Genomic DNA, 42,356 nt, shown 5'->3' with positions numbered 1-42,356 from the left:
ATTCTGTATGGTCTGACCGAACCTTCGGACTCTATTGATTATTCATTATATTGTTATTTTACATAGAGATGCATACGCATATCCAATTATGGATAATATACAGATGTCGGACAAACTGATTTAATGAAATAAGACTGTGGCTACAGATATGGCGGCTACGGGATTTGGAAATCAGGGGGGACGGACATGATAAATTATGATCCGCTTTGGGAGACCATGAAAACGCGTGGTGTTTCCCAGTACCGGCTGATCAAGAATTATGGTGTCAGCTCCGGACAGATTAACCGACTAAAGAAAAACGCGTATGTATCCACGCATACGATTGAGATGCTATGCGAGATTTTGGGTTGCAGGGTGGAAGATATCATGCAGTATGAGAGAGAGGAAAATGAAGAGCAGGAATAGATAGAAAGAGAGCATGAAAGTGTTCTCTTTTTTGATATTGCAGGAAGGACAGTACATTTACTTTTTTTTCTACCTATGTTATAGTAGACAGGAATAAAACTCGCTTTTCTTTTGTAAGGAGCTGAGATAAAATACGTTTTCGCGTATTCTAAGGAGGATATATTGTTATGAAATTAGGTATCGTGGGTCTGCCGAACGTCGGCAAGAGTACCCTGTTCAACTCTCTGACCAAGGCTGGCGCAGAGTCTGCCAACTATCCGTTCTGTACCATTGACCCGAATGTGGGTGTGGTTGCAGTTCCGGATAACCGTCTGAAGCTGCTTGGGGATCTGTACCATTCTAAAAAGGTAACCCCGGCGGTTATTGAGTTTGTAGATATTGCAGGTCTGGTAAAGGGCGCTTCCAAGGGTGAGGGCCTGGGCAACCAGTTTCTGGCTAATATCCGTGAGGTAGATGCCATCGTTCATGTGGTACGCTGCTTTGAGGATCCGAATGTGATCCACGTAGAGGGCAGTGTAGATCCGATCCGTGATATTGAGACCATCAACCTGGAGCTGATCTTCTCTGATATCGAGATTCTGGAGCGCCGTATCGCAAAGACTTCCAAGTCCGCGTTCAATGACAAGTCTCTGGCAAAAGAAGTTGAAATCTTAAAAGAGTTGAAGGCTATTCTGGAGGAAGGCAAGCTGGCTTCCACTTACGAGAATGATGACGAAGACGTTATGGCTTTTGTGAATTCTCTGAACCTGTTAACCTGCAAACCGGTTATCTTTGCTGCCAACGTAGGTGAGGATGATCTGGCCGATGATGGTGCATCTAACCCTCATGTTGCAGCGGTCCGCAAGTACGCCGCTGAGAATAACTGTGAGGTATTCGTGATCAGTGCTCAGATCGAGCAGGAAATCGCAGAGCTGGATGATGATGAGAAGCAGGAGTATTTAGAGGCACTGGGCCTGACGGAGTCCGGTCTGGACAAGCTGATCGCGGCAAGCTATCGCCTGCTGGGACTGATCAGTTATCTGACCTCCGGTGAGGATGAGACCCGTGCATGGACCATCAAGGTTGGCACCAAGGCTCCGCAGGCAGCCGGTAAGATCCACTCCGATTTCGAGCGAGGATTCATTCGTGCCGAGGTCGTAAACTACCAGGATCTGTTAGACTGCGGTACTTACGCAAAGGCGAAGGAGAAGGGCCTGGTTGGCCTGGAGGGAAAAGATTATGTTGTCAAAGATGGCGATGTGATCCTGTTCCGTTTCAATGTATAAATCTGCATAATAGCTTTCGAATGAAAAGAGCGTATGAATCTGCTGAATGATATGAGGATTCATACGCTCTTTTTATTTCATTCTGGCAAACGGAGAAAGCTTCTGTTAAGACCGGCCAAGATAGCGGCTTACGCACTGCTTTGCCTCTGCGGTGATCTTCTCCTCGTCAACGCCGGTGAGGCGTCCTTCGCAGACAACAACTCTGCCGTTTACAACCGTGTAATCTACATTGCCTTTATATCCAACGGTGCCAAGCATGGAGCTGACATCAAACTGTGCTCCGGTCAGGGACAGGCGGTCCATGTTGATCAGGAAGAAGTCTGCGGCCATGCCTTCGGCAATCTGTCCAATGTCATCGCGTCCGAGGATCGATGCGCTTCCGCGGGTGGCAATCTTTAACATATCGTAGCCGGTCGGTGCGGCACTGCTGGAATTTAAGCGGTGGAGCAGGAAGCCGGTGCGCAGCTCCTCGAGAAGATCAGAGCCGTCGTTGCTGGCAGAACCGTCTACAGCCAGTCCGACACGGACACCGAGTTTTAACATCTCCGGGATGCGGGCAATGCCGGAAGAAAGCTTCATGTTGGAAATCGGGCAGTGGGCTACACCGGTTCCGGTTTCGGCCAGACGTTTTAACTCTGCATCATTAAAGTGGATGCCATGTGCGTACCAGACGTCCGGTCCGATCCAGCCAAGGCTTTCCATGTATTCCAGTGGGCGCATACCGAAGCGCTCCAGTGTATAATTTTCCTCGTCCTTTGTCTCAGCCAGATGGGTGTGCAGTCGCACATGGAGTTTGCGGGCCAGTTTTGCGGATTCTTTTAAGAGCTCAGAGGAGACGCTGAACGGGGAACACGGTGCCAGCGCAACCTGATGCATGCTGTAGCGGGATGCATCATGATATTTGCGTACCGCATCCTCGGAATCTTTCATGATCTCATCTACAGTCTGGACTACAGAATCTGGAGGAAGCCCTCCGTCCTTGACACTTAAGTCCATGCTGCCCCGGGTTGCGTGGAAACGCATGCCGAGGGCGTCGGCGGCAGCAAACTGGGAATCCAGAAGGTCCATGCCGGTGCCGGCCGGAAATACGTAGTGGTGGTCCAGACAACAGGTACATCCTGTTTTTAAAAGCTCGCCCATTCCGGTTAAAGAGCTGTAATAGACGGTATCCGGATTTAAATTCTTCCAGATTTCGTATAAAGTTTTAAGCCATGGGAATAATTCCATGTTCTGAACTTCGGGTAAGTTTCGACTGAATGTCTGATATAAGTGATGGTGGGTATTGATCAACCCCGGATACATCACCATATGAGACCCATCGATCACATCATCCGCTGTCTGGACGTCGGCTCCGATGGATTTGATGATTCCATCTTCGACAAAAACATTCACCTCCTTCAGTACGCGGTTATCATCGTCACAGGTAACCAGATACGTTATATTTTTGATCAGCAGTGTCATAAATAAATACCTCCTACATGACATACTCCCCCAGTCTTCTCAGATGCCGGGGGGGACCCCTGCATATGATATAAGTCTGGTATACTGCCTGATCAAGGCTATGTTTTAAACAGCTTATAATATGATATCAAGGTACATTTGTTTGTTACGCGTTTAACTTTAACATGGGAGTCCTGGAAAGACAATGTCAAAAAGCACAAAAAAGTTGATGAAAAAATATGAAAAATACACAAAGGAATAAGGATATGTGAGGGAAATGGAAAGAAAAACACAAAAAGCTTCGGCTCCACACACCCAGGAACCGAAGCTTTTTTGTGTTATTTATAATATTCCAGTCTTATGATTAAGCCATTGCGTTTACAGCTTTAGAGAGGCGGGAAACCTTTCTGGAAGCGGTATTCTTGTGGTATACACCCTTGGTGCAAGCCTTATTGATCTCGGAAATAGCAGCAACTAAAGCGGTCTGTGCAGCAGCTTTATCAGCAGCGGTCACAGCAGCCTCTACCTTCTTGCAGGCAGTTTTTACTTTAGAACGGATTGCTTTGTTTCTTGCAGCCTTGGTCTCGTTTACTAAGATTCTCTTTTTAGCAGATTTAATGTTAGCCAATCTGGGCACCTCCAATTAAACAAATATGATTTATAGTCTTTGGTTTGCATCAAAGTCTGGACACGGACAGTTCAATGTAAACATACTATTGCATTCTACCTAATCCGGCACAAAATGTCAATACATAAATTGCGTATTTTTGCGAAAAAATAAGGGGAGTGCAGCAGAGAGAAAGCAAAAATACAGGAAACAGAAAATGCCGACAGGAAGGACAGAGAGGCTATGAGAAAGAAAGAGAGCGAATGGAAAAGACAGCTGCCGGGCGGTGCTCCGGATTTTGAAGTCCGTACAGATCTTGCAGTCGAGGAGGGGGAGCGCTTCCCGGGAGATGGCGGGGAGATTTCCGGTGTTTCACTGCGAAAATGGCGGGAAAGCAATTCGGATATCTGTATGACAGAGGTGAAGATCCTGAATGAGCATGGTGCCGGGATTATGGGAAAGCCGGTTGGCACTTATCTGACCCTGGAGGCAGATGCTCTGGCGAAACAGGATGAGAGCTATCATGAAGAGGTCTCCGGGGAGCTGGCAGGCTGTCTGCGTGCGCTTATTCGGCAGCTGACAGGAAAAAAGGAATCAGAATTGAAAATTTTGTCTGTGGGTCTCGGAAACGAGGATGTGACTCCCGATGCGTTAGGACCGAAGGTCCTTAAAAATCTGCAGATGACCCGGCATCTGCAGGGCGAATATGGGGAAGAGTTCTGTAAAGCGCACGGCCTTCCCGTGTTAAGCGGTATCGCTCCCGGAGTCCTGGCCCAGACCGGTATGGAGACAGCAGAGATTTTAAAGGGCGTGATACGAGAGACAAAACCCGATCTTCTGATCGCGGTAGATGCGCTGGCGGCCCGCAGCCTCCGGCGTCTTGGAACAACCATTCAGCTTACCGATACCGGAATCCATCCCGGCTCTGGCGTGGGCAATCACCGGCAGAGCCTGACAAAGGAAAGTCTGGGAGTTCCGGTACTGGCAGTCGGAGTACCGACGGTGGTGAGCGCAGCGGCCATTGTGTACGATACGGTTGATGCCATGACCGGGGCGTTAAAAAAGAACCGGGTGACACGCGGGCTCGGAAGGTATGTGGAAGGACTGGATCCGGAGGAACAGTATCATCTGATCCGGGAGCTTCTGGCACCGGAGTTTGGGAATCTCTATGTTACACCGCCGGACATGGATGAGCGGATCCGGAATCTGAGCTATACCATTTCAGAAGCCATCCATAAAGCTGTATTTTCCGAAAAAAACAGAAAACAGGATAATTGTTAACTAAAACACAAAAATAGTTGACAATCAAACCGGGGATTGCTATACTGGGATCGTTTTTAGCAGGAAATGCACAGGAGTGGAAGGGAGCAGAGAACATGAGGCAGGAACGGCTTATGATACTGGAAAAAGTACTTTCTGAACTGCCGGGGTACCTGGGGTGGATGATCGGATCATGTCGCTTTTCCTTTGGAAAAGAAGCGGGTGGGAACACACCCGGACAGATGCAGCACAGCTGTGACCTTACGGTGCTGCGTTCGGATGCCAGGCTTGCGGAGGTGGAGATCCGAAATCTGACAACAGAGGATCAGCTCCGGGTGATGCTTGTCAATGCAGCATCCGGAACGGAAACAGACCGAGAAACAACAGGAAAGCAGCATCGGGATATCAGGCTGCCATCATCGCAGAAAGAGAGCGAAGCATTTCTTGTGACACGGGAGGCAATTGATACTTATCTGAAGGAATCCCGGGATGGGAATCTCATCCATCGTGGGGAAGCGGCAGTCGTTCCCGGATTTCTTATGGTGAACCGCATCCTGGAAGGATATGGTGGCTGTGACGCGGCATCCGTCCGTTTTTATCTCCCTCTCCGGTGTGGGGAAACGGCAAGACTGGTGGAACAGAAAACAGGAGAGCATAGCCGGACTGTAGAGCTTTTCACAGACCAGGGACGCATCCTGCAGATGAAGCTGCAGGAGAAGAACGAAGGAGGAACAGAATGATGAATACGGCAACAAGAACAGCAGCAAAGAAAAAAACGATCTGGAGTACATTCGGAATTACAACCATGGCACTGATGACGACCATGCTGATCGTTTCTACCTACATAAAGATCCCGCTCCCATTTTCCTCTGCCAGCATTACGGCGCAGACGCTGGTGGTTAATCTGATCGGTATGCTGTTTGCTCCGCTTCAGATTGTGGCAATTATGGTGAGCTGGCTTCTCTTGAGCGTGATGGGGATCGGTGGTTCTCTTGGAAAGCTTCTTGGACCGGCCGGAGGATATCGCTACGGCAATGCAGTGGCAGCGATCCTGATCGCACTGTTCTGCCGCAAGGTAAAGAATTTAAAGGCCCAGACCGCGTTTCTGATCTTTGTGGGAATTCCGGTCATTTACCTGTTTGGCGCAGTTCAGATGAAGGTTGTGACAAAACAGCCGTGGCCGGCCATCATGGTACAGGCGGTGCTTCCGTTTATTCCGCTGGATGTTGTAAAGTGTTTTGTGGCAGCCGGCCTCGCAAAGATCCTGCGCCGTGTTGTGCCGCAGTTTTAAAGTATGTAAATGGAGAATGGGCATGGAAAAGGTTTGGATCCTTGGAGGAATGCGAAGCTTTATCGGTGTGAAGGACCGGATGTACCGGAATGTACCTGCGGAGGTCCTGGGGGCGGAGGTGCTCAGGGCTGTCATCAGAAAATACCGGCTTGCGGAGCAGGATATTGATTTTATCCTTGGAGGAAACGCGGTGGGCGGGGGTGGAAATATGACCCGCCTTGCGGCCCTGACTGCAGGAATTGACCGGGAGGTTCCGGCTGTGACTCTGGATCTGCAGTGTGGTTCCGCCCTGGAGGCAGTCACACAGGCAGCAGCAAAGATCGAGAGTGGTCTGGCAGAACTGGTGCTTGCCGGCGGACTGGAAAGCTCATCCACCCAGCCACTCAGAATGTGGAATCCGAACCATCCGGATTATGAGAAGGATAAGGTCTGGACGGTCGCACGGTTTGCTCCCGGACAGCATGGAGAGCAGATCATGCTGGAGGGAGCAGAGCGCACTGCGATATCGGAACACGTGACAAAAGAAGAACAGGATTTCTGGGTACTGGAGAGCCACCATCGGGCAGCAAAGGCTGCGCAGGAGGGCCTTTTATCGGACATCCAGGTTTCGGTGGCGGGAAGCTGCAAGGATGAGGGAATCCGTGCTTCCATGAGCCAGAAGCTGATGGACCGTTTGCCGTATCTTCTGCCGGGCGGTTGCGCGATCAACGCAGCCAATGCCTGTCTGATGCATGATGGCGCGGCTTTTGTGGCACTCTGTTCGGAGGAGTATGGAAAACGTCATAACCTGATTCCGGCGGCGGTGCTGCGTTTTGGGACCGCTGTGGGCGGCGACCCGCTCATGAGTCCGAAAACAGCAGTTCTGGCAGTGAAACAGCTGTTGAAAAAGACCGGACTTATTTATGACCAGGTGGATGCTTTTGAGGTGAATGAAGCCTTTGCGGTGATCGATGTACTGTTTGACCGGGCTTTTCCGGGAATGCGGGAACGCTACAACCGGTTTGGAGGCGCGCTGGCCTATGGACATCCTTATGGAGCTTCAGGAGCACTGCTTATCCTGCATCTTTTAAAATCCCTGGAATCCTGCGGAGGGCACTATGGCATCTGTGCTGCAGCGGCAGCCGGAGGCATTGGCAGCGCAATTTTGCTGGAACGCAGATAAAGCCGGCAGACCTGGAAGAAGGAAAAGTAAATGATGAAAAATTATCTGGAAATGGTGCAGTCGGTGGAGCGGGACCGGGAGGCCCTGATTTTTTCTGACCATGTTTATACCTACGGAAATCTTGTGGATCTGGCGTTGGAACAACAAAGGCGGTTCCGCTTGGAGGGAGGGAAACAACAGCTTGCTGTAATCCGGAAAACCTCCATTCTGGAGCAGCTTGTGTCGTTTCTGGCCTGTCAGGGAACCGAGGCGGTGCCGCTTATTGTTCCGGCGGATACCGCAGTGCCGGATGCTTTTTTTGAGACAGAAATTCCGGACAATGCCTGCATGGCGGTCATGACATCCGGAACAACCGGCAACGGAAAGCTTTTGTTCCGAACATTTGAGAGCTGGTATGGATATTTTGAAACCCAGAACCGGATTTTTGGCATAAGCGGAGAAAGCCGTCTGTTTGCGCAGGGAAGCCTGGCATTTACCGGGAATCTGAACCTGTATCTGGCGCAGCTTTCTGCAGGAGCTGCAGTGATTGCCTGTGATCTGTTTGATCCGAGACTCTGGAAGCATCAGCTGGAAGCATACCGGGCAGATGGAATCTACCTGATCCCGGCAAAGCTGCGTGCGCTAAAGCAGGTGTATGAGCGGGAGCGTGAGCCGGAAAAACAGACAAACCGGCATGTCAGGCTGGTCCTGAGCGGCTCCCAGAGCTTTGGCGGCACAGAGGCGCAGGCAGTTCAGCGTATATTCCCGGAGGCGGATCTGATCCTGTACTACGGTGCAAGCGAACTGAACTATGTAAGCTATGTCCATGGCCGGGATATGGGGGAGGATAAAACCCTGATCGGCAGAAATTTCCCGGGTGTAGACATCTGCCTGAAGGATGGCAGGATCCATGTGACAACGCCATACGGAGTGGTGGGGGCTGGCGCGGATACCTTCGTGGGGGACTATGGCCACTGGGATGAAAATGGAAATCTTTATTTTGATGGCCGCAGAGATGATATCTGTAATATTAATGGAAGGAAAGTTTCATCCATCCGGGTGGAAAATGCGCTGTTGGATGTGCCGGAGGTGAAGGAGGCAGCGGTCAAAGCAGATTCCCGGGGCGATCATGATATGCTGACGGCCTGGGTGGTCCTGGAGCCGCTGATGATCGGAGCAGGTACAAAAGCAGAGCGGCAGCAGGAGGAACAGGAGATGAAGCGAAGACTGCGTGCGCAGCTGGCCGGACAACTCTCTGCCGGTGAGATCCCGCAGGAAATCAGATTTCTGGAAACGCTCCCGAAGAATGAGAGCGGAAAAGTCCGGAAACGCGATCTGATATAGAAATACAAAAAAATACAGACTATTGGTAACTTGTAATGCCGCGGATTCTATGTTATATTGATATCTGTGGCATTTTGTCAATTTTTAGCGCTTGCTATTAGAAAAGAGAACGTATTTATGTTACAGTATCTGATCGTATGCCCGCTGGTGTTTCTGGCGGGATTTGTTGACTCCATAGCAGGAGGTGGAGGACTGATCTCTCTTCCGGCCTATATCATTGCCGGGGTTCCGGCTCATTTCGCCATTGGAACCAATAAACTATCATCAACTCTCGGAACCAGCATATCCACCTGGCGGTATCTGAAACAGGGATATCTGAAGGGAAAACAGCTGATTCTGCCAGTCGTGTGTGCCTGCTTTACGGCTCTGGCCGGCTCCTATCTTGGCTCCAGCTTTTCCATGATGGTAAGCGATACGGTGCTAAAGCATATGATGATGGTGGTGCTCCCGATCGTGGCATTTTATGTGCTTCGCAATAAGAACATGGGGGCGGAAACGGAGCAGCAGGCGCTGCCGGTCAGGGCTATGCTTTGCATCAGTATGGCGGTAGCCTTTGTGATCGGTATGTATGATGGCTTTTACGGACCTGGAACCGGTACGTTTTATCTTCTCATTCTGACCGGAATTGCGCATTTGAATGTGCATCAGGCATCGGCTATGACAAAGATACTGAATTTGACGTCAAATCTGGTGGCATTGATCAATTTCCTGCTTAACGGAACGGCCTATTACGGCCTGGGAATGGCAGCGGCCGTGTTCTGTATTGCCGGAAATTATATCGGCTCCGGTCTTGTAGTGAGCAACGGACAGAAGATCGTCCGTCCGCTGATTCTGATTGTATTGGTTATTTTGTTTGTCAAAATTGTAACAGGAATCTGACAGGAAAGACATTTATATAAAGAAAAAAGGAGAGTATCTATGAAGTGGACCAAATTTACCTTAAAGACCACGACGGAGGCCGTTGACCTGATCAGCAGCATGCTGGACGAGATCGGCATTGAGGGAATTGAGATCGAGGATAACGTACCACTGTCTGACGCAGACACCAAGGGGATGTTCATCGACATTCTTCCGGAGCTTCCGCCGGATGACGGTACCGCGAAGGTAAGCTTTTATGTGGAAGATTTAAGCAACCTGGAGAATATCATGCATCAGGTCAATGCAGGACTCGATGAGATCGCAGAGTTTGTGAATGTGGGTGAGCGCACCTTAAGCGTATCCGAAACGGAGGACAAGGACTGGATCAATAACTGGAAGCAGTACTTCAAGCCCTTTACCGTTGATGATATCTTGATTAAACCAACCTGGGAAACGATCCCGGAGGAGCATAAGGACAAGCTGCTCATTCAGATCGATCCAGGTACCGCGTTTGGTACCGGCATGCATGAGACTACACAGTTGTGTATCCGTCAGCTTCGTAAGTATGTGAATGCGGATTCTGAAATCATCGACGTGGGAACCGGAAGCGGCATTCTCGGCATCGCAGCTTTAAAGCTGGGCGCAAAGAGCGTGTTTGGTACTGATCTGGACGAGAACGCTATTGTGGCTGTAGGTGAGAATCTGGAATCCAACCATATTCCGGCAGACCGTTTCCATGTGGTCCAGGGTAATATCATTGATGACAAGGCAGTTCAGGACGAGGCCGGATATGAGTGCTATGACATCGCGGTAGCCAATATTCTGGCACCGGTTATCATCATGCTGCAGGGCGAGATCTGCAGACACATCAAGCATGGTGGTATGTTCATCACCTCCGGCATCATAAATACCAAGGAGCAGGATGTCAAAGATGCCATGAACGCCAATCCGGAGCTTGAGATCGTGGAGACCACTTACCAGGGCGACTGGGTATCGATCACCGCCCGCAGAAAATAAGGAGCAGAAGCGTGTATCATTTTTTTGTAACACCGGCGCAGATCGCGGACGGTTATGCCGTGATCACCGGTCAGGACGTGAATCATATCCGCAATGTCCTGCGGATGAAGGCAGGAGAGCAGGTGGGGATCCGTGATGGCATTTCCCGCAGCTACATCTGTGAACTGGAGAACATCGGAGGGGAGGAAATCCGGGCCAGAATCCTGGAGGAGGACACTAACTTAAGTGAGCTTCCGGCAGAGCTGTATCTGTTTCAGGGCCTGCCAAAGAGTGATAAGATGGAGCTTATCATTCAGAAAGCCGTGGAGCTGGGCGTGCATGAGGTTATTCCGGTGGCAACCCGCCGGGCCGTGGTAAAGCTGGACCGGAAAAAAGAAGAATCCAAGTTAAAACGCTGGAATGCCATTGCGGAGAGTGCGGCCAAGCAGTCCGGCCGTATGATGATCCCCCAGGTTCACAGTGTGCTGACAATGAAGGAAGCGTTTGCCTATGCAAAAGGCTTCGAGGTAAATCTGATCCCGTATGAACTGGCAGAGGGCATGAAAGAGACCAGGGCTATTCTGGAACAGGTTAAGCCCGGTATGCGTGTGGGAATCTTTATCGGGCCGGAAGGCGGATTTGATGTAGAAGAAGTGGAGTCAGCTATGGCGGAAGGCATTCATCCCATTACCCTGGGCCGGCGCATCCTGCGGACCGAGACTGCAGGCATGACCATGCTTTCCATCCTGATGTTCCAGCTAGAGCAGTAAATTACGATAGGAGATAGAATGGAAGCATATTTTGATAATTCAGCAACCACAAGAGTTCTGGACAGCGTGAAGGATATTGTGGTAAAAACAATGACAGAGGACTATGGCAATCCGGCTTCCAAGCACCGCAAGGGCATGGAAGCAGAGCAGTATATCCGCGAGGCAAGAAAAATCATCGCGGACAGCATGAAGGTACAGGAAAAGGAAATCCTGTTTACCTCCGGCGGCTCTGAGTCCAATAATATGGCCCTGATCTGTACGGCATGGGCAAATCAGAGAGCCGGTAAGCATATCATCAGCACGGCAATTGAGCATCCGTCTGTATACAATCCGCTGGGTGTGCTGGAAGAGCTTGGCTTTGAAGTGACCATTCTTCCGGTAGACCATGACGGGCACATCAGCCTGAAGGAACTTGAAGAGGCAATCCGTCCGGACACCATTCTGGTTTCTACCATGTATGTAAACAATGAGGTGGGCGCTGTGGAGCCGGTAGAGGAAATCTCCAGGGTCATCAAGGCAAAGAATCCGTCTGCGCTGTACCATGTGGATGCCATTCAGGCATACGGAAAATATGTGATCCGTCCGAAAAAGCAGGGTATTGACCTGCTTTCTGTCAGCAGCCATAAGATTCACGGACCGAAGGGAGTTGGATTTTTATACATCCGGAGTGGCGTGAAGATTAAACCTCTGATCTATGGAGGCGGCCAGCAGGCCGGCATGCGTTCCGGTACCGAGAATGTTCCGGGTGTGGCAGGGTTCGGAGCTGCCGTAAAGGAGATGTACACGGACCATGCGGAAAAGATACAGAAGCTGATCGGGCTGAAGGATTACATGATCGATCGTCTTGGAGAAATCGAAGGAACCGTGATCAACAGCAAAAAGGGAGAGGCAAGTGCACCGCAGATCGTCAGTGTCAGCTTTGAGGGTGTGCGCAGTGAGGTGCTGCTGCACGCACTGGAAGATAAAGGTATTTATGTTTCTTCCGGTTCTGCGTGTTCCTCAAACCATCCGGGCATCAGCGGAACCTTAAAGGGGATCGGTGTGGCCCAGAAGCTTCTGGATTCCACCATTCGCATAAGCTTTAGCATCTTCAACACGAAAGAAGAAGTTGATTACACCATTGATGTATTAAAGGAGCTGGTTCCGGTCCTGCGCCGTTACCAGAGAGGTTAAGAAAGGATAAAAGGGAAAATATGGTATATCAGTCATTTTTGATTAAGTACGCAGAAATCGGTACCAAGGGAAAAAACCGTTACCTTTTTGAGGACGCGCTGATCAAGCAGATCAAGAACGCGCTGAAAAAGGTGGAGGGTTCCTTTATCGCTTCCAAGGAGTCCGGCCGTATTTACGTGCAGGCTCTCAGCGAGTATGATTACGATGAGGTGATCGAGGCTTTGAAGCAGGTTTTCGGCATTGCATGGATCTGTCCGATGCTGCAGCTTGAGGATAAGGATTATGAAAATCTGAAGAAGGTCGTTGTGGATTACATCGACCAGGTTTACCCGGATAAGCACTTCACCTTTAAGGTGGATTCCAGACGCGCGGATAAGAACTATCCGGTCCGCTCCGAGCAGATGAACTGTGACTTTGGTGAGGTGATCTTAAACGCCTTCCCAGAGACCTCTGTAGATGTGCATCATCCGGATGTTCTGGTGCATGTGGAGATCCGTAAGGTTGTTAATATTTACTCTCTGATGATCCCGGGCCCGGGCGGTATGCCGGTTGGAACCAACGGAAAGGCAACGCTGCTCTTATCCGGTGGTATTGACAGCCCGGTGGCAGGCTACATGATCGCAAAGCGCGGTGTCAAGATTGATGCAGTTTACTTCCATGCTCCGCCATACACCAGCGACCGCGCAAAGCAGAAGGTTGTGGATCTGGCCAAGCTGGTTGCACGCTATTCCGGCCCGATTCCGCTTCATGTCGTAAACTTTACCGATATCCAGCTCTACATTTACGAGCAGTGTCCGCATGAGGAGCTTACCATCATTATGCGCCGTTACATGATGAAGATTGCGGAGGAAATCGCGAAGAAGAGTGATTCCCTGGCTCTTATCACCGGCGAGAGCATCGGTCAGGTGGCATCTCAGACGGTTCAGTCCCTGGCAGCGACCAACGAGGTCTGCACTATGCCGGTATTCCGTCCTCTGATCGGTTTTGACAAGCAGGAGATCATTGACATTTCCGAGAAGATCGGAACATTTGAGACTTCGATTCAGCCGTTTGAGGACTGCTGCACCATTTTCGTGGCAAAGCATCCGGTAACAAAGCCGAACTTAAATATCATCCACAAATCGGAGACCAAGCTGGAAGAGAAGATCGACGAGATGGTCAGGACAGCATTGGAGACCGAGGAAGTCATCTGGTGCGATTAAGCTTTTGAAATGAAAAAAAGGATACTCCGATTGGAGTATCCTTATTAAAAATCATAGAAACGATTGTTTATTTGATGATGTATGGGGAAAGTGTCTCCAGAATCTCATCGATACCAGCCTCAGCGTGGATGTTTAAGTCGATCGGCTTGGAAAGATCCAGGCTGAAGATACCCATGATGGATTTTGCATCGATGACATATCTGCCGGATACGAGATCAAAGTCAACATCGAATTTGGTTAAGTCGTTTACGAAAGACTTTACTTTATCAATAGAATTTAAAGAAATACGAACTGTTTTCATGTGAGAAACCTCCTTAAATGGTTACCTTTTTAATCTTGGCGTATGGATGAAAAACTCTTTCGCCTTATGATAAATTTTACAAAGATATCGGGGGAAAGTCAATAGGGAGTTTCCATGAAAACAGGTTAAATGTATGTTAGAAATTAAGGAGAAAAAATATGAGAACGGCAGCATTGCATAATCTGGGCTGTAAAGTGAATTCCTACGAAACGGAAGCCATGCAGCAGCTTCTGGAAGAGGCCGGATATGAGATCGTGTCCTTCCACGAAAAAGCCGATGTTTATATTATCAATACCTGCTCAGTGACCAATATCGCGGACCGTAAGTCCAGACAGATGCTGCATCGGGCAAAAAAACAGAATCCGGAGGCGGTCGTAGTTGCTGCCGGCTGTTATGTCCAGTCTGCAGCAGAGGAGCTGAAAGCGGATCTGGCGGTAGATGTCATCATCGGAAACAACAAAAAGCAGGATCTGGTTCCGATCCTGGAAGAGTATTTTAAAGACCGTACGGACAGCAGCCATGTGATCGAGATCAATGAGACTCATGAGTACGAGCGCCTTTCCATTCATAAAATAGCCGATCATACACGCGCATTCTTAAAGGTTCAGGATGGATGCAACCAGTTCTGCAGCTACTGCATCATCCCCTATACCCGCGGGCGTGTCCGCAGCCGCAGACCGGAGGAGGTTGTGGCAGAGGTGCGGGAACTTGCGGCAGCAGGCTATCAGGAGGTTGTCCTGACAGGGATTCACTTAAGCTCCTACGGTGTGGATTTTAAGGAAGAAGAGAATGAGAACCTGTTAAGCCTGATCCGGCAGGTACATGAGGTGGAGGGGATCCGCCGCATCCGCCTGGGATCCCTGGAGCCGCGCATCATTACCGATGATTTCGCAAAGGCGCTGGCTTCCATGCCGAAGTTCTGCCCGCATTTTCATCTGTCCTTACAGAGTGGCTGTGATGAAACCTTAAAGCGGATGAACCGCCATTACACTACGGAGGAATATGCAGCAGGCTGCGATATCCTGCGCAGATATTTTGACAATCCGGCAATCACCACGGACGTGATCGTGGGCTTTTCGGGTGAGACTGAGGAAGAGTTTGAAGCGACAAAGGCATTTTTAGAGCGGATCGGCTTCTACGAGATGCACATCTTCAAGTACTCCAGACGCGCCGGAACACGTGCGGACCGCATGCCGGAGCAGGTGCCGGAGCAGATAAAAAATGTTCGCAGTGAGGCACTGCTATTGCTGGAAAAACAGATGTCAAAGGCCTACCGCGAGAGCTTCCTAGGCAAGAAAAAAACGGTGCTTCTGGAAGAAAAAACCGAGATCGAAGGCCGTGCGTACATGATCGGCCATACCATGGAATATGTAAAAGCTGTGGTCCCATATGCGGATGATCTGAAAAATAAAATGACCGAAGGTGTCCTGAAAGAGGCATTAAATGATGAAGTCCTCTTACTTGACGAATCCTGGAAAGTAGTATAGAATATAAAAGAATAGTTAAAGGACGTGAAGAACATGGGCGAAATTCATAACACACAGTTTTTTAAAGCAGTACAGGAGAACAAAATGGATGTCAGCCAGGTTTTGGAACAGGTGTATGTGGCGCTGACGGAGAAAGGTTATAATCCGGTAAACCAGATCGTAGGATATATTATGTCCGGAGACCCGACCTATATTACCAGCCATAAGGGCGCCAGAAGCCTGATCATGAAGGTAGAACGTGATGAAATTCTGGAAGAACTGATGTCTGTTTACATTGACGCAAGGTTAAAGTAACAAGCCTGTGCAGATATAACGAAAGATGCCTGCCAGCCATATCCGTCCGGAGAGGCTGGCAGTTTTGTGTTACCATGTATCAAAGCAAAGGAAATATTTTATGAGAATTTTAGGACTGGACTATGGCTCCAAAACAGTAGGGGTAGCAGTCTGCGATCCGCTGGGCATGACCGCCCAGGGGGTGGAGACCATTACCCGGAAAGAGGAGAATAAACTGCGCAAGACTCTTGCCCGGATCGAGGCTCTGGTGGAAGAATACCAGGTTGAAACCATCGTTTTGGGATATCCTAAAAATATGGATGATTCTATTGGGGAACGTGCACAGAAAACGGAAGAATTTCGCGATATGCTGGTACGCAGGACCGGTCTGCCGGTCGTTCTGTGGGACGAGCGCCTGACAACTATTGAAGCAAATGAGATTCTGATAGAAAGCGGAGTACGCAGAGAAGACCGGAAAAAGGTGATCGACAAGATCGCGGCAACCCTGATCCTGCAGTCTTATCTGGGCTCCCTGAAGTAAATGGACAGGAGAGAGACCGTGATGGAAGAGAAAATTACCCTGCAGACTGATACCGGGGAAGCTGTGGATTTTTTTGTCCTGGAGGAAACCCGTATCAATGGCATGAATTATCTTCTGGTAACTGATTCAGAAGAAGAGGAAGACGGTGAATGTTATATTTTAAAAGATGTGTCCAAAGCAGAGGACAGTGAAGCCGTATATGAATTCGTCGAGAACGATGACGAGATGGATTATCTTTTTAAGATTTTTACCGAACTGATGGAAGATATGGAAGTAGAGCTTCAGAAGTAAGCTTTAATGGACAATAAATTTGGAGGAAAATATTGAGCATGGAGAATCAGAACAATCAGAACGATAAGCCGGCTGACGGATATGTGCAGGCACCTCAGCAGGAAGCAAAATCCGTGCTGGCTGAACTGGCAGAGTTTGTTTCCAGAAAAAAAGTGGCAGAGCAGAATGTGGCTGCTCCGGCTGTGGAAGCAAAGCAGGATGCGCAGCAGAATGCGGAAAAAGAACGGAATACAGCAGGTATCGGAAACGAAGCGGGCGGCGCTCCGGTAAATGATGGAGCAAAAGAAGAAAAGAGTGAACGCCCGGCACGAAATAACCGCAGCAGAGGACTGAGAAGACCGAGAACTGCAGCACCGAAGCGGGCGGAGGGCGCTGAATCCTCTGAGAATGAGAAAACGCAGGAAGAAAGAAAACCGAAAACTCCGAGAGGTACCCGCAGCACAGCAGCCAGAGCGGAAAAAACAGAGAAACCGGCTCGGACAGAGCGTGCAGACAGAGCAGAAAAAACGGTCAGAGCAGAGCGTTCGGCCAAAAACGAGAAACCGGCAAGAACTCCCAAGGCAAAGAATGTGCTGGCAGATATCAGCTCCAAGCCGAAGGTACGCATTATCCCGTTAGGCGGTCTGGAGCAGATCGGTATGAATATCACCGCCTTTGAATATGAAGATACCATTGTAGTTGTGGACTGCGGTCTTGCATTCCCAACGGATGACATGCTCGGAATCGATCTGGTTATCCCGGATGTCACCTATCTGGAGCGCAATATCGACAAGGTCAAGGGCTTCGTGATCACCCACGGACATGAGGATCACATCGGCGCCCTGCCTTACATTTTACAGAAGATCAATGTTCCGGTATACGGAACCAAGCTGACTATTGCCCTGATCGAGAATAAGTTAAAAGAGCATAACCTGATGAAGAGCACTAAGCGCAAGGTGGTAAAGCACGGCCAGTCTGTGAACCTTGGCTGCTTCCGCGTGGAGTTCATCAAGACCAACCACAGCATCGCGGATTCCGCGGCACTGGCATTGTTCACTCCGGCCGGCATCATCGTGCATACCGGAGACTTCAAGGTTGATTACACTCCGGTATTCGGCGATGCCTTTGATCTGGCACGTTTTGCCGAACTGGGAAGAAAGGGCGTTCTGGCACTTTTAAGCGACAGCACCAACGCCATCCGCAAGGGCTTTACTGCTTCTGAGCGTACGGTAGGAAAGACCTTCGATGCCATCTTTGCGGAGCATAAGAACAACCGTATCATTGTTGCAACCTTTGCTTCCAATGTAGACCGTGTGCAGCAGATCATCTTTACTGCTGAGAAGTACGGACGTAAGGTTGTGGTAGAAGGACGAAGCATGGTCAATGTTATCGGAACAGCCAATGAACTGGGCTATATCAACATTTCCGATGGCACCCTGATCGAGATTGACCAGTTAAAGAATTATCCGGATGAGCAGACAGTCCTGATCACCACAGGAAGCCAGGGTGAGTCCATGGCGGCGCTGTCTCGTATGGCATCCGGCATGCACCGCAAGGTATCCATCAAGCCGAACGATGTCGTCATCATGAGCTCCACCCCGATCCCGGGCAATGAGAAGCAGGTAGCCAAGGTCATCAACGAACTGGCTATGCGCGGTGTTGAGGTGATCACCGAAGATACCCATGTATCCGGCCATGCCTGCCAGGAGGAGATCAAGCTGATCTACTCCCTGCTGCATCCGAAGTTTGCGCTTCCGGTACACGGTGAGTACCGCCATCTTGTAGCGAACCGCTCCATCGCAACGGCGATCGGCGTTCCGAAGGAGAATGTACTCATTATGTCCTCCGGTGATGTTGTGGAAATCTGCGAGGATTCCTGCAAGGTTGTGGATCATGTACAGCACGGCGGCATCCTGGTAGACGGTCTTGGTGTGGGCGATGTCGGAAACATCGTGCTGCGTGACCGCCAGAATCTGGCCCAGAACGGTATCATCATCGTCGTTCTGACCCTGGAGCGTTACAGCAACCAGCTGCTGGCCGGACCGGATATCGTATCCCGCGGTTTTGTATATGTGAGAGAATCTGAGGACCTTATGGATGAGGCAAAGCGTGTGGTAGATGACGCTGTTGCAGACTGCCTGAGCCGCCATGTGACCGACTGGGGCAAGTTAAAGAATATGATCCGCGACAGCTTAAGCGACTTTATGTGGAAGCGTATGAAGCGGAATCCGATGATTCTGCCGATCATTATGGAGGTTGAGTAGGCCAAAGATGAGCCATATCACCAGAGATATCAATAAGGTGACCGGAACGGTCATCGGAATTTCGGGAAAGCTGATCCTTTATGCCCTTGTGATCCTTCTGCTTGCGGAGGGCATCACAAGAGGCTATGCCTTTGGCCATTCCCTGTTTTATGAAAGTTCGGTGGAGCAGGCGCCGGGCCGCGACATTACAGTCACGATACCGGACGGGCAGAAGGATTCTGACACGATCCACAAACTGAAAAAAGACGGACTGATCGACAACGAGCTTGCCATGCGGGTCCAGATGAAGTTTTATGATTATGAAATCCAGCCGGGAACCTATACGTTGAACACCTCCATGTCATCAAAAAAGATGCTTCAGATCCTGAATGAGAAAACAGAAGAAGAGGGGGACAAGACGTCATGATGGACCAGGATCGGATCACCCAGTATATCCATTCCCTGGATCAGGGGCATGGCGCGTTCTGTGACCGGATCGCGAAAGACGCACGGGCGGGCCGTGTACCCATTATCCGGAAGGAAACGGCAAGTTTTCTGCAGGCCATGGTGGCGGCAAAACAGCCGGAGCACATTCTGGAGGTTGGAACAGCCGTAGGCTATTCTGCCATTCTGATGGCGCAGGTCATGCCGGAGGGAACGGATATCATAACCATTGAAAAATATGAGCCGCGCATTCCGGTGGCACGCCGTCACTTTGAGGAGGCGGGACTTTCTGACCGCATTACCCTGCTTGAGGGTGATGCAGGGGAAATCTTAAAAAAGCTTGAAGGTCCGTTTGATTTTATCTTCATGGATGCGGCGAAGGGGCAGTATATCCACTGGCTGCCGGATATTCTCCGGCTGTTGTCTGCAAACGGTGTGCTGTTTTCCGATAATGTGCTGCAGGACGGAGATATCATTGAGTCCCGGTTTGCGGTGGAGCGCCGGAACCGTACGATCCACGCGCGCATGCGGGAGTATCTGTACACCCTGACCCATATGCCGGAGCTTCAGACCAGCGTGGTGCCGATCGGAGATGGTGTGGCACTGAGTGTGAAGCGATAAAAAACTGAAATAGGAAAAATAGTATGAGAGACACAGAATTATTAATTCCGGCAGGCAGCCTGGATGTGTTGAAAACAGCAGTCATCTATGGTGCCGATGCCGTATATCTGGGCGGTGAGGCCTTCGGTCTCAGAGCCAAGGCAAAGAATTTTACTAACGAAGAGATCAAGGAAGGCATTGCCTTTGCCCATGAGAGGGGCGTTAAGGTTTATATCACTGCCAATATCCTGGCGCACAATGATGACCTGGCCGGTGTGGAGCAGTATTTTGAGGAGTTAAAGGATATCCGTCCGGATGCCCTCATCATTTCTGATCCGGGTGTGTTCGCCATTGCAAAGCGCGTGCTTCCGGATATGGAACTGCATGTCAGCACCCAGGCAAACAATACCAACTACGGAACCTATTTGTTCTGGCACCAGCTTGGCGCAAAGCGTGTGGTATCCGCGCGAGAGCTTTCCTTACAGGAAATCCGAGAGATCCGTGCCCATATTCCGGAGGATATGCAGATTGAGAGCTTTATCCACGGAGCAATGTGTATTTCTTATTCCGGCCGCTGCCTGCTGAGCAACTTCCTGGTAGGAAGAGACGCCAATCAGGGAGCCTGTACGCATCCGTGCCGTTGGAAGTACTCTGTTGTGGAGGAGACCAGACCGGGCGAGTATATGCCGGTTTATGAGAATGAGCGCGGAACCTATATCTTCAACTCCAAGGACCTGTGCATGATCGAGCATATCCCGGAGCTTGTAGATGCCGGCATCGACAGCTTCAAGATCGAGGGCCGCATGAAGACCGCTCTCTATGTGGCTACCGTAGCCCGCACCTACCGCAAGGCAATCGACGATTACAAGAAGGATCCGGCTCTGTACCGGAAAAATATGGAGTGGTACAAGGAAGAAATCGGCAAATGCACGTATCGTGAATTTACCACCGGTTTTTACTTCGGAAAGCCGACGACCGACAGCCAGATTTATGACAGCAATACCTACGTCAAGAACTATACCTATCTTGGCACGGTAGAGGAAGTCCGGGAGGACGGCTGCTGCCGCATTGAGCAGAAGAACAAGTTCTCTGTGGGCGAGCAGATCGAGATCATGAAGCCGGATGGCCGTAATGTACTGGTCACCGTAAAAGGCATCACCGATGAGGACGGAAACGCCATGGAGAGCGCACCGCATCCGAAGCAGGTCTTATGGGTAGATCTTGGAAGCGAGGTCAGCCCGTATGATATTTTGCGGAGAAGTGAAATGGAATAAATCTAGAAGAAGCCCTGGCGAAAGCCGGGGCTTTTGCGAATAATTTTTGATACATGTCGACTTTAACACGTTGACGTGCTATACTGGAACACAACTGATGAAACTATTTTGCAATATCAGATATCATCGGAACTGGCATGACCAGATAAGGCAGAAATAAACGTTAAGACAGGAAGGACTGTGTAGCATGAAGATTATTGTATGTATGAAACAGGTTCCGGCAAGCTCCAGGGTTGACATCGATCCGGAGACCGGCAACCTTAAGAGGGGAAGCGCGGGACAGCGTACCAATCCGTATGATCTCTACGCACTGGAGTGCGCGCTGCAGATCCGTGAAAAAACCGGAGGTACCGTTACGGTGCTGACTATGGGACCTGGACAGGCAGAGAGCATGATCCGTGACGCCTACAGTATGGGAGCTGATGAAGGTGTTATTTTAAGTGACCGCAAGTTTGCCGGTTCGGATGTGCTGGCAACTTCGTATACATTATCTCAGGGCATTGAGCTGTTGGGAGGCGCAGATCTGATCCTTTGCGGACGTCAGACCACAGATGGTGATACTGCCCAGATCGGTCCGGCCATCGCTGAACATTTGCATATCCCGCACTGCGCGTGGGTATCTGCTATTGAGGAAGCAGATGCGGAGCAGATTACGTTAAAACAGGATTTTGGAAGCGTGACCCAGATTTCCCGGATGCATTATCCATGCCTGGTTACTGTGGACAAGGATATTTGCGTTCCGAGACTTCCATCCTGGCGTCTGACCAAAGAGACGAAGGACCGACCGGTGCGTGTGGTAACCTTTGATGATCTTCCAAGACCGGATCTGACCCGTTTTGGCGTAGTCGGCTCTCCGACCCGGGTTGAGCGCATCTTTGCGCCGGAGGCAGGGGCAGCCAGTGTGGTACTGGAAGGAACCGCAGCGAAAAAGGCAGAGCAGCTGACAAAGCTGCTTGCAGAGCGAAAATACATCTGAGCCTGACAGGCCGGAATAGAAAAATCGGAGGAAAAACATATGAAGTTATTACGGTTTGATCCGCAGCTCTGCACCCTTTGCGGAGCCTGCATCGATAAATGTCCGTTTGGCGCCATTACCATGGAAAAAACAGGAATTACCTTAAATGAAAACTGCCGCATGTGCGGCGTCTGCGTGAGACAGTGCCAGAGCAAGGCACTCTATTTTGAACAGAAAGCCGGCGGTGAGGATAAGAGCACCTGGAATGGCATCCTGGTATACGCAGAGCAGGAGCGCGGCAAGATGCATCCGGTGGTCTTCGAGCTGATCGGAGAAGCCAGAAAGCTGGCAAAGAAGGTTGGCTATAAGGTTTATGCGGTTATGGTGGGAACTGCCAGAACTGCGGAGAACGCGAAGGAGCTTCTGCCCTACGGCGTAGATGAAGTGTTCGTCTATGAGCATGAGGGCTTCGCCGGATTTAAGGCAGACTGTTACGCAGATGCTGTGGCTGACTGCATCTCCAAGCTGCGCCCGTCGGTCGTGTTAGTTGGCGGAACTTCCCTGGGGCGCTCCCTGGCACCGCGCCTTTCCACCCGCTTCCACACCGGCCTGACTGCTGACTGCACGAAGCTGGAGATGAAATCCAATACAGATCTGGTACAGATCCGCCCGGCATTTGGCGGAAATATCATGGCCCAGATCGTCATTAGTGAGTCTCGTCCGCAGTTTGCCACAGTCCGCTATAAAGTGATGGACCGCGCGGAAAAGGTAGAAAAACCATCCGGTAAGATAACCGTCTGTCCTGTGTCAGAGGACATGGTCCGCTCCCGCATTGAGGTACTCTCTGCAAAGGTACTGGAGCATGTGCGCTCCATTGAGGAGGAAGATGTGCTGGTGGTTGCGGGACGCGGCGCAGGCAAAGCACTGGATCAGTTAAAAGAGCTGGCAGAGCTTCTGGGGGGCCAGCTGTGCTTTACCCGCCCGATGATCGAGGACGGATATGGAGACACCGCGCACCAGATCGGTCTGTCTGGACGAACGGTAAAACCGAAGCTGATCCTGACTTTTGGCGTATCCGGTGCGATCCAGTTTACCGCCTGCATGAACAGTGCCGAGTGCATTGTGGCGGTCAACAATGACCTGGAGGCGCCGATCTTTAACATCGCGGATATTGCCATCAGGGACGATCTGTACGCGGTGCTGCCGGAGCTTTTGAACGATGTAAAAAACAGAAAGGATGGTGAGTGATATGCCGTTTCCATACAAAAAAATGACTGAAGAGGATTTCGCTTACCTTCGCAGTGTGACTGCGCCGGAGCGTGTCTGGGTCGGCGATGAGATCGCGAGAGAATATTACCACGATGAGATGCCGGAGTATGGCGTATTTCCTCCGGAACTTTATGTGGAAGTGCTGGATAAGCAGGAAGTCAGCAAGATCATGAAATACGCCTGGGAGCAGAATATCCCGGTGGTGGTCCGCGGAGCCGGTACCGGTCTTGCGGGCGGCGCAAACTGTAAGTACGGCGGCATTCTGCTGTCTGTTATGAAAATGAACAGGATGATCTGTCTGGACAAGGCCAACATGACCATGACTGTTCAGCCTGGCATGCTTTTAACCGAAGTGGCCGCAGCCGCAGCGGCAGAAGGCTTGTTCTATCCGCCGGATCCGGGTGAAAAAACAGCGTCCATCGGAGGAAATGTTATTACGAATGCAGGTGGAATGCGGGCTGTCCGCTATGGCCTGACCCGCGATTTTGTACGCTGTATCGAGGCCGTGCTGCCGGATGGCGAGATTGTCCAGTTTTCCTCCAATGTCGTGAAGAACACCACCGGTTACGATGTCAAAGACCTGGTGATCGGTTCCGAGGGAACTCTGTGCATTCTCACGGAAGTGACCTTAAAGCTGATGCCTGCACCGAAATTTACCCGTACCCTGGTGATGCCGTTTGAAAGTCTGGAAAGCTGCATCGACATGGTGCCGTGCCTTCTACAGATGGCAGCTGTGCCGACCGCTATTGAGTTTCTGGAGCGGGAGCTGATTGACATTGTGGAGCGCAATCTTCATAAGTTGCTGCCGGTGAAAGAAGGTGACGCGGTGCTGATCGTCATGTATGACGCGGGAAGCGAGCAGGAGCTTTTATCTGCCTGCACCGAAGCGTCGGATGCGGCACTGGAGGCCGGAGCCATCGACGTTTACATTGCCGATACGCCGGAGCGTATTGCGTCTGTGTGGTCTGTGCGCGGCGCAATCCTTGAGGGCATGAAGGCCGAGAGTGTGGCGCAGGAGGAGTGCGATGTGGTCGTACCGCGGGCAAAGATCGCGGAATATGTACGCCTTGCAAAAAGCATCGGTGCCAAGTACGGTATCCGCGTAGAGCCGTGCGGCCATGCCGGTGACGGAAACATTCATACCGAGATGCTGCGCGACGCCTCCATGAGCGACGAAGACTGGATCAGAGGAACTAGAGCCTGCCTCACCGAACTTTACGGTGTCTCCAAACAGTTTGGCGGTCAGTTGTCCGGCGAACACGGAATCGGAAACGGACGTCTTGAATACTTAAAGCCGTTCGTGGGAGACCGGATGTATAAGCTGTATCAGTCCATCAAGCTGGCGTTTGATGAGAAGCTGATCCTGAATCCGGGAAAGATCATTACCTTTGATGAATAAATCCATGAAAACAGCAGGAAGGATGAGGAGCAATCAGGTGAGGAAGCTTGTGTATGTGATCGGCATGGGGCCGGGGAATTTTGAGCAGATGACGTTTGAGGCGCGCAGGGCGCTGGAGCAGAGTGATGTGATCGTTGGCTATACCGTGTATGTGGATCTTTTGCGGGAACATTTCCCGGAGAAGCAGTTTCTGACCACGCCCATGCGCCAGGAGGTGGAACGCTGCCGCATGGCGTTTGAAGAGGCGAAGAAGGGCCAGACCGTGGCCATGGTCTGCAGCGGCGATGCCGGCGTGTATGGCATGTCCGGGCTGATCCTGGAATTACAGCAGGAGTATCCGGAGTGTGAGGTGGAAGTGGTCAGCGGCGTGACGGCAGCCCTGGCCGGCGGCGCAGTGCTTGGTGCTCCGCTGATGCATGATTTTGCAGTCATCAGTTTAAGTGATCTCTTAACGCCCTGGGAGAAGATTGAGACAAGACTTCGCTGTGCGGCGGAGGCGGATTTTTCCATCTGTATCTACAATCCGTCCAGTAAAAAACGGGCAGATTATTTAAAACGGGCCTGCGATATCATTCTGGGACAGACAAAGGAAGACCGGGTCTGCGGCATTGTGAGCAACATCGGCAGGGAAGGGCAGAACGCCCGGGTTCTGATGCTCAGTGAGCTTCGCGATACCCGGGTGGATATGTTTACCACGGTGTTTATCGGAAATTCCCAGACAAAAAGGATCGGGGAGCGGATGGTGACACCGCGGGGCTACCGGATCTGAAAAACGTAGAAAGTGAGACATAACATGGAACAATATCTGGAGAAGCAGCTTCACTGTCTCTGCCGCAGCGTGCGTGCCGCGGATGAGCGGGCAGTGGACGCGGCAAAGCGCCACTGGAACGGAATTGCCAAACCATTGTACGGGCTTGGCCGGTTTGAAGATCTTTTAACCAAAGTGGCAGGCATTCAGAATACGGAAGATATCAAAATAGACCGGAAAGCGGTTGTGGTATTCTGCGCGGACAACGGTGTGGTGGCTGAGGGTGTGACCCAGACGGATAGCAGCGTGACAGCGGTGGTTACAGAAAATTTTGCCCGGGGCATTGCCAGCGTAAACCGTATGGCATCGGTGGCCGGGGCAGATGTGATACCGGTGGATATTGGAGTTATGGGAGAGATTAAAGAGCCTGGGGTCCGCAACTGCCGCATTGCAAATGGGACTAGCAATCTGCGCCGGGAACCGGCCATGAGCCGGGAGCAGGCGCTGGAGGCACTTCATACCGGAATCCGTCTTGCGTCGGAGCTCAAAGATACCGGATATGATCTTCTGGCGGTGGGGGAGATGGGAATTGGCAATACCACCACCAGCAGCGCGGTGGCCAGCGTACTTTTGCAGGCACCGGTGGAAATTGTGACCGGGCGTGGAGCCGGGCTCTCCAACGCAGGACTGGAAAAGAAAATAGAGGTGATCAAAGAGGCTATTGCGCTGCACCATCCGGATCCGGAGGACCCGCTGGCGGTCCTGGAAGCTGTGGGCGGCTTTGATATTGCAGGTATGTGCGGTCTGATGCTGGGCGGGGCTATTTACCGGATCCCGGTGGTACTGGATGGCCTGATCTCGTTGATGGCAGCGCTTCTGGCCCGGAAATTCTGTCCGCTGGTTACGGACTTTCTGCTTCCGTCCCATATGGGAAAGGAACCGGCCTGCGGCATGGCAATGGAAACGCTTGGGCTGGAGGCAAGTATTTATGGAAACCTGGCACTGGGCGAGGGAACCGGAGCCGTGATGCTGTTTCCGCTGCTTGATATGGCGGAGGCTGTGTACCGGGAGAACAGTACCTTTGAAAACATTCACGTTGACGCATATCAGAATTTTGAGGAGGAACAGGTATGATTTATTTTATCGGAGCCGGACCGGGAGATCCGGAATTGATCACCGTGAAGGGAAAACGTCTGATCGATGAGGCAGACATCATCATTTATGCCGGTTCCCTGGTGAACCCCCAGGTGCTTTCCGGGGCAAGGCCGGAAGCGGAGATTTACAACAGCGCCACCATGAACCTGGAAGAGGTACTGGATGTGATGAAGCGCGGCGTGGCGGCAGGAAAAAAAGTTGTCCGCGTCCATACCGGAGATCCGTCTATTTACGGCGCCCACCGGGAACAGATGGTGGAACTGGAAAAAATGGGAATTCCTTATGAGATCGTGCCGGGAGTCAGTTCCTTCCTGGCGGCTGCAGCCAGCTTAAAGCGGGAGTACACGCTGCCGGGAGTCAGCCAGACCGTGATCTTAACCCGCATGGAAGGACGCACTGCAGTGCCGGAGCGGGAACAGATTGAAGCGCTGGCAGTGCATCAGGCTACCATGGTGATTTTCTTAAGTGTAGGTGAGATTGAGACATTAAGCACACGGCTGCAGGCCGGTGGTTATCCGGAAGATACTCCGGCCGCTGTGGTCTATAAGGCATCCTGGGAGGATCAGAAGATCGTCAAGGGAACGCTGACGGATATTGCGCAGAAGGTAAAGGAAGCAGGCATCCGTAAGACAGCACTGGTAACCGTAGGCAGGTTCCTTGGTGATACCTTTGAACTTTCCAGACTGTACGATGCGCATTTTACAACGGAATTCCGCAAGGGGGTTTAGAAATGGCAAAGAAGATCATGATCCAGGGCACCATGTCCAATTCCGGAAAGAGCTTCGTGGCGGCGGCCCTGTGCCGGATCTTAAGGCAGGATGGTTACTCCGTAGCACCGTTTAAATCCCAGAATATGGCCCTGAACTCTTACATTACCAAAGATGGACTGGAAATCGGGCGGGCCCAGGCCATGCAGGCGGAGGCGGCTGGAATCGCGCCTACCGTGGACATGAACCCGATCCTGCTAAAGCCGACCAGCCAGATGGGAAGCCAGGTGATCGTAAACGGCGAGGTGTTCGGAAATTTAAAAGCCATGGATTATTACCGCCGCAAAACGGAATTTATTCCGGCAGTCCAGGAGGCGTTCGAGAGGCTGGAAAGCCAGTTTGATGCCATTGTCCTGGAGGGTGCCGGAAGTCCGGCAGAGATTAATCTGCGGGACAATGATATCGTGAATATGGGGATGGCAAAGATTGCGAATGCGCCGGTGCTTCTGGTGGGAGATATTGACCGGGGCGGCGTGTTTGCATCATTATATGGAACCGTCAGTCTGCTGGAGCCGGAGGAGCGGGCCCGCATCAAGGGTCTCGTCATCAATAAATTCCGTGGTGATGTTAAGATTCTGGAGCCGGGACTCCGCATGATCGAGGAGCGGCTTCACATTCCGGTGGTGGGCGTGATCCCCATGGAGCAGATCGATCTGGATGATGAGGACAGCCTGTCCGACCGTCTGGTGCGGACTAAGGCGCAGGACGGCCTGGATGTGGCGGTGATCCATCTGCCGCATATCTCCAATTTTACGGACTTCAATGCGCTGGAACATTATGATGGCGTTTCTCTGCGCTATGTGGACCGGCCGGCACATCTGGGACAGCCGGATCTGATCCTTCTGCCGGGAACGAAAAATACCATGGCTGACTTAAAATGGCTGCGGGAGAGCGGACTGGAGGCCATGATCTGGCGGCTGGTGGAGGAACAGAAAGTTCCGGTGATCGGAATCTGCGGCGGTTATCAGATGCTTGGTGAACAGCTTTCTGATCCGCATGGTGTGGAAGGGGAACCGGGCAGTACCATGCGGGGCATGGGACTTCTGGCGGCAGAGACCATCTTTGCGGCAGAGAAAACCAGAACCCGGACAGAAGGAATGGTGATGGCAGCAGCTGGAGTTTATGGCCAGGTGACCGGGCAGAGCGTGAAGGGGTATGAGATCCATATGGGAGAGACGTTTCCGGCTGAGGCAGGGTCGGGCTTGAATGGCTCGCAGCAGGCGGGTGCAGGACAGCAGCCAGGAAATGCCTCCCGGGCAGATCACAGTGTTACTCCGGCAATCTGCCTTGCAGACGGCCGCATGGACGGTTTTGTCCGGGCCGATGGCCTGGTGTTCGGAAGCTATCTCCACGGCCTGTTTGATAATCTGGAGTTTACCGGAGCGATTCTGACTAGGCTGGCAGAAAAGAAAGGCATCAGCCTGACTGCAAAGGCACAAAGTATGGAAGAATATAAGGAAAGCCAGTATGATAAGCTGGCAGACCTGGTGCGCCAGTCTCTGGATATGGAGGCGGTCTATAAGATTATGGAAGAGTACGAGTCCTAAAGACAGACAGGAACCTGGTATGAAGCCGGGAATGCATGTGGACAATCTGCATGTTGAAAGAACATCCAGGTTTGAACAGGAAAAAAATGGAAAGGATAACATTATGATAGAAACAATGCAGTGGGTTCGGCCGGAGGAGATCGAGGCCCGCAGTATGGCCATCATCGAAGCTGAGATGCCGGAAGGAAACTGGACACCGGGTGAGCTGGCCGTGGTGAAGCGTTGTATCCATACCGCGGCGGATTTTGATTATGCCAGCAATCTCTATTTTTCTGATGGAGCGGTGGAGCTGGCAGTAAATCTGATGAAGAGCGGCAGGGGCTTTACCATCGTGACGGATACCAACATGGCGCTGGCCGGTGTAAACAAGGCGGCACTCAAACAGCTAAACGGAACGGTCCGCTGCTTTATGGCAGATCCGGATGTGGCGGCTGAGGCGAAGGAGCGGGGCGTGACAAGGGCTATCGTCAGTATGGAACGCGCGGCAACGCTTGCCGGACCGGTCATCTTTGCCATCGGCAACGCGCCGACGGCCCTTATTCGATTGTATGAGATGATGCAGAAGGGTGAGATCCATCCGGATTTTATCATCGGAACCCCGGTGGGCTTTGTAAATGTAGTAGAGTCGAAGGAGCTCATCTGTCAGTCGAGTGTGCCATGCATCGTGGCGCGCGGAAGAAAAGGCGGAAGTAATATTGCGGCAGCTGTGTGCAATGCGCTGATGTATCAGGTCACCAGGACGCAGAAATCGGGCAAATAGCTTAAAACTAAGCCTTCGGGACGTAATGCTTGCATTTTCCGACAAAAAATTTTATAATGTGTTAATATATTATCTTCAAAAAGGTGGCTTTTTCTATGGCGAATGAACAGACGGAGAAGAAAATGGACATTGAGCTGGAGAATCCCGCAGATTTTACCAGCCCGGAAGAATTGTATAAGGACCTGATCCGCAGTATCCGGAAGTATCATCCTTCAGATGATATCTCCCTGATCGAGAAAGCGTACAAGGTTGCCCATGAGGCACACAAGGATCAGAAACGAAAATCGGGTGAACCCTATATCATTCACCCTCTTTGTGTTGCCATCATTCTGGCAGACCTTGAGATGGATAAGGAGACCATTGCGGCAGGCATTCTTCATGATGTCGTGGAAGACACCGTCATGACGCTGGATGAGCTTTCTAAGGAGTTTGGTCCGGAGGTAGCGCTCCTGGTAGACGGCGTCACGAAACTGACCCAGCTGTCCTGGTCCAAGGACAAGGTGGAGATGCAGGCAGAGAACCTGCGCAAGATGTTCCTCGCCATGGCAAAAGATATCCGTGTCATCCTGATCAAGCTGGCCGACCGTCTGCACAATATGCGTACGCTGCAGTACATGAAGCCGGAGAAGCAGAAAGAAAAAGCCCGTGAGACCATGGAAATCTACGCGCCCATCGCCCATCGTCTCGGTATTTCCAAGATCAAGGTGGAACTGGATGATCTCTCATTAAAATATCTGCAGCCAGATGTCTACTATGACCTGGCGGAAAAGATTTCCCTTGGTAAGGATGCCAGGGAGGAGTTTGTCAAGAGCATTGTTGATGAGGTTTCCACCCACATGAAGGAGGCCGGCATTGAGGCCAAGGTTGACGGACGCGTGAAGCATTTCTTCAGCATCTACCGAAAGATGGTCAACCAGCACAAGACGCTGGATCAGATTTATGATCTGTTTGCAGTGCGCATCATTGTAGATACGGTAAAGGACTGTTACGCTGCCCTGGGTGTTATCCATGAGCTGTACAAGCCGATCCCGGGCCGGTTCAAGGACTATATTGCCATGCCGAAGCCGAATATGTACCAGTCTCTGCACACCACGCTGATCGGCAGCAACGGCCAGCCGTTTGAGATCCAGATCCGGACCTTTGAGATGCACCGTACCGCAGAATACGGTATTGCGGCGCACTGGAAGTATAAAGAGAGCGGAAGCGGCAAGGTTGCTGCAGGCGATGAAGCTGCAAAGCTGTCCTGGCTGCGCCAGATCCTGGAGTGGCAGAAGGACACCAGTGACTCCAAAGAGTTCCTGAGCATGGTAAAGGGAGATCTGGATTTATTCTCCGAGAATGTGTACTGCTTCACTCCGTCAGGAGATGTCAAGACACTGCCGAGCGGTTCTACAACCATTGATTTTGCGTATTCCATCCACAGTGCGGTGGGCAACAAGATGGTCGGAGCAAGGGTGAACGGCAAACTGGTGCCGATCGAGTATGTGATCCAGAATGGCGACCGCATTGAGGTCATCACATCCCAGAACTCCAAAGGCCCGAGCCGTGACTGGCTGGCTCTGGTGAAGAGTACCCAGGCCAAGAACAAGATCAACCAGTGGTTTAAGAGTGAATTAAAAGAAGATAACATCGTCCGCGGCAAGGATCTCATCGATCGTTACTGTAAGACCAAGGGCATCAATTTTGGCGATTTAAATAAGCCGGAGTTTCAGGAGAAGGTCATGCAGCGTTATGCCTTCCGTGACTGGGATTCTGTTCTGGCTTCCATTGGCCATGGTGGCTTAAAAGAAGGCCAGGTCATCAATAAGATGATCGAGGAACGGGAGAAGAAGACCCGCAAGGAGGTTACCGATACCAACATTCTGGATGGTCTCAGCGAGATGTCTGGAAACAAAGCCGAGGTCAGCAAGAAGACCAAGGGCGGAATTATGGTAAAGGGCATCCATGATGTGGCAGTCCGTTTCTCACGCTGCTGCAGTCCGGTGCCGGGCGACGAGATCGTGGGCTATGTGACCCGCGGCCGCGGCGTATCCATTCACCGGACAGACTGTGTGAATATTATCAACCTTCCGTCGGAGGAGCGCACCCGTCTCATTGAGGCCGAGTGGCAGCAGCCGGAGGATGACAGCAGCACCAAGGAGCGCTACACTACGGAGATCCAGATTTACGCCAATAACCGCATCGGCATGTTTGTCGATATTTCCAAGGTGTTTACGGAGCGCCAGATCGATATCACCTCGATGAATGTGCGCACCAGCAAGCAGGGCAAGGCCACGATCATTATGACGTTTGACATTCACGGAATCGAAGAACTGAACCGGCTGACGGACAAGTTAAGACAGATCGATGGCGTGATCGATATAGAAAGGACTGCGGGATAGTTGTTCCGCAGTTTTTCTGTGTTTCGGATATAGAAAAGGAGCAGATTATGAGTGATTTTCGAATTAAAACCTATGTGCTGGGCGGTGTCAGCACAAACTGTTACCTCGTGTTCCGTGAGGGCGAAAAAACAGCCGTGATCATCGATCCGGCAGACAATGCGGATTACTTAAAGAACAAATGCCGGGAATTTGGCGTGAAACCTGAGGCAGTCCTTCTTACTCATGCGCATTTTGATCATATGCTGGCTGCGGATGATATTCGCAAAGCTTACGGATGCAAGGTTTATGTCCATATGGACGATGAGCGGATGCTGAATGACCCGTTTCTGAATCTTTCCGGAACCATGGGAACAGAGCAGACCGGTATCAGCGCAGACCATCTGCTGCGGGATGGAGATGTACTCCATTTCTTAAACAGGGAGTGGAAGGTTATGGCCACACCGGGCCATACAGCAGGTTCTGTCTGTTATTACCTGCCGGAGGAGAAGGTGCTGTTCAGCGGAGATACCCTGTTTGCGGAGTCTCTGGGACGGACGGATCTTCCGACCGGAAGCATGTCTGCCATTGTTCATTCCATCGCAGAGAAGCTTCTGGTGCTGCCGGATGATATCATGGTCTATCCGGGACATGGTGATGCTACTACCATTGGTTATGAGAAGCAGTATAATCCGGTGGCAGCTTATGTGAGAAAGCGAGGCATGCAGGCATGATCGGAATTTTGTTAAATGACAGCGCTTACGAGCAGGATATCCGGGAGCTTCTGATGGCATTTTACCCGGGACAGACCTTTGCGCATGAAATGCAGGAGGATCTGGACTTTTTTGTGGAAGGAACGGTAAATGAAGATCGTACGGAGTTTACGTTATGTCTGGGATATTTCGGAAGCTCCTGCTTCCATCTGCTGTCCATGGAGAAACTGGAGCCGGAGATCCGGGCCGAATTTCAGGCGGCGGCGGAGAACAGTGTTCTGAAAGTAAATTACGAAAATCGCTTTGAGACAAAGAATAAGATTAAACGCAGACTCTATGTGCTTCTCATGCAGCAGACGGGAAAGCAGCTCCCGTGGGGAACCTTAACAGGCATTCGTCCGACCAAGATTGCCATGACAAAGCTTGCGGAAGGCGAAACGGAAGATCAGATTTTCCGCCACATGAAGGATACCTATTTCACCAGCGATGAGAAGATTCACTTAAGCATCGAAATTGCCCAGAGAGAACGCAAGCTGCTTTCGACCATTGATTATAAGGAAGGCTACAGCTTGTATGTGGGCATTCCGTTCTGCCCGACCACCTGCCTGTATTGTTCCTTTACCTCTTATCCGATCGGAAAGTGGAAGGACCGCACTCACGAGTATCTGGATGCGCTGTTCAAAGAACTGGATTATGTGGCAGAAAAGAAGAAGGGCTGCACGCTGGACACCGTTTATTTTGGCGGAGGAACCCCGACTTCTCTTTCTCCGGAAGATCTGGACAGGCTGATCACAAAACTAAAGGGGACCTTTGATTTCTCTGCCGTTCAGGAGTTTACCGTGGAAGCAGGACGTCCGGACAGCATCACCCGGGAGAAGCTGGAGGTGCTTAAGAAACATGGCGTGGGCCGCATTTCCATCAATCCACAGACTATGAAGCAGGATACTCTGCGTCTCATCGGACGCCGCCACACAGTGGAGGATGTGGTGGACCGTTTCAAGCTTGCCCGTGAGGTTGGCTTTGACAACATCAATATGGATCTCATCATCGGACTGCCGGAGGAAACTCTGGAGGATGTACAGGCCACCATGGAGGCAGTGAAGGCCCTGGCACCGGACAGCGTTACCGTGCATTCCCTGGCCATTAAGCGCGCGGCACGCTTAAACACCATGAAGGAAGTTTATAAGGATTTAAAGATCGAGAATACGCAGGAGATGATCGATCTGACTGCCCGCTATGCCCGTGAGATGGGCCTGGAGCCGTACTATCTGTATCGCCAGAAAAATATGGCAGGCAATTTTGAGAACGTGGGCTATGCGGCACCGGGAAAGGCCTGCATCTATAACGTGCTCATCATGGAGGAACAGCAGACCATCATCGGCTGCGGCGCGGGAACCACCACCAAGCGCCTGTTCGCCGAGGAGAACCGCATCGAGCGCTGCGAGAATGTGAAGGATGTAGAGCAGTACATCAGCCGCGTGGAGGAAATGATCGAGCGAAAAGAAAAATTGCTGTCAGATGCGCAGTAACTGTAACAAGTTGAACGCTTACGATTGCAATTTGTTCCTTAGAATAGTATAATTTGTAAACGAGTATGTGATTTTCAGGAAGACTTAGAAACATAGAAAACGGAGAATAAATATGGCATTAAAAAAGAAGCCGGTTACCGGCATGCGTGATATCCTGCCGGCAGAGATGCAGGTGCGGGAATATGTGATGAACCAGATCCGTGAAACCTACCGCAGTTTCGGATTTACCCAGGTGGAGACTCCGTGTGTGGAGCACATCGAAAACCTGACTAGCAAGCAAGGCGGAGACAACGAGAAGCTGATCTTCAAGATCTTAAAGCGCGGAGAAAAATTAAACCTCGAGACCGCTGAAACCGAGAACGATTTAACCGACAGTGGACTTCGCTATGACCTGACCCTGCCGCTGTCCCGTTATTATTCCAATAACGGAGCACAGCTCCCGAGTCCGTTCAAGGCTCTTCAGATGGGCAGCGTGTGGCGTGCGGACCGTCCGCAGCGCGGCCGTTTCCGTCAGTTCACCCAGTGCGATATCGACATCCTGGGTGACGCAACCAACATGGCAGAGATTGAACTGATCCTGGCTACCACCACTGCTCTTGGCAAGATCTGCCCGAAGAACGCGTTTACCGTCCGCATCAATGACCGCGGCATTTTAAAGGGCATGGCTCTTTACTGCGGATTCCCAGAGGATGGCCTGGATCAGGTATTCATTACCCTGGATAAGATGGACAAGATCGGTCTGGATGGCGTAAAGGCAGAGCTTCTGGAGCTTGGTTACGCAGCGGAGAGCGTAGAAAAGTATGCAGAACTGTTATCCGGCCTTGGCGAGGACGCCGCAGCAGTCCGTGGTCTTGGCGAGACCTTAGCCGGTGTGCTGGATACAAAGACCGCAGAGAATCTGGCCAATATCATGGATACCGTAACCGAGGTAGCCGAGACCGACTTTAAGCTGGCCTTTGACCCGACTCTGGTGCGCGGCATGTCCTACTACACCGGAACCATCTTCGAGGTTTCCATGGAAGGCTTTGGCGGTTCCGTTGCAGGCGGCGGAAGATACGACAAGATGATCGGCAAGTTTACCGGTCAGGATACTCCGGCCTGCGGCTTCTCTATCGGCTTTGAGCGTATCGTTACCATCCTTATGGAGCAGGGCGGCGAAATCGAAAATGCGGCTCCGAAGAAGGCTTATCTTATCGAGAAGGGCATGGATCCGGCACGCTACGGACAGATCATGAAGCAGGCTATGGGCGAGCGCAAAGCCGGTGTCCAGGTGCTTGTTTCCATGATGAACAAGAATAAGAAGTTCCAGAAGGAGCAGTTAAACAAAGAGGGCTATAACGAATTTGTAGAGTTTTATAAAGAAGCCCTGAAATAAGAGCTTTGAAATAAGATCATTGAATCAAAGGAGATAAATCATGGCAGAATCAATGCTGGGACTGAAGCGGTCCCATCGGTGTACAGAAGTCACCACAGCAAACATCGGTCAGGAAGTGACCGTTATGGGCTGGGTGCAGAAGAGCAGAAACAAGGGCGGAATCATTTTCGTGGATTTACGTGACCGTTCCGGTATCCTGCAGATCATCTTTGAGGAGAGCGACTGTGGTGCAGAGAGCTTCGCAAAGGCAGAGAAGTTAAGAAGTGAGTATGTCATTGCTGTAACCGGCCGCGTGGAGGCACGTTCCGGCGCAGTCAACGAGAACCTGGCAACCGGTGCCATTGAGGTGCGCGCCAACAGCCTGCGCATCTTATCTGAGTCCGAGACTCCGCCATTCCCGATCGAGGAGAACTCCAAGACCAAAGAGGAGCTGCGTTTAAAATACCGTTTCCTGGATTTAAGAAGACCGGATATGCAGCGCAACCTGCTGTTAAGAAGCAAGATTGCCATTCTCACCAGACAGTTCCTGGCAGAGGAAGGCTTCCTGGAGATTGAGACTCCGACCCTCATCAAGAGCACCCCGGAGGGCGCAAGAGACTACCTCGTACCGAGCCGTGTACATCCGGGTTCCTTCTATGCGCTTCCGCAGTCTCCGCAGCTCTTTAAGCAGCTGTTAATGTGCTCCGGTTATGACCGTTATTTCCAGCTGGCACGCTGCTACCGCGATGAGGATCTGCGTGCAGACCGTCAGCCGGAGTTCACCCAGATCGATATGGAGCTGTCCTTTGTAGACGTGGATGATGTCATCGATGTCAACGAGCGCCTGCTTCACAAGCTGTTCAAGGAAATCTTAAACGTCGAGATCCCGCAGCCGATCCCGCGCATGACCTGGCAGGAGGCTATGGACCGCTTCGGTTCCGATAAGCCGGACCTTCGTTTCGGCATGGAGTTAAAGAATGTATCTGATGTAGTCAAAGACTGCGAGTTCGTTGTATTCAAGGGTGCTCTGGAAAACGGCGGCACCGTTCGCGGTATCAACGCTGAGGGACAGGGTCATATGCCGCGTAAGAAAATCGATGCGCTGGTTGAGTTTGCAAAGGGATACGGAGCAAAGGGTCTTGCCTACGTTGCGATCCAGGAGGATGGCAGCTACAAGTCCTCCTTCGCGAAATTCATGACCGAGGAGCAGATGGCAGCCCTGATCTCTGCTATGGATGGTAAGCCGGGTGACCTGCTGTTGTTTGCAGCGGATAAGAATAAAGTTGTATGGGATGTTCTGGGCAATCTGCGTCTGGAGATCGCGCGTCAGCTTGACCTCTTAAAGAAAGACGATTACAAGTTCCTGTGGGTAACCGAGTTCCCGTTACTGGAGTACTCCGAGGAGCAGGGACGTTTCGTGGCAATGCATCACCCATTTACCATGCCGATGGATGAGGACTGGCATTTAATCGATTCCGATCCGGGCGCAGTACGCGCGAAGGCATACGATATCGTATTAAACGGTACCGAGATCGGCGGTGGTTCCGTCCGTATCCACCAGAGCGACATCCAGTCCAAGATGTTTGAGGTACTGGGCTTCACTCCGGAAAAGGCACAGGAGCAGTTCGGTTTCCTGCTTGAAGCCTTCAAGTACGGAGTTCCGCCGCACGCTGGCCTGGCATACGGCCTTGACCGTGTGGTAATGCTGATGGGCGGCTGCGACAGCATCCGTGAAGTCATTGCCTTCCCGAAGGTAAAGGACGCATCCTGCCTGATGACCGAGGCGCCGACTCCGGTAGATCCAAAGCAGTTAGAAGAGCTTGGCATTGAGGTATGCGAAGAGACTGAGACAACTGAAGAATAAGTCATGATATGTCAGGGACAGAGATCTGCGAAAACAGAGATTCTGTCCCTGTTTTCTGTATGTGTGAAATCTCTGTGAAAATGTGGAAAAGCAAAAAAAACTCTGCTAAAATGGGGAAAAGATGAAAGAAACACAAAGAGAATCAAAAGCAGAGAGGAGACGATACATATGGAATCGTTGAAGATATTAGTAGTAGATGATGAAGCCAGAATGCGCAAGCTGGTGAAGGATTTCCTGACCATCAAGGGCTTTACCGTGATCGAGGCGGAAGATGGCGAACAGGCTGTAGATATGTTCTTTAAGCAGAAAGACATTTCCCTTATCATCCTCGATGTCATGATGCCGAAGATGGATGGCTGGGAGGTTTTAAAGACCGTACGCCAGTATTCCCAGGTGCCGGTCATTATGCTGACCGCCCGCGGCGAGGAGCGGGATGAGCTTCAGGGCTTTAAGCTTGGTGTGGACGAATACATTTCCAAGCCCTTTAGCCCGAAGATTCTGGTGGCCCGGGTCGAGGCCATTCTGCGCCGTTCCAACGTAGCGGTCAGTGAGACCACGGAGGTAGGCGGTATCCGAATCGACAAGGCAGCGCACCAGGTCGAGATTGACGGAAAACCAATTGATTTAAGCTACAAGGAATTTGAACTGCTGACCTATTTTGTAGAAAACCAGGGCATCGCTCTTTCCAGAGAGAAGATCCTCAACAATGTCTGGAATTATGATTACTTTGGTGATGCCCGCACCATTGATACCCATGTCAAAAAGCTGCGCAGCAAGATGGGCGAGAAGGGCAATTATATCAAGACCATCTGGGGCATGGGCTATAAGTTCGAGGTAGACTGATGAAGCACAAAAAGATTTTTCGGTTTCATTCTATCCGTCATCGCATCATGCTGATCTTCGTGGGTCTTATGGCGGCCATGCTTCTGGCCATCTGGGGTGTGAATACCTGGTGGCTGGAGGGCTACTATGTGGACCAGAAGCTGAAGGTGATGGAGCAGGCCTACACGGATATTGACAGTGCCATCCAGGAAAAGGTTGGCGAGAATGAGAACATCGGTGATGTGCTGCGGGAGGAACTGGAGCAGGAGTGGGATATCTGGAAACAGACGGCAAAGGGAGATACCGGTTCTGACAGCGAGGAAGAACCGTCCGGGACCGATGAGGCAGAACCGTCCGAGCAGACGGATGAGGACATCCCGGAAGCTCTTCCGGAAGACATTCCGCAAGAGCAGGGAACCCTGCTTGGAACGATCCGCACCTACAGCGAGCAGAACAACATTGCGATTACCCTCATTGACAGTGACACTGGAAAGGCGCTGGTCAGCTCCGGCCGTGACAGCGACTTTCTGACCCAGAAGCTGCAGCGATATGTGCTGGGCATGGGACACAAGCACATGGAGATATTAAAGCAGCATGATAATTATGTGGTGGAGAAGAATCGGGACTTCCGTTCCAGCAGTACCTATATGGAGAGCTGGGGGTATTTTTCGGATAACCGGACCATGTTCATCATGTCCATGCCTCTTGCCAGCATTCGGGAGAGCGTGGCGCTTTCCAACCGGTTTATCACCTGGGTCGGCTTGATCGTGCTGGTGTTCGGAAGCATTATGATGTGCTTTGTCACGAACCGCATCACCAAACCGATCATGAAACTGTCGGCCCTTTCCGAAGAAATGTCAAAACTGAATTTTGATGTTGCTTACGAGGATGATGCGGAGGATGAGGTGGGTGTTCTGGGTCGGAGCATGAATTCTCTTTCCCACAGCTTAAAGGATGCCATTGGTGCCTTGCAGGATGCCAACAAACAGCTGCAGCACGACATTGACGAGAAGATCCAGATCGATGAGATGCGAAAAGAGTTCATTGCCAATGTCTCCCATGAACTGAAAACTCCGATTGCCCTGATCCAGGGCTATGCGGAGGGGTTATGCGACGGCATGTGCGAGGACGAAGAAAGCCGCAGTTATTACTGTGAGGTCATCATGGATGAGGCCAACAAGATGAACAAGATGGTACGCCAGCTTCTGACCCTGACGGCCCTGGAATTTGGAAACGACACGCCGAGCATTGCAGCTTTTGATGTCACGGAGCTGGTGCATGACCTGATCAATTCCTCCGGCATCCTCATTCAGCAGAATGCGGCAAAGGTGAGCGTAGATATGCCGGAAACCCTGGTGGTTATGGGGGATGAATTCAAGATCGAGGAAGTTGTGACCAATTATCTGACCAACGCCATGAATCATCTTGGCGGCGACCATAACATCCGTATCTGGAGTGAAACACTGGATGGGGTGGCAAAGATTCATGTATATAATAATGGAACTCCAATCCCGGAGGAAGACCTGCCGAATCTTTGGACGAAGTTCTACAAGGTAGACAAGGCCCGCACCCGTGCTTACGGCGGCAGCGGCATCGGACTTTCTATTGTCAAAGCCATCATGGAAGCCCATCACCAGCAGTACGGTGTGGCCAATCACAAGGATGGCGTAGAGTTCTGGTTTACCCTGGCGCTGGCACCGGAGAAGTCGGAAGAGGAAGAACAGCGGGAAGAGAACAGCTGACGAAAAAAATCAACCGTTGTCAGAATACAGAAGTTTGCAATCGAATGCGAAGAACGAAAGAATGTTAAGCGAAAAAAATAATTGACAATATCCCGATGTGGAAGTAAAATAAAAAAATTCAATAAAACATTGCTTGAAACCGTTGAAGCGGAGATAAAAACAAATCGTGCACTTACAGAGAGACGGATGGCTGGAAAAATCCGGTTAAGATCCGGCAGATCATAGAAAATGTCCATGCATTTGTTCCATTGAAAACAGAATTATGATACAATAAGAGACATCTGGCGCAGCTGGGTGTCTTTATGTTTTTCAGGGAAATTACCTCCTGTGAAACGAAAAATGCTCTCCAGGGAAACGCGCTGTTTACATCAGGAGGAGACATATGGAAATCAGAAATGACCACAACTGGAAAGAGGATATTCCTGCTTTCAGGGAAAAAACGGCAGCCTTTTATGCAGGAGAACTCAGCAAAGATGCCTACAAGGGCTTTTCCGGACTGTACGGAAGCTACGCGCAGAAGGGCGGAAAGGCAAGCATGCTGCGTCTGCGCATGACAGGCGGTTGTGTGACAAAGGAAAAACTGAAATTTATTGCAGATACCATTCGAACATATAATCTGAAAAAAGCTCATTTTACCACCTGCCAGACAATCCAGCTTCATGATCTGGACGGCAGCATTGTGGCGGATATTATGGAGCAGGCTATGGATGTGGGGATCATCACTATGGGCGGAGGCGGAGATTTCCCGCGCAATGTCACCTGCAGCCCACTTTCCGGCGTGGAGAAGGACGAATACTTTAACGTGCTCCCATGGGCAAAGGCAGCAGGTGAGTATCTGATGGGGTTTATCCGTGCAGAGAAGATGCCACGTAAGCTAAAGGTGGCATTTTCCAGCTCTCCGAGCAACCTGTCCCATGCCACTTATCGTGATCTCGGATTCGCGGCGCGTCCGGATGGCTGCTTTGATGTATACAGTGCAGGCGGTCTGGGCAGCAATCCCCGTTTTGGTGTTCTGATCGCGGAAGCGGTAAAACCGGAGGATATCTGTTATTATATTAAGACTATGTGGCTGACCTTCCGTGCGTATGGAAACTATGAGAACCGTGGCAAGGCTCGCAGCCGCTACATGCAGGAAAGTCTTGGCGGTGCTGAAAATTATAAGAAAGCATTTCTGGAGAAGCTGAATGAGGTATATGCTTCCGGTGAGGATTTAAAAATCAGCACGGATTCTCTGCCTGTATTAAAACGTGGGGATGGCAGGAATATTACCGGTCCGCGTGTTCTGGAACAGAAGCAGCCGGGACTTTATACTGTATCCTGGCATCCGGTGGGCGGACAGCCCGATCTTTCTGTTCTGTGTGCTTTAAGTGATGCGATTCAGAGCATGGAAGGTGTGGAGCTGCGCCTGGCACCGGATGAAACAGCGTATGTGATCAATCTGACCGCAGCAGAGGCAGAGCGAGTTCTGGATATTACGGAGAATAATACGGCAAAAACAGAATTTGAAGGATCAGTCAGCTGCATTGGAGCAGCAGTATGTCAGGTTGGTGTGCGGGATTCCCAGTCACTCCTCCGAGCCTGTGTGGAGGCTGTGCAGAAGGCTGGACTTCCGGCTGATGCGCTGCCTAAAATCCATATTTCCGGATGTCCTTCCTCCTGCGGTACCCATCAGACCGGTGTTATGGGATTTCGCGGAGCAGCCAAGAAAGTAAATGGAAAGGCAGAGTCTGCGTTCCTTCTGTTCTTAAATGGATGCGATATACAGGGAAAAGAAAAAATGGGGGAAGAACTGGGAACCATTCTGGAAAGTCAGATTCCGGACTTCCTGCTTTCTCTTGGTAAAGCTGTGGCTGCAGCAGGTGTAAGCTTTGCGGAGTGGAATGCCAGAAATCCACAGGGAGTAAAAGAAATCGCGGCTCCATTTATTGCAGCAGAGCAGGCGCGATAGTTTCGTTGAATTGCAGCTGTTTTCTGTGAAAAATAAAAAAATGAAAAAAGTTGAAAAATACTGTTGACTTTTGCCGTGACATTTGATATTATAATCCTCGCCCCGTGAGAACGGGGCAGGAAATCAAAAAGATTTCCAAAATAAATGAAAAAGTTGTTGACAAAGCGAAAACGATGTGATATGATATTGAACGTTGCCGCTGAGAACAGCAACAACATGAACCTTGAAAATGAAAGATTGAA

At 51.0% G+C, this 42,356-nt stretch carries 39 protein-coding genes; 36 read left to right on the top strand and 3 right to left on the bottom strand.

Features of this window, described 5'->3' with window-relative positions:
- The first annotated feature begins 186 nt into the window (after positions 1-186).
- Together DW819_RS13555 and ychF are read left to right on the top strand one after the other, a co-directional pair.
- Positions 187-405: a helix-turn-helix transcriptional regulator gene (locus DW819_RS13555; RefSeq protein WP_118534045.1), complete on the top strand. Its 219-nt coding sequence runs from the start codon at positions 187-189 to the stop codon at positions 403-405.
- Between the two features lie 167 nt (positions 406-572).
- A complete protein-coding gene (ychF, locus tag DW819_RS13550; protein ID WP_118733679.1) occupies positions 573-1,670 on the top strand; it encodes a redox-regulated ATPase YchF in 1,098 nt (365 codons plus the stop codon).
- A gap of 105 nt (positions 1,671-1,775) precedes the next feature.
- Here ychF and DW819_RS13545 read toward each other — a convergent pair whose 3' ends face one another.
- Together DW819_RS13545 and rpsT are read right to left on the bottom strand one after the other, a co-directional pair.
- Positions 1,776-3,131 (bottom strand): 8-oxoguanine deaminase, encoded by a 1,356-nt coding sequence (locus DW819_RS13545; RefSeq protein WP_243025863.1) that lies wholly within the window; start codon positions 3,129-3,131, stop codon positions 1,776-1,778.
- 343 nt (positions 3,132-3,474) lie between these two features.
- Positions 3,475-3,738, bottom strand: a complete 264-nt coding sequence (gene rpsT / locus DW819_RS13540) for a 30S ribosomal protein S20 (RefSeq protein ID WP_118733677.1) — start codon at positions 3,736-3,738, stop codon at positions 3,475-3,477.
- A 222-nt stretch (positions 3,739-3,960) separates the two neighbouring features.
- On the opposite strand from rpsT, the gene gpr reads away from it, so the two are divergent.
- From gpr to thiI, 10 genes are all read left to right on the top strand, one after another.
- A complete protein-coding gene (gene gpr, locus DW819_RS13535; protein WP_118733676.1) occupies positions 3,961-4,998 on the top strand; it encodes a GPR endopeptidase in 1,038 nt (345 codons plus the stop codon).
- Positions 4,999-5,093: 95 nt separating this feature from the next.
- Entirely contained in the window at positions 5,094-5,717 is a 624-nt protein-coding gene (locus DW819_RS13530) for a hypothetical protein (RefSeq protein WP_118733675.1), read from the top strand.
- Positions 5,714-6,268 (top strand): biotin transporter BioY, encoded by a 555-nt coding sequence (locus DW819_RS13525; protein ID WP_118733674.1) that lies wholly within the window; start codon positions 5,714-5,716, stop codon positions 6,266-6,268. Before DW819_RS13530 ends, DW819_RS13525 begins: the two co-directional genes overlap by 4 nt.
- 22 nt (positions 6,269-6,290) lie before the next feature.
- Complete coding sequence (locus DW819_RS13520; protein WP_118733673.1) at positions 6,291-7,430, top strand: thiolase family protein; 1,140 nt, start codon at positions 6,291-6,293, stop codon at positions 7,428-7,430.
- A 30-nt stretch (positions 7,431-7,460) separates the two neighbouring features.
- Positions 7,461-8,753, top strand: a complete 1,293-nt coding sequence (locus DW819_RS13515) for an AMP-binding protein (protein ID WP_118733672.1) — start codon at positions 7,461-7,463, stop codon at positions 8,751-8,753.
- A gap of 117 nt (positions 8,754-8,870) precedes the next feature.
- Positions 8,871-9,632: a TSUP family transporter gene (locus tag DW819_RS13510; protein ID WP_118733671.1), complete on the top strand. Its 762-nt coding sequence runs from the start codon at positions 8,871-8,873 to the stop codon at positions 9,630-9,632.
- 39 nt (positions 9,633-9,671) lie between these two features.
- Entirely contained in the window at positions 9,672-10,628 is a 957-nt protein-coding gene (gene prmA / locus DW819_RS13505; RefSeq protein ID WP_118733670.1) for a 50S ribosomal protein L11 methyltransferase, read from the top strand.
- Positions 10,629-10,639: 11 nt separating this feature from the next.
- Entirely contained in the window at positions 10,640-11,377 is a 738-nt protein-coding gene (locus DW819_RS13500) for a 16S rRNA (uracil(1498)-N(3))-methyltransferase (protein ID WP_118733669.1), read from the top strand.
- Between the two features lie 18 nt (positions 11,378-11,395).
- Positions 11,396-12,550, top strand: coding sequence for a cysteine desulfurase family protein (locus DW819_RS13495; protein WP_118733668.1), 1,155 nt, complete (start codon positions 11,396-11,398; stop codon positions 12,548-12,550).
- 20 nt (positions 12,551-12,570) lie between these two features.
- Positions 12,571-13,752 (top strand): tRNA uracil 4-sulfurtransferase ThiI, encoded by a 1,182-nt coding sequence (thiI, locus tag DW819_RS13490; RefSeq protein ID WP_118733667.1) that lies wholly within the window; start codon positions 12,571-12,573, stop codon positions 13,750-13,752.
- A 67-nt stretch (positions 13,753-13,819) separates the two neighbouring features.
- Here thiI and DW819_RS13485 read toward each other — a convergent pair whose 3' ends face one another.
- Entirely contained in the window at positions 13,820-14,053 is a 234-nt protein-coding gene (locus tag DW819_RS13485; protein WP_118534028.1) for an HPr family phosphocarrier protein, read from the bottom strand.
- Between the two features lie 158 nt (positions 14,054-14,211).
- Between DW819_RS13485 and mtaB the strand changes: the two genes are divergently transcribed.
- The 24 genes from mtaB (at position 14,212) to DW819_RS13365 (ending at position 42,114) form a co-directional block, all read left to right on the top strand.
- Entirely contained in the window at positions 14,212-15,540 is a 1,329-nt protein-coding gene (gene mtaB, locus DW819_RS13480) for a tRNA (N(6)-L-threonylcarbamoyladenosine(37)-C(2))-methylthiotransferase MtaB (protein ID WP_118733666.1), read from the top strand.
- Between the two features lie 33 nt (positions 15,541-15,573).
- The gene (locus DW819_RS13475) at positions 15,574-15,834 is read left to right on the top strand and encodes an IreB family regulatory phosphoprotein (RefSeq protein ID WP_118534026.1); all 261 of its coding nucleotides are present in this window, start codon (positions 15,574-15,576) and stop codon (positions 15,832-15,834) included.
- A gap of 100 nt (positions 15,835-15,934) precedes the next feature.
- Positions 15,935-16,354 (top strand): Holliday junction resolvase RuvX, encoded by a 420-nt coding sequence (gene ruvX, locus DW819_RS13470; RefSeq protein WP_118733665.1) that lies wholly within the window; start codon positions 15,935-15,937, stop codon positions 16,352-16,354.
- 21 nt (positions 16,355-16,375) lie between these two features.
- Positions 16,376-16,645, top strand: coding sequence for a DUF1292 domain-containing protein (locus DW819_RS13465; RefSeq protein WP_243025860.1), 270 nt, complete (start codon positions 16,376-16,378; stop codon positions 16,643-16,645).
- 581 nt (positions 16,646-17,226) lie between these two features.
- The gene (locus tag DW819_RS13460; protein WP_347560206.1) at positions 17,227-18,888 is read left to right on the top strand and encodes a ribonuclease J; all 1,662 of its coding nucleotides are present in this window, start codon (positions 17,227-17,229) and stop codon (positions 18,886-18,888) included.
- A gap of 7 nt (positions 18,889-18,895) precedes the next feature.
- On the top strand, positions 18,896-19,294 hold the full coding sequence (locus tag DW819_RS13455; RefSeq protein ID WP_118733663.1) for an endolytic transglycosylase MltG: 399 nt from the start codon (positions 18,896-18,898) through the stop codon (positions 19,292-19,294).
- Positions 19,291-19,932: an O-methyltransferase gene (locus DW819_RS13450; protein ID WP_118733662.1), complete on the top strand. Its 642-nt coding sequence runs from the start codon at positions 19,291-19,293 to the stop codon at positions 19,930-19,932. Before DW819_RS13455 ends, DW819_RS13450 begins: the two co-directional genes overlap by 4 nt.
- A gap of 23 nt (positions 19,933-19,955) precedes the next feature.
- Positions 19,956-21,185 (top strand): U32 family peptidase, encoded by a 1,230-nt coding sequence (locus DW819_RS13445; protein WP_118733661.1) that lies wholly within the window; start codon positions 19,956-19,958, stop codon positions 21,183-21,185.
- Between the two features lie 187 nt (positions 21,186-21,372).
- The gene (locus DW819_RS13440; protein WP_118733660.1) at positions 21,373-22,161 is read left to right on the top strand and encodes an electron transfer flavoprotein subunit beta/FixA family protein; all 789 of its coding nucleotides are present in this window, start codon (positions 21,373-21,375) and stop codon (positions 22,159-22,161) included.
- 39 nt (positions 22,162-22,200) lie between these two features.
- The gene (locus tag DW819_RS13435; protein WP_118733659.1) at positions 22,201-23,388 is read left to right on the top strand and encodes an electron transfer flavoprotein subunit alpha; all 1,188 of its coding nucleotides are present in this window, start codon (positions 22,201-22,203) and stop codon (positions 23,386-23,388) included.
- A gap of 1 nt (position 23,389) precedes the next feature.
- Positions 23,390-24,808: an FAD-binding oxidoreductase gene (locus tag DW819_RS13430; RefSeq protein WP_118733658.1), complete on the top strand. Its 1,419-nt coding sequence runs from the start codon at positions 23,390-23,392 to the stop codon at positions 24,806-24,808.
- Between the two features lie 22 nt (positions 24,809-24,830).
- A complete protein-coding gene (gene cobJ, locus DW819_RS13425) occupies positions 24,831-25,577 on the top strand; it encodes a precorrin-3B C(17)-methyltransferase (RefSeq protein WP_177304160.1) in 747 nt (248 codons plus the stop codon).
- Positions 25,578-25,601: 24 nt separating this feature from the next.
- Positions 25,602-26,690, top strand: coding sequence for a nicotinate-nucleotide--dimethylbenzimidazole phosphoribosyltransferase (gene cobT / locus DW819_RS13420; protein ID WP_118733657.1), 1,089 nt, complete (start codon positions 25,602-25,604; stop codon positions 26,688-26,690).
- Positions 26,687-27,439, top strand: a complete 753-nt coding sequence (gene cobM / locus DW819_RS13415) for a precorrin-4 C(11)-methyltransferase (protein ID WP_118733656.1) — start codon at positions 26,687-26,689, stop codon at positions 27,437-27,439. Before cobT ends, cobM begins: the two co-directional genes overlap by 4 nt.
- 2 nt (positions 27,440-27,441) lie before the next feature.
- Positions 27,442-29,025 carry a cobyric acid synthase gene (locus DW819_RS13410; RefSeq protein WP_118733655.1) on the top strand — a complete coding sequence of 528 codons (1,584 nt, stop codon included), beginning with the start codon at positions 27,442-27,444 and terminating at the stop codon, positions 29,023-29,025.
- A gap of 103 nt (positions 29,026-29,128) precedes the next feature.
- Positions 29,129-29,785 (top strand): precorrin-8X methylmutase, encoded by a 657-nt coding sequence (locus DW819_RS13405; RefSeq protein WP_118733680.1) that lies wholly within the window; start codon positions 29,129-29,131, stop codon positions 29,783-29,785.
- 95 nt (positions 29,786-29,880) lie between these two features.
- A complete protein-coding gene (locus tag DW819_RS13400; RefSeq protein WP_118534367.1) occupies positions 29,881-32,166 on the top strand; it encodes a bifunctional (p)ppGpp synthetase/guanosine-3',5'-bis(diphosphate) 3'-pyrophosphohydrolase in 2,286 nt (761 codons plus the stop codon).
- Between the two features lie 47 nt (positions 32,167-32,213).
- Positions 32,214-32,876 (top strand): MBL fold metallo-hydrolase, encoded by a 663-nt coding sequence (locus DW819_RS13395; RefSeq protein ID WP_118534366.1) that lies wholly within the window; start codon positions 32,214-32,216, stop codon positions 32,874-32,876.
- On the top strand, positions 32,873-34,384 hold the full coding sequence (gene hemZ, locus DW819_RS13390) for a coproporphyrinogen dehydrogenase HemZ (protein WP_118733654.1): 1,512 nt from the start codon (positions 32,873-32,875) through the stop codon (positions 34,382-34,384). The genes DW819_RS13395 and hemZ overlap by 4 nt, the downstream gene beginning before the upstream one ends.
- 112 nt (positions 34,385-34,496) lie before the next feature.
- Positions 34,497-35,759: a histidine--tRNA ligase gene (hisS, locus tag DW819_RS13385; RefSeq protein WP_118733653.1), complete on the top strand. Its 1,263-nt coding sequence runs from the start codon at positions 34,497-34,499 to the stop codon at positions 35,757-35,759.
- Between the two features lie 40 nt (positions 35,760-35,799).
- Positions 35,800-37,602 carry an aspartate--tRNA ligase gene (gene aspS, locus DW819_RS13380; RefSeq protein WP_118733652.1) on the top strand — a complete coding sequence of 601 codons (1,803 nt, stop codon included), beginning with the start codon at positions 35,800-35,802 and terminating at the stop codon, positions 37,600-37,602.
- Positions 37,603-37,770: 168 nt separating this feature from the next.
- Positions 37,771-38,445 carry a response regulator transcription factor gene (locus DW819_RS13375; RefSeq protein WP_118733651.1) on the top strand — a complete coding sequence of 225 codons (675 nt, stop codon included), beginning with the start codon at positions 37,771-37,773 and terminating at the stop codon, positions 38,443-38,445.
- Positions 38,445-40,166 carry a HAMP domain-containing sensor histidine kinase gene (locus DW819_RS13370; protein WP_118733650.1) on the top strand — a complete coding sequence of 574 codons (1,722 nt, stop codon included), beginning with the start codon at positions 38,445-38,447 and terminating at the stop codon, positions 40,164-40,166. The genes DW819_RS13375 and DW819_RS13370 overlap by 1 nt, the downstream gene beginning before the upstream one ends.
- Before the next feature lie 382 nt (positions 40,167-40,548).
- Positions 40,549-42,114 carry a nitrite/sulfite reductase gene (locus DW819_RS13365; RefSeq protein ID WP_118733649.1) on the top strand — a complete coding sequence of 522 codons (1,566 nt, stop codon included), beginning with the start codon at positions 40,549-40,551 and terminating at the stop codon, positions 42,112-42,114.
- The last annotated feature ends 242 nt before the right edge of the window (positions 42,115-42,356 follow it).

It is taken from the genome of Clostridium sp. AM33-3, assembly GCF_003480315.1.
GTDB lineage: Bacteria > Bacillota > Clostridia > Lachnospirales > Lachnospiraceae > Brotaphodocola.
This window is presented reverse-complemented; position numbering and strand designations above follow the sequence as displayed.

Bases quoted from the DNA above. Each gene is read 5' to 3' on its own strand.
- DW819_RS13555 (WP_118534045.1), top strand. From the start codon at position 187: ATGATAAATTATGATCCGCTTTGGGAGACCATGAAAACGCGTGGTGTT.
- ychF (WP_118733679.1), top strand. From the start codon at position 573: ATGAAATTAGGTATCGTGGGTCTGCCGAACGTCGGCAAGAGTACCCTG.
- DW819_RS13545 (WP_243025863.1), bottom strand. From the start codon at position 3,131: ATGACACTGCTGATCAAAAATATAACGTATCTGGTTACCTGTGACGAT.
- gpr (WP_118733676.1), top strand. From the start codon at position 3,961: ATGAGAAAGAAAGAGAGCGAATGGAAAAGACAGCTGCCGGGCGGTGCT.
- DW819_RS13530 (WP_118733675.1), top strand. From the start codon at position 5,094: ATGAGGCAGGAACGGCTTATGATACTGGAAAAAGTACTTTCTGAACTG.
- DW819_RS13525 (WP_118733674.1), top strand. From the start codon at position 5,714: ATGATGAATACGGCAACAAGAACAGCAGCAAAGAAAAAAACGATCTGG.
- DW819_RS13520 (WP_118733673.1), top strand. From the start codon at position 6,291: ATGGAAAAGGTTTGGATCCTTGGAGGAATGCGAAGCTTTATCGGTGTG.
- DW819_RS13515 (WP_118733672.1), top strand. From the start codon at position 7,461: ATGATGAAAAATTATCTGGAAATGGTGCAGTCGGTGGAGCGGGACCGG.
- DW819_RS13510 (WP_118733671.1), top strand. From the start codon at position 8,871: ATGTTACAGTATCTGATCGTATGCCCGCTGGTGTTTCTGGCGGGATTT.
- prmA (WP_118733670.1), top strand. From the start codon at position 9,672: ATGAAGTGGACCAAATTTACCTTAAAGACCACGACGGAGGCCGTTGAC.
- DW819_RS13495 (WP_118733668.1), top strand. From the start codon at position 11,396: ATGGAAGCATATTTTGATAATTCAGCAACCACAAGAGTTCTGGACAGC.
- thiI (WP_118733667.1), top strand. From the start codon at position 12,571: ATGGTATATCAGTCATTTTTGATTAAGTACGCAGAAATCGGTACCAAG.
- DW819_RS13485 (WP_118534028.1), bottom strand. From the start codon at position 14,053: ATGAAAACAGTTCGTATTTCTTTAAATTCTATTGATAAAGTAAAGTCT.
- mtaB (WP_118733666.1), top strand. From the start codon at position 14,212: ATGAGAACGGCAGCATTGCATAATCTGGGCTGTAAAGTGAATTCCTAC.
- DW819_RS13475 (WP_118534026.1), top strand. From the start codon at position 15,574: ATGGGCGAAATTCATAACACACAGTTTTTTAAAGCAGTACAGGAGAAC.
- ruvX (WP_118733665.1), top strand. From the start codon at position 15,935: ATGAGAATTTTAGGACTGGACTATGGCTCCAAAACAGTAGGGGTAGCA.
- DW819_RS13465 (WP_243025860.1), top strand. From the start codon at position 16,376: ATGGAAGAGAAAATTACCCTGCAGACTGATACCGGGGAAGCTGTGGAT.
- DW819_RS13455 (WP_118733663.1), top strand. From the start codon at position 18,896: ATGAGCCATATCACCAGAGATATCAATAAGGTGACCGGAACGGTCATC.
- DW819_RS13450 (WP_118733662.1), top strand. From the start codon at position 19,291: ATGATGGACCAGGATCGGATCACCCAGTATATCCATTCCCTGGATCAG.
- DW819_RS13445 (WP_118733661.1), top strand. From the start codon at position 19,956: ATGAGAGACACAGAATTATTAATTCCGGCAGGCAGCCTGGATGTGTTG.
- DW819_RS13440 (WP_118733660.1), top strand. From the start codon at position 21,373: ATGAAGATTATTGTATGTATGAAACAGGTTCCGGCAAGCTCCAGGGTT.
- DW819_RS13435 (WP_118733659.1), top strand. From the start codon at position 22,201: ATGAAGTTATTACGGTTTGATCCGCAGCTCTGCACCCTTTGCGGAGCC.
- DW819_RS13430 (WP_118733658.1), top strand. From the start codon at position 23,390: ATGCCGTTTCCATACAAAAAAATGACTGAAGAGGATTTCGCTTACCTT.
- cobJ (WP_177304160.1), top strand. From the start codon at position 24,831: ATGAGGAGCAATCAGGTGAGGAAGCTTGTGTATGTGATCGGCATGGGG.
- cobT (WP_118733657.1), top strand. From the start codon at position 25,602: ATGGAACAATATCTGGAGAAGCAGCTTCACTGTCTCTGCCGCAGCGTG.
- cobM (WP_118733656.1), top strand. From the start codon at position 26,687: ATGATTTATTTTATCGGAGCCGGACCGGGAGATCCGGAATTGATCACC.
- DW819_RS13410 (WP_118733655.1), top strand. From the start codon at position 27,442: ATGGCAAAGAAGATCATGATCCAGGGCACCATGTCCAATTCCGGAAAG.
- DW819_RS13405 (WP_118733680.1), top strand. From the start codon at position 29,129: ATGATAGAAACAATGCAGTGGGTTCGGCCGGAGGAGATCGAGGCCCGC.
- DW819_RS13400 (WP_118534367.1), top strand. From the start codon at position 29,881: ATGGCGAATGAACAGACGGAGAAGAAAATGGACATTGAGCTGGAGAAT.
- DW819_RS13395 (WP_118534366.1), top strand. From the start codon at position 32,214: ATGAGTGATTTTCGAATTAAAACCTATGTGCTGGGCGGTGTCAGCACA.
- hemZ (WP_118733654.1), top strand. From the start codon at position 32,873: ATGATCGGAATTTTGTTAAATGACAGCGCTTACGAGCAGGATATCCGG.
- hisS (WP_118733653.1), top strand. From the start codon at position 34,497: ATGGCATTAAAAAAGAAGCCGGTTACCGGCATGCGTGATATCCTGCCG.
- aspS (WP_118733652.1), top strand. From the start codon at position 35,800: ATGGCAGAATCAATGCTGGGACTGAAGCGGTCCCATCGGTGTACAGAA.
- DW819_RS13375 (WP_118733651.1), top strand. From the start codon at position 37,771: ATGGAATCGTTGAAGATATTAGTAGTAGATGATGAAGCCAGAATGCGC.
- DW819_RS13370 (WP_118733650.1), top strand. From the start codon at position 38,445: ATGAAGCACAAAAAGATTTTTCGGTTTCATTCTATCCGTCATCGCATC.
- DW819_RS13365 (WP_118733649.1), top strand. From the start codon at position 40,549: ATGGAAATCAGAAATGACCACAACTGGAAAGAGGATATTCCTGCTTTC.